Raw genomic sequence first — 57,671 nt, 5'->3', positions numbered from 1 at the left:
ATATCGGTATCCTGGTGATGGTAGACAAACAGGGTAAATTCATAGAAGGATTGGGAGAATTCAGCAATCGCTATGTTAAAAATTACAAGGACGACCCGAATTATGTGGATGTAAATGTGGACATCTGCGTAAAATTGAAAAAAGAGAACCGGGCCTTCAAGATTGAAAAATACGAGCATAACTATCCGCATTGCTGGAGAACGGACAAACCCATCCTGTATTATCCTCTTGATGCCTGGTTCATCAGGACGACAGCCCTGAAGGATAGGATGGTGGAATTGAACAAGACGATCAACTGGAAACCGAAGTCCACCGGAGAAGGGCGTTTTGGCAACTGGCTGGAGAATATGGTGGATTGGAACCTGAGCCGAAGCCGTTTCTGGGGAACACCGCTTCCCGTGTGGCGTACTGAACTTACGGAAGAAGAAGAGAAAGCAGGAGCTGCCAGGGAAGAAATATGTATAAGTTCGATCGCACAGCTGAAAACTGAACTGGAAAGATCATTTGCTGCCGGCATCATGAAACCACAGGCAGGTGAGAGCACCGCCATAACCATTGACAAACTTACGTCCGATCTGCACAAACCCTATGTGGATACGATCATTTTGGTTGCTCCTTCCGGCAAACCGATGCAAAGGATCCCTGATCTGATCGATGTCTGGTTCGATTCAGGGGCAATGCCCTATGCCCAATGGCATTTTCCTTTTGAAAACAAGGAAATTTTCGCCAGAAATTATCCGGCTGATTTTATAGCTGAAGGGGTCGATCAGACCCGGGGATGGTTCTATACCCTTCATGCCTTAGGCGCTTTACTGAAAGAATCCGTTCATGAGACCCTGAAAGAAGCAGGGATCGGAGGAACGGCCGCCGATCTGGACAGAAAGTATCCCGGAATAGCCTATAAGACTGTCGTATCCAATGGGTTAGTGCTGGATAAGAGCGGTAATAAAATGAGCAAACGTTTGGGTAATGTGGTCGATCCCTTCCAGACGATCGGAGATTTCGGGGCTGATGCTACAAGGTGGTACCTGATCACCAATGCCTCCCCCTGGGAAAGCATGAAATTCGATATCGACGGGATCAAAGAAGCGCAACGGAAATTCTTCGGTACTTTATACAATACCTACCAGTTCTTTGCCTTATATGCCAACGTAGATGGTTTTGTTTTCCGGGAAGCCGCCATTCCACTTGAACAACGGCCGGAAATAGACCGGTGGATCCTTTCTTCTCTCAACACCCTGATCGTCAAGGTGACCGACAGTATGGATGATTACGAACCTACTATGGCCGGAAGACTGATCGAAGACTTTGTCGATGAACAGCTAAGTAACTGGTATGTAAGATTATGTCGTCGCCGGTTCTGGAAAGGAGAATATGAACATGATAAAATTTGTGCGTACCAGACCCTTTATGAATGTTTGGAAACGGTCAGCCGGTTAATGGCGCCGGTTTCCCCTTTCTTTGCGGATTGGTTATTCAGTAACCTGGAAGAAGTGACGGGGCGCATCGATGCTGAATCCGTACACCATGCCCGTTTCCCTGAGGCCGATAAGGCAGTGATCGACAGCCTGCTGGAAGAAAGGATGGAAATGGCCCAAAATGCCTCCTCCCTGGTTCTTTCCTTGCGCAAAAAGGTAAATATCAAAGTCCGTCAACCCTTGCAAAAGATCCTGATCCCCGTTTTGGACCCGGGTATGAGACAGCAATTGGAAAAAGTGGAAGACCTGTTAAAGGCGGAAGTGAACATTAAAGAGGTTCAATACCTTTCCGGAACGGATGGTTTTATTAAAAAGAAGATAAAGCCAAACTTTGTGGCGCTGGGCAAAAAATTGGGGGCCAGGATGAAGTCGGTGAGCACCGCTTTGGCTGCTTTTTCACAGGAAGATATATCCAAATTGGAAAAAGAGGGCAATTATACTTTGTTAATTGATAGCGAACCGTTAATATTACAAATTAATGAAGTAGAGATAGCCAGTGAAGACATTCCTGGCTGGGTGGTGGCTGGTAAAGACACTCTCACGGTAGCCCTTGACGTAACGGTAACCCCGGAACTGGCCCAGGAAGGCAATGCCCGCGAATTTATCAATCGTATACAGAGAATCCGTAAAGATAGTGGCTATGAATTGACAGACAGGATATTAGTAAAAGTAGCCCCCTCTCCAACCCTAAAAGAATCCCTGACCCTGTACAACGATTATATTTGCACGGAAATTTTGGCAGATTCCTTAGAATTGGTATCGGAACTAGCTAATGGCACTGAAATTGAAGTGAATGATATCCTTTTAAAAGTGTTTGTTACTAAAAAAGCCTAATCGTATGGCAACCAAGAAGAAAGCGGCAAAGCCCGCTAAGAAACCTACTAATGTCAAGAAAATAGTTCCTGCTAAGAAGGTAGCGCCCAAGCCTGCCTCCCCGTCAGGAAGTAAGGCGGGTAAGCCCTCTGTCGGGCAAACGGCTAAAAGTATAGCCAAACCGGTAGTTGCTGTTGTCAAAAAGGTTGCCCATCCGGCCCCGGTCGCTAAAAAGGCTGCTGTTGCCATTGCGCCGGCCAAAAAGCCCGCTGCAGCTGCATTCAAACCTGTTGTAAAATCACCCGCTTCCCATGCTACAGTGGCTGCTGCCGCCAAACCGGCTGCTCACACGGTAGCATCCCATGTGTCGCATACGGTCCCCGGTAAACCACCGGTGATCAAAGAAACACCCAAAAAACCCTTAGTGAAAACACCTGAAAAGCCCCTGGCAAAAGCACCTGAGAAACCGCTGGCGAAACCACCGGAAAAGAAAGAGGAACCCAAACCGGTTCCGACGCCCCCTGTGGCCCTTAAACAAGAACCCAAGAAAATTGTTACTCCTCCTAAACCCACAAAAGTTGTTATTCCGGAAATGAAAACAAAAACTGTTAGAAAATATGAACCGGAATTCACTAAATCCGTTTTAGATACCCTTCAAGAAGGACAAACAGGACCCACTATGAGATATAGCGATTCAGAACTTGGAGAATTCAGAGAGCTGATCAACCGAAAATTGGATGCGGCAAAAAAAGAGCTGACTTATTTGCAGGGATTGATTACGCGTAAGGACGAAATGGGAGGGGATAATGATGATGCCCGGTACATGACCATGGAAGACGGAAGTATGAGCATGGAAAGGGAGCAGCTGAGCCAGATGGCAAGCCGCCAGATCACCTTTATCGATCACCTCGAAAAGGCAATTATGCGCATTGAAAATAAGACCTACGGTATATGCCGGGTAACCGGAAAACTGATCGATAAAGCGAGATTAAGGGCTGTGCCACATGCCACCCTTAGCATCGAGGCCAAACAGATGATGAACAAATAAAAGTCAGGTCTTCAGCCGGATAGACAGCGCTCACTTAGTAAGCGCGGCAAGGTTATTTTAAGCATAGCCTTGCCGCGCCAAGCTGCTTATGTTCGTATATTACCGTATTACTCCTCCAGACCCGGGCTTTTGCATTCCCGCTATCTTACCAGCAAAATGGTCCCTTTATCCAGCACCTTATTTTTACCCTCCATGCCTTCTATAAAATACACATAAGTTCCCGCTTCCTGCGGCTGGCCGTTAAAACGTCCGTCCCATCCCTGATTACTATCGGAAGTGGAAAAGACTTTATTCCCCCACCTGTCGAATATGACGAAATGTTGGAGGCTGAGATAGGTATTGGCCGGTATCCGGAAAAGATCGTTCCTTCCATCTCCGTTCGGGGTAAAGGCATTGGGCATTTGCAATTTTCGTAAGATCTTAATGATCGCCTTTTGATAGACCTTGCAGTCTTCGGAAGTGGTTACCTTAAGTGTGAATTCCGAATTTGCGGTTAGCGCCACGGTTGTTGGCGATAGGGTCATAGGATTGATCAACCCTGCGACCGGTGTCCATTCGTACGTATCGTAAAGGCCCTTTATGGAAGCCCGAAGCGTAACGACTCCCATATAGAACACGGAACTGTCTGCCGGATCGATGACAACGGCAGGAACAGGTTTCACGGTCATGGCTATCGTATTCGATAGTACGGGAGTTGTTGAGCAACCAGATGTATAAGCAATAAGGGAACAATAAACCTGGTCGTTATCGGACAGACTGTTATTGGAATAGGTGGGACTGCTGCTGCCCGTGACATGACCATTCAACACCCATTGATAAGTAACGGGTGGCCCTGCGTTTTGGAAACTGGCTGTAAAGGTAACGGGCGTGCCGGGACAGATACCGTTACCGGAAGCTACAATGCCCAGGGATGGGGGAGGTTCGGCGCTTACTGCAACGGCAATACTATTCGAACTGGCGGTGGGGCTGGTCGCACAGGTATAGGAAGGGTCTACGCTCAGGATACAGTCCACCAGGTCTCCATTAACCGGGAAAAGGAAGGTAAATACCGGGTTGTTTGTACCCGTTGGTATACCATTTAATCTCCATTGATAGGAAGGCGCAGGGCCGCCATTTACCGGTACTGCAGTAAAAACTACAGGACTTCCATTACAGGCAACCTCAGGGCTGCCTGTAATGGTAAGGGAAGTCGGGCCGGAAGGCGTACTCTTAATGGTGACCGTATTGCTGACAACGGATTCGGTCCCCGAACAGCCGGTGGCCGAGAGCGTGCAGGCGATCAGATCCCCATCCTTTAAATTTCCGCCAACAAAACTGCTGCTGTTCGTTCCGACAGGCTGACCATTCAGCGTCCATTGGTAGGCGGGGTTAGCCCCGCCACTGGTGATCAGGGCGGAGAAGGTGATCGGCGTATTTCCGCAGATATTGTTGTCAGAGGCGGATACGGTGATCGTTGCTACAGATACAGGCGGGGCAGTTTGGTTAGCGCCTATCCTTCGGATACGGTTATTATAGTTGTCTGCGATCAGAAGATTTCCGGCACCGTCCATACAAATGGCTTCGGGATAATAAAGAAGGGCATTCACGGCAAGACCCCCATCCCCGCCAAATCCGGAAGTCCCGGTTCCTGCGATAGTGGTAATGATACCGGTAGCGGCATCGACTTTCCGGATCCTGCCATCATCGTACTCAGCAATAAAAATATTCCCCTTTGCATCCAGGCACAGACCAAAAGGGCCGAACAGAGAAGCATTGATGGCGGGCCCTCCGTCGCCGCTGTAGGCGTAGGCTCCGTTTCCTGCTACTGTTGTGATTATACCGGTAATGGCATCGATTTTCCGGATCCTGGACGTAACGCCGCCATAGAGCTCGGAAAAATAAAGGTTGCCGCCGCCATCCAGGGCAAGATTTTCCGGATATGCGGTCGTTGCAGCCGTCGAAGGACCGCCATCCCCGCTGAAACTGGGGGAACCATTCCCCGCAATCGTAGTGATAATGCCGGTTGAAGCGGTCACTTTGCGGATGCGGTTATTGTACGTATCGGCTATATAGAAGTTCCCTTGCACATCGGCGATGACGCCAAATGGCGTATTCAGATTTGCAAGGATCGCAGGTCCTCCATCTCCTCCATAGCCCTTTATGCCGTTACCGGCAACAGTCGCAATGATATTGGTCGCCGCGTCTATCTTCCGGATACGGTGGCCACCGTATTCGGCAACATATACATTTGCGGCGCCGTCCAGGCAAACAGAAATGGGAAATTGCATAAGCGCAGCCGTGCCCGGTCCACCGTCACCTCCGTATCCCCAATTGGTCGACCCGGCCAGCGTGGTGATGATTCCTGTAGTGGCATCCACTTTGCGTATGGCATTCCCGCAGGTCAGGTAAAAATTGCCTTTTACATCGACACATATGCCTGCTGTAGAGGGTGTCCCCGCACAAATTGCAGGGCCTCCGTCACCGGTGGAGCCATTATAGCCGTTTCCGGCGATTGTGGTAATGTATTGGGCGGAAGAAGAAATGCCAAACAACGATAAAAGGAGAACCAATGAAATACGGAGAATATTCATGAGAAGGTTTCGGGACTTAAAGCTAATTATCTTTTGTTTACCTTACAATGCAATATGAAAAAATCCGGTAAAGGGCAGTCGAAAATCAAAAAATACCTTCGTTTACTGGGACCCGGCATCGTAACAGGAGCAAGCGATGACGATCCCTCCGGAATTGCCACTTATACCCAGGCGGGAGCTGCTTTCGGACTGGCTACGCTCTGGACCGCGCTGCTTACTTTTCCTTTGATGGCTTCAGTACAGGAGATGTGCGCAAGGATCGGGATGGTCACCCGGGAAGGGCTGACAGGCACTTTGAAAAAACATTATCCCCGGCAGATCCTGTACCTGATGATCCTTTTCAGTTTTCCGGCCATTACCCTTAATATCGGGGCGGATATCCAGGGAATGGGAGCCGTGGCTCATATGCTGATCCCTGCGGTGCCTGCTTTTGCCTTTGGAATCGGTTTTACGGCGATCCTTATCTTTTGCATTATCCGGTTCTCCTATCAGAAAATGGCAAGGATTCTAAAATGGCTTTGTCTTTCCCTCCTGCTGTATCTGGTCGTCCCCTTTTTGGTAAAAGCCGATTGGGGGGCCGTTATAAAAAACACGTTTATTCCTACGATTCACATAGACCGTTCCTTTTTTGAAATACTGGTGGCTATACTCGGTACCACGATTTCCCCCTATCTGTTCTTCTGGCAGGCAACGATGGAGGTGGAAGATCTTGCCCATAATCCTAAAAAGGTCATCGTCAACAAAAGGATTATTAATGATATGCGGACGGATGTGAATTCAGGGATGCTGTTCTCCAATATGGTCATGTATTTTATCATCCTTACCGCCGGAGTTGTTTTATACAATGCGGGTATCCGGCAGATCGATACGGTCGATCAGGCGGCAAAAGCGCTGGAGCCCCTGACGGGCAAACTGACCTACATCCTGTTCGCTCTCGGTGTGGTCGGCACCGGCTTCCTGGCCATTCCCGTACTCGCCGGATCTTTATCTTATATCATGGCCGAAACCTTCAATTGGCAAAGCGGACTGGATAAAAAATTCAATGAGGCGAAAGGGTTTTATATTACCATCATTACATCCCTGCTCATTGGGTTGTCCCTGGACTCCCTGGGTATCAGCCCGATAAAAGCGTTGATCTATACCGCGATCCTCTATGGCCTGACAGCGCCGGTGATGATTGCGATCATCCTTCATATCTGTAATAATAAAAAAATAATGGGAACCTTTGTCAATGGCAAACGATCAAATATTCTGGGAGGGCTGGCGCTTCTGCTAATGACCACGGCCGGGATCGCACTGGTATGGTTTACATTCAAAAAATAGGAATTATTTCACCTCCTGTATATCGACCAGTCGTTTGTAGAATCCATTCAGACCGAGCAGTTCGTCATGGGTGCCTCTTTCAACGATCTGGCCCTTCTGCAGCACGACGATCTCATCGGCATGCCGGATGGTGCTGAGACGATGGGCGATAACGATACTGGTACGATGCTGCATCATTTTATTGATAGCGTCCTGGACCAGGCGTTCGCTTTCGGTATCCAGGGAAGAGGTGGCTTCGTCAAGGATCAGGATGGGTGGGTTTTTCAGCAAGGCGCGGGCGATAGTAAGCCGCTGTCTTTCTCCGCCGCTGAGTTTATTTCCCCGGTCTCCTATATTGGTTTGATACCCGTCCTCTTTCTGCATGATGAATTGATGGGCATTGGCTATCTGGGCCGCATGTACGATCTCCTCATGGGTCGCTTCGGGTTTGCCCAGTGCGATATTGGCGGCAATGGTATCGTTGAAGAGAATGGGCTCTTGGGTCACTATACTCATTTGTTCTCTGACTGACTTCAGAGAATATTCCTTGATATTGATCCCGTCAATGAGCAACTCGCCGCTGCTGACATCGTGGAACCTGGGAACGAGGTCCGCGAGGGTGGATTTGCCGGCGCCCGAAGAACCCACAAGGGCGATCGTCTTTCCTTTGCCGACCACCAGGTTGATATTGTCCAGGATGGAAGCGTCTTCATAGAAGAACTTCACATTGCGGAATTCGATGGCGTCCTGGAAATTGTCCAGTTTCTTACCATTCGGGTCGTCCTGAATATTCACCGGCGCCTTCAGCAATTCTTCAACCCTTTCCATGGCGGCAGCGCCACGCTGAATATTAAAAAAAGAAGTAGCTAGATTCTTCGCCGGATTAAGCAGCAGGCCGAAAACCCCTATATATACGATCAGGTCGCCTCCGGGAAATCCCTTACCTCCGTGACCTGTGTTCTCCAGGACAAGTCTTCCCCCGAAATACAGGATCGTACTGAGGATCATGATTCCCAGCACTTCGGTGAGCGGTGAAGCGAGATCACGGCGGAAATTCATTTTATTGCGGATATGAAACAAATCGTCATTGATCTGCCTGAATTTTTTACCCAGCAAGGCTTCTGCACCGAATCCCTTAATGATACGGATCCCTCCCAGGGTTTCATCCAGCACTGACAAACTCTCTCCTAATTTAACGGAAGCATCCTGGGATTGGCGTTTCAGGGAACGGCTGATCCGGCCGATGACAAAACCGGTAATGGGAAGCAGGATAACCAGGAAAAGCGAAAGGGCCGGACTTAGATAGACCATATAGACCAGGTAACCAATAACGGTCAGGGGATCTTTGATCAGGCCTTCCAGCGTACTGACAACCGAAGATTCGATCTCATAAATATCGTTGGTCATACGTGATATAAGATCCCCTTTACGCCTTTCGGTGAAATAGCCTATCGGGAGGGCCAGTATCTTTTTGTAAACATCATTGCGAAGGAACGTGATCGTTGCGCTCCGGATAGGGGAGGAGATATAGCTCGACCAGTAGAGGAACAGATTCTTCAGGATGGTGGTAACGATGATAAAAATACATATGGCGCTAAGGGCCGCCATGGTTCCACGGGTCCTGATAATGTTTTCCAGGATACCTTTGACCGGCCCGATAGCATTGGTGGAGACCGAGGCTGCCTGCTGGGGGCCTTCATGCGGAAACAGGATATTCATGAAGGGACTGAGCATGCCCAGGGAAAGCAGGCCAAAGACAATGGACAATAAGGTAAAAACCAGGTATATCACTAATTTGATCCTGTATTTGGCCAGATATTTCAGGATCACAGAGAATTTCTTCATGTTTTTTGTATTGATGCCGGCCCTTGAATAACAAATAAATAAGCCGTAATTTTACACATGCAAAATTAGCGGTAATATCGTTAAGTTGCGGATAGATTGAATTGTTAAACAATATGGAAGAAGGAAAACGTCAGAAACAAGTAGGGGCCTTATTGCTGCAGGAATTGAATGGTATATTCCAGCGGCTTGGTCTGGGAATGATAGAAGGGGGACTGATTTCCCTGACAGGGGTCAAAATTACCCCGGACCTTCTGGAAGCAAGGGTTTACCTTAGTTTTTTCCAGGTGAAGGACCCGGCTGTGGCCATGAAGAAAATAGAGGACCGGAGCTGGGAGATCAAACGGGAGCTGGCTTCAAGGGTTAAGAATCAATTACGCCGTATACCCATATTGCATTATTACCCGGATGATACTATGGAGCATGCGTCCAAAATGGATGAAATATTCCGGAAACTCAATGAGGAGAAGCCCCCGGGAGAGCAGGGGCAATAGATTCCTTACCGTAAAAAAACCAGATCTTGACCTTTCTTTTTGCCTGGCGTTATTTTAAAGCAAAGAAATCTACCAATGCGATCAATATAATTGCCAGAGTAAGCATGGCGGCTATTGTAGTGGGTTCTGCATCGCTGATCCTGGTATTGAGTGTCTTCAATGGTTTTGAAGACCTGGTAAAATCCCTCTATACCAGTTTTTATCCCGATCTGAAAATTACCCCATCCTTAGGTAAGACCTTGATCCTTAACCCGCAGCAATTAAAGCAACTGGCAGGTTTACAAGGAGTCCGGGCCTGGTCGCTGGTCGCTGAAGACAAAGCGCTGCTTGAAAATGGCGAGAGGAAGGCCATCGCTTTTCTGAAAGGTGTGGATGAGCATTTTACAAGGGTCTCCGGTGTGGGCGAAAAAGTGATCAGGGGGAAATTTGAGTTGGGTAACTCCGATCATCCGCAAGCTGTACTGGGTTCCGGCATTGAATATGCTTTGGGGATACAGGCCGACCGGGCCATTCTTCCCATATCCGTATACCTGTTTAAAAAAAATTCCCCTGAATATACTGCCGATCCGCTCGCTTCCTTAAGCAATGAGAATATGGTCACCTCCGGCGTTTTTGTCATCCAGCAGGATTTCGACGACCATTACGTCATCACCAACCTTCCCTTTATCAAACGTATGCTGGGCATGAAGGCCGACGAATATGGAGGCATGGAACTGGCTGTTGATAATCCGCAGCAGTTGCCGTTGCTGAAAACTCAGGTCCAGCAGTTATTGGGGAAAGACTACCGGGTACAGACAAGGTATGAACAGAACCAGAGTCTTTATAATGTGATGGGAACGGAGAAATGGGTGATCTATATTGTACTTACCCTGATCCTGGTGGTAGCAGCCTTTAATATGGTGGGCGCCCTGACGATGCTTGTCTGGGAAAAACAAAAGGATATCCAGGTATTAAAAGCCCTTGGGGCATCCGACAGGACGATCAGGCGCATATTCCTCGGGGAGGGATTGTTACTGGCTCTTCTTGGAGGGGGAAGCGGAATTCTTTTAGCCGTTTTCGTTTGCTGGATGCAACTGCAATTTAAACTTGTCCCTTTGCAGGGCGGTTCTTTTCTGATCGATTATTATCCTGTTAAATTAGTGGCCACAGATTTTCTGCTTGTCTTTTCTACCATTTTGGTGGTAGCCCTGCTGGCCTCCTGGCTTCCGGCGAGAAAAGCCGCTGCCCAACCGATCGAGCTTCGCTCCCAGGGTTAATCTCCTATATTATTTCCAATAAAACGTAAACGTGAACCACGGGTTCACGGGGCCGGTAGGCCAATCATTAGATTTTAAAAGCGCCGGTGTACTTTTCCAGGTAACACGGGTGCTTTTAAAAGACCCCGGCGTATGGCCGGGGTCGGTATTAAAAAGGCATTAATTTTTTTGTTATTCTACAACCTTACGTGGTCGTTATTTTTAATAATCTCCCAGTGTTTCGGGAAGTTGGGCCAGGGCTTTTTTCAGTTGTTCGTCGTTAGGCGCAACACCGTGCCAATTGTGATCGTTTTCCATAAAATCGATTCCTTTACCCATGATCGTATGCATCATTATGCCGATGGGTTTGCCTTGTCCGACCAGACCCTTTGCCTTGTCAATAGTGGCCAGGACATCATCCATATCGTTCCCGTTCATCTCCAGGGTAGTCCATCCGAAGGCATCGAATTTTTGATGAATATTTCCCAGGTTCATAACGGATTTTGTGGTTCCGTCGATTTGCTGGCCATTCCAGTCTACCGTTGAAATCAGGTTATCTACTTTATGATGTGCTGCGAACATGATCGCTTCCCAGTTCTGTCCTTCATCGAGTTCTCCGTCTCCGTGCAGAGAGAAGACAATATTTTTATCGTTATTGAGTTTTTTAGAAAGTGCAGCACCGATCGCGACACTCATGCCTTGGCCAAGAGAGCCGCTGGCAATCCGGATTCCCGGAAGGTGTTCGTGAGTGGCGGGGTGACCCTGAAGGCGGGAATTGATCTTGCGGAAGGTAGCCAGTTCTTTGATGTCAAAATAGCCTGATCTGGCCAATGCGGAATAAAAAACAGGGGAAATATGGCCGTTGGAAAGGAAAAAAAGGTCTTCATTCTTACCGTCCATGCTGAATTGCGGATTATGCTGCATCACCTTAAAATAAAGAGCGGTAAGGAAGTCGGCGCATCCAAGGGATCCACCAGGGTGTCCGCTTGCGGCACCATGTACCATTCGTACGATATCTCTTCTAATCTGGGTTGCAATTGCTTTCAAATCAGCCATATAAAGTTTGGTTTAAAAATGTAGTCTGCAAATCTACTGGAATTTATTTATCATGAATAGTTTGATGCATTAAACTTTTGTATTAACTTTCCGTCCTATTTCTCCCTGACTAACCACTGATTGCATGGTAGATCAAAGGTTCTTAACATCAAAAACTGACCTCTTTAAACTTACCGCCGCATGACCCCGGGCCTGATATTTGCATAAGTTGGCTTTGTAATTAGTAGCATTTTGTTACATAATAGAAAAAGAGTTCCTATTTAAAGAATTCCTATTTTTGTCCACCATTCAAATTAAGGCTGATGTTTGATGTTTTACTGTCTATAGCTATTTCCTTTACGATCACCTTCTTAGCCATTCCAGCCATTATCAATGTGGCTGAAATGAAAAAGTTATATGATATGCCGGATGAACGCAAAATTCATCTGACTCCCATTACCCCACTTGGGGGATTGGGTATTTTTGCAGGTTTCGTATTTGGCTGCCTTCTTACCATTCCTTTCGGACAATCAACTGACCTTCAGTACTTTATGGCCGCATCGCTCGTCATTTTCTTTCTTGGTTTGAAGGACGATATCCTGGTTATTTCGCCCGTGAAAAAATTTATAGGCCAGGTGCTGGCAGCTTTTATCATTATTTATTACGGCGGTATTCAGATCCGGAGCATGCATGGCTTTTTAGGAGTTTATCAGCTTCCGGAAATGTTCAGTCTGCTGCTGACTTATTTTGCAGTCATCGTAGTGATCAATTCCTTTAACCTGATTGACGGAGTCGACGGATTGGCCGGAAGCCTGGGGCTTTTATCCACTGTCATCTTCGGGACATATTTTTTAAATGTGGGCATGCTTCCTTATGCTGTGATTGCTTTTTCCCTGGCAGGAAGTCTTCTTGCTTTTCTGATCTTTAATTTTCAGCCTGCAAAAATATTTATGGGAGATACGGGCTCCCTTTTAGTGGGAACTATAAACGCTATTCTGGTCATTAAATTCATTAATGTGGCCAATTCGCCGGACGTAAGTTTTCCTATCTCCGCTTCCCCGGCAATCGGGTTTACGGTTTTGATGATCCCTATGCTGGATACCCTTCGGGTATTCGGTATCCGTATTCTTCACCGCCGTTCTCCTTTCAGCCCTGACCGCAATCATATCCATCATCTTTTACTGGACAGGGGATTTTCACATAAAGCGATCACTTTCTTTTTAGTCGCTATCAACCTGACCGTTCTTGCCATAGTCTTTCTGGAAAGGTCTCTTAATTGTACCCTTCTTTTTTTCTCTGTCTTTGCCGTCTTTTTTACCATGATCGGCGTGATCTATTATCTCCGTCCATCAACACCACGCCTGGTGGTCGCCAGGAGTTCAAAAGGAGAGAACGGTCAGTTAAAAAAGGCCTCGAAACTGGTCTCCTTAAAAGACTCTGTTATGGAACAAAATAATTGATAAACAATCGATTTCAACTTTCTCTTTGAACCGGTCTAAGGCCGGTTCAAAAATTTTCCATAGGTTTGCACCATTGTCAAATCGTAGATTCGGCAACCCCGTTGAAATATCATTTATTTGTTGTCAAAACGCAGTTTCGGCAACCCCATTGGAAAAACATTAATTCGGTTGTCAATCAAATAATCTATGTCAGAAGATCTAGCCTTTATCCTGGAAGACGCCCAGGAGAGCATGAAAAAAGCACTGAATCATCTTGAGGATGAGTTAATTAGAATAAGGGCAGGAAAGGCCAGTCCACAAATGCTGGAAGGACTTACGGTGGACTACTATGGAAGCGCCACCGCTTTGAACCAGGTGGGGAGCGTATCCGTTATGGATGCCCGGACCTTAACCATTCAGCCCTGGGAAAAAAATATGCTTCAGCCCATTGAAAGGGCCATTATTGCCGCTAATCTGGGGGTCACCCCGCAAAATGACGGGAATATTATCCGGTTATTTATGCCTCCTCTTACAGAAGAACGCAGAAAGGAATTTGTCAAACGTGCCAATGGAGAAGGAGAACATTCCAGGGTAGCTATCCGTAATATTCGCCGGGATGCTATCGAGCAGATTAAAAAACTGCAGAAAGATGGTCTGAGTGAAGACGAAACCAAGGATGCAGAAAAGACCATGCAGGAAATGACCGACAAACATATTGGGCTTGTTGAAAAGCATCTGCTTGCCAAAGAAAAGGAAATCATGTCCGTATAGGTAGGGGCTTAATAGGTGGGGGCATATCAGTGCTTACCAGTTCTCCGCCGGTTTAGGGAGAACCTCGTCCCAACCAGCCAGATTGTTATCTGTCGCCAGGAAGCATGATCTTTAATACTTCTTAATACTCTTCACTCTTCCGTTAGAAAGGGCAAAACTGTACTTATTCCCCATTCCGGTCAGAAAAATGCAAAGAATTCGTGGATGCGGTGTATATGTATAATAATTAATTCTACTTTCGAATAACCATTTTAATTACAAAAAGGGTACCATGGGAAAAATAAAGTTAAAGGACATAGACACCAGGGCCCCGAAGGATTGGGATAAGAAGGCAACAAAAGACAAGCTGGAGGATTTGATAACCGAGCTGGATGAGTTGCAGAACCTGTTATATGCAGAATCAAAAAATTCCCTGTTGGTGGTGATACAGGGCATGGACGCCAGCGGCAAAGACGGTGTTGTTCGTAATGTGCTTGGCAAATTGAATCCCCAGGGTGTTCTGGTCAAATCGTTTAAGGCTCCCACTCCCGAGGAATTGACTCACGACTTTTTATGGAGGGTTCATGTCCATGCGCCTGCCAAAGGATATGTCCAATTGTTCAACCGTTCCCATTACGAAGATATTCTGATTACGCGTGTCCATAAAATGATCGATGACAAGACCGCTTTTAAAAGGATGGACGCCATCAATAACTTTGAGCAGCTGCTGGTTACCCATAACCGTACCAAAATTCTTAAATTTTATCTGCATATATCCCCTGAAGAGCAACGCTCAAGGCTCGAAGAGCGGATAAAGAACCCATCCAAACAATGGAAATACAATGAGAACGATTTTAAAGAGGCCGCTTTCTGGGATGATTACAGGGCGATGTACGAGGATTGTTTTGAGCATTGCAACGAAGTACCCTGGACCATCGTTCCTTCCGACCAGAACTGGTATAAGGAATATGTAATTGCCTCAGCTGTGAGGGATACGCTAAAGGGATTGGACATGCAGTATCCGGGTATTAAAAAGTAATTATTTTTCAGAGATAATACTTCATCACAACTAAAACGATCTAAAATGGGAATGCTCAAAGAATTTAAAGATTTCGTTATGCGGGGCAATGTGCTCGACCTTGCTGTGGCCGTTGTAATCGGTGCTGCATTTAGCGCCATTGTGTCCTCAATGGTGGATAATGTGATAACTCCTCTGTTATTGACGCCGGCGCTTAAGGCGGCAAATTTGCAGGATATCGACAAGCTTGCCTGGGGTGCGGTAAAGTACGGGAGTTTTTTGGCGGCTGTTATAAAGTTCGTTATTATAGCGTTCATTCTTTTTCTGATCGTAAAATTATTTAAAAGCCTGGAAAAGAAAAAAGTTCCATCTGCGACAGAGCCATCCACAACAGAAAAATTGTTGGCCGAGATCCGTGATGAATTAAAGAAAAAATAATTTTCCCCATAAGTTGCCATTCCTCTTGTTATTCTTAAAAAATCCGAACCTTTTTTTAAGAACAGTGAGCGTATATATAATACCCCAATAGCCCGGATCTCTAATGATTGCCCTTTGGCAATGTATTTGATTGATATTTTATGGCCTGGACTTAAAACTTTTTTTTTAGAATTAAACTAGTGTGTTATGAAGAATTTTGTTGCTGCTCATCCTTTATTTCGTATTGGTAAATCAGTGGCCGGAAAACGATTTATCCTTCTTGTATTAACGGTGTCATATATGTCTTTTTTGCAGGCGCAGGACAAGACGGTGCAAGACCTGAAATCTGCATCCGGGAGGTCCATAGACAAAGATCCGAATGATACTACCCCCCGGGTATGGAAGACGGGCGGTCTTTATAATTTGAATTTTAACCAGGCTGCCTTGAGCAACTGGTCGGCAGGCGGAGATAATTCCTCTCTTTCCTTGTCCACCCTGCTGAGCGTGTATGCTTTTTACCTGAAGGGCAAACATTCCTGGGACAACTCACTGGATCTTGCCTTTGGTTTTGTGAACACTACCAGCCTCGGCAACCGCAAATCGGATGACCGTATCGATCTGGTTTCCAAATACGGCTATGATGTTGGCAAAAAATGGTACCTGAGTGCCTTGTTCAATTTCCGGTCCCAGTTTGCCAAAGGATATGATTATCCTACCGCGGATACCAAAGTGCTGACTTCCAATTTCCTGGCTCCTGCCTATGTATTGTTGTCTTTGGGTATGGATTACAAACCCAACGACCGTTTATCGGTATTCCTTTCACCGGCAACAGCCCGTTGGATTATTGTCCAAAATGATTCCCTGGCTTCCGTTGCTGCTTTTGGAGTGGATAGCGGTAAAAATGTTCGTTTCCAGCTGGGCGCTTTTGTTTCCATTAATTATACGGCCAATATAAGTAAGACTGCTCTTTATAAGACAAAACTCGACCTTTTCTCCAATTATCTGCATAACCCACAGAATATCAGTGTTTATTGGACGAATATCCTTGCGGTTAAGGTCACCCGTCTGATCAGTATGAATCTTTCGGTTGATATGATCTATGACAATGACGTCAAGTCGGTTAAAAGTGATGGAACGGCGGGCGGCCCCAAACCCCAGATCAAGGAAGTCATGGGGATTGGTCTGGCCTATAAGTTCGATAACCGGAAAAGGTATATGGCTAAAGCGGTCACCCCGACTAATTAGACGGGAAATCAACGAAGGGCGTTTCCAGGTTGTCCTTCCAGGCTTTCATAGTCTAAAAGATCATATAATAAACGCGAATAACTTGGGGAAAACCAGGGGATACCATAAAGAGATTTTACGGTATTTTCGTGCGTTCGCTACCAATGGATTAATGTGGCGGGTTTCCGATTATGACCAATTCAACGTACCAAATCAAATTACCCCAGTTCGAGGGACCATTCGATCTGCTATTATTCTTTATCGAGCGGGACGAATTGGATATTTATAATATACCGATCAATCGACTTATTCAGGATTTCCTGGCCTATATCCATTCCGAGGCAAAGCTTGATCTTGAATTATCCAGCGAATTCATCCTTTTTGTATCCTCCCTGATGCGGATCAAGGCAAAAATGCTGCTGCCCAGGAAGGAAGTGGATGAGCAGGGCAATGAGATCGATCCCCGTCAGGAATTGATCGATAAATTATTGGAATACAAGCGTTTTAAAGAAGCTGCCGTGACCCTTGCCGAAATGGAGGCTATCCGTCACCTGATGGTACGCAGGGGCAATCTGCAAAAAGAACTTTCACATATCGGAGAGGAGTCGGGGGAAGGCACGGAAATCCAGGCAATCACCCTGTTCAAGCTGATGAAGACCTTTGAACGATTGATGCAGCGGATTCAGCAGCGGCAAAATAAGCCGGTCCATACCGTAGTCAGCTATAATTATACGATGGAAGGCAGCAGGGAATACATGTTGGACATCGTCAAAAGAGAAAAAACCCTTTCATTCGAGAAAATATTCGAAGTCTGCGAGAATCGCCTGCATGCCATTTTTATGTTCTTGTCCATGCTGGAACTTGTGCAGATGAAATACATGAATATATTGATCGGGGAGGGAAGAAATAACTTTATTATCGAACACAATGAAGAAGGGCCTCCTCCGGAAGAAGAATTTGATTATTACATGGGTGATAAGGATGACAACCGTCCGGAACGGAGAAACGATCGCACCGGCGATCGGACGATGAAAGTAAGAAAGAATGAGGGGGAATTGGATTTTGAAGGTTTGGACGCGGGCAGGAAGGTGAACAACAGTTCGGAAAAAAGTGCGGAAGATGATAATGGACCTACGGATCAACTGCAGGATGAGGAAGAAAAAGGAAAAGAGGCAGGTCCGGAAGAGGGGGACGAAGGAATAGTGACCGGCCCCGAAAATGGAGCCGAAGGGCAGGAGGAGGAGAAAGATGAGAAGGAGGAGAAGGATGAAGACAGGAACGACTGAAAAAAAGACTGTAAACGATGTTAAAAGAAAGAGTTTAATATGAACAGCATATTTTATCCTGCTTCGGAAAGAGGACATGTCAACTTCGGATGGCTGGACAGCCATCATTCTTTCAGTTTTGGAAACTGGCACAATGCAGAAAAAGTCCATTTCGGAGCATTGCGTGTATTGAATGACGATGTGGTGAAGGAGGCAAAGGGATTTGATATGCATCCACATGAGAATATGGAGATCGTTTCCATTCCTTTGAAAGGGGCGCTGGCGCATAAAGATACTACGGGTACAGAAGGGATCATTTACAGTGACGATGTGCAGATCATGAGTGCCGGCAGCGGCATCCGGCATTCCGAATACAATGCCTCCCATTACGACCCCGTAAATTTCCTGCAGATCTGGATCTTTCCCAAACAACAGAATATCCAACCCCGTCATGATCAGAAGACATTTGCCCCCGCAGAAAGAAAGGGAAAATGGCAGGTAGTCGTTAGCCCGAAGGCCGAGGAAGGAGGTGTTTGGATCAATCAGGATGCCCGGATGCTCAGGACCCGCCTGGAAGCCGGAAAAGAGATCTCCTTCAGCCCGGCATTCCCCGGTAATGGGGTTTATATATTCGTCCTGGAAGGTGATGTGGAAATCGATGGAAACAAACTGGAAAGACGCGATGCCCTGGGAATTTCCGGCACGGATACTTTTACCATAAAAGCCGGCGCCACTTCGGAGTTACTGGCCATCGAAGTACCTATGTTTGCCTAAAAGAGGCCACGGGCCTCTTGCCCGAAGGGCCATCATTAGATTCGATTGCAGGGAGACAGTATGTCTCCCTCAATCGCTCGCCACCCCTATCAGGCCCGCAGGGCCACCCACCAACCCCTCAACACTCTCACACATCCCCCCGCACATCTTCACCATCTTCAATCAAATATGACCAAAAGGGCCGGTCTCTCCGAACCATCGATCAGCGGTTGCAATCGTTGTAAAAAACCCGGCGCCACCATGGCACATCCGCGGCTATTGCAGATCGGTATAGGATCTGTTTCTCCCTCGGGCACCTGATTATAGGAATGAAGAACTACATTCCGTTCAAAGGCCCGGTTATTGGTCGTGTCCAACCCATATAACTTATAGGCACGACCGAACTGACCCATATAAGGGAACCCTATGCGATATTTACCAAGTGAGGTACAGCTGCTGCCGCTGATATTGGAATAGACGGGGCTTAGGCTGAAGCTCTTGTGGCCACAGCCATGGGCCACTAACCCGGCAAGTAAAATGGAGTCCTTGGAAAGATCATAGACAAAAAAACGGTATTTACCGGAGGGCAGATGCATGTCTGCCAGGAAAACAATTTTTTGATTATATCCGTTACGGGATAAGAAAGGTTTCAGTTCCCTGATTTCCTCCGTTATCCTGGCCGTTTCGGCGTCGGTTTTTGAAAAGGAAGCCATATAAGGGCTGCGGGAATGGGCTGGCCGGTAAAATCCTTTGTAATAATAACAAGTGGCCGGCAGTAAGGCGACCGTTACCAGACCTGCCAGGGTCAGTAAGGAATAACGAAGCCATTTTGCCCGAAGTAGTCCCCGGCCTTGTTCCCGGTGGGGCATTGTTCCGGTTGGATTGTCCATTATAGAATAGGTTGAGTTCAGGCTACCTGAGACGCCTTTCAACGTTCATTCCATAGAAAATAATTGCCCGTAGAAGTTAAAGATTTCCAAAAAAGGCGGATTAGCCCAGCAGCTGGTTGACCCGGATCTTATCCTTCATCATCTCCCTGATGGCGGCGACTATGGATGGGGCATCGAAACCGCATTCATGCTGCAACTCTTTCAGCGTTCCATGTTCGATGATCTGGTCTGGGATACCCAGCATTTTTACAGTCGCTTTATAGTTATGTTCAGCCTGGAATTCAAGAATGGCCGAACCGAATCCACCGACAATGGTTCCATCTTCCACAGTGAGAATCCGGTTATATTGGGCGAATACCTCGTGCAGTAATTCCTGGTCCAGTGGTTTTACAAAACGCATATCGAAATGGGCGGGAGTCAATCCTTCGGCCTTCAGTTCACGGATCGCTGCACTGGCAAAATTGCCCGGGTGACCGATAGTAAGAATGGCGATATCCTTTCCGTCCTTTAATTTTCTTCCTTTCCCGATCGGGATCTCCTGCATAGGCGTTTTCCATTCAGGCATGACCCCTTCGCCCCGTGGATAACGAATGACAAATGGATGGGTAGTGCTATCCAGTTGTGCTGTGTAGAGGAGATTGCGTAATTCGCTTTCATTCATTGGCGCGCTCACGATCATATTGGGTATACAGCGCATATAGGGAATATCATAGGCTCCGTGGTGGGTGGGTCCGTCTTCTCCTACCAAACCAGCTCTGTCCAGGCAGAAGACCACCGGTAATTGCTGGATGGCAACATCATGTATAACCTGGTCGTAGGCTCTTTGCATGAAGGAAGAGTAAATATTGCAGAACACCCGCATTCCCTGGGTGGCCATTCCGGCGGACAGCGTGACAGCATGCTGTTCACAGATGCCAACATCAAAAGCGCGGTCCGGCATTTTTTCCATCATGAATTTCAGGGAAGATCCGCTGGGCATGGCTGGCGTGACACCAAAGATCTTTGGATTTTTTTCTGCCAGCTCGATCAGCGTGTGCCCGAAAACATCCTGGTATTTAGGTGGCTGGGGTGTTTCAAAACGTTTCTTATAGATTTCGCCGGTAATCTTGTCGAAAAGACCCGGGGCATGCCATTTTGTTTGATCTTTTTCAGCCAGGGCATACCCTTTTCCTTTTATGGTCATAATATGAAGCAGCTTAGGCCCGGGAATATTCTTCAGATCATTTAGCGTATCTACCAGTTTGGTGATATTATGACCGTCGATAGGTCCAAAATAACGCAGATTCAGCGCTTCGAATAAATTACTGCTGCGGCTGATAAACCCTTTTATGCTATGTTCGATCTTACTGGCGATATCGCGGCTGAAATGACTGCCTACCGGCAATTTGCCTAGGGCCTTCCAGATATCGTCCTTGAACTTGTTGTAGGTCTGGGAGGTGGTGATATCGGTGAGGTATTCTTTCAGGGCGCCGACATTAGGGTCGATGCTCATACAATTATCGTTCAGGATGATGAGCAGGTCGGTATCTGCTACCCCGGCATGGTTCATGCCTTCGAAGGCCAGTCCTGCAGTCATGGCCCCGTCCCCGATGACAGCTACAGCTTTGCGGTCTTTCTCTCCTTTATATTTGGCCGCCATGGCCATCCCCAGTGCGGCACTGATGGAAGTGGATGAATGCCCTACCCCGAACGTATCGTACTCGCTTTCACCGCGTTTGGGAAATCCGCTCAATCCATTGTATTTGCGGTTGGTGCTAAAAAGGTCACGCCGCCCGGTCAGGATCTTATGGCCATAAGCCTGGTGCCCCACATCCCATACCAGTTGGTCATACGGGGTGCTAAAGACGTAATGAAGGGCTACCGATAATTCAACCACGCCCAGACTGGCCGCAAAATGGCCGCCATGGACACTAACCGTATCGATTATATATTGACGGAGTTCATCCGACACCTGGTGCAATTGCTCTCTGCTTAGGGTTTTGAGGTCATCCGGGGAATTGATCAATTGTAACAGCGGCCCTGGGGTAATTTCCATTGTTTCTACTTTAGCGATGTAAAAATACAGCTTTTAGAGTGGTTGAAATAGAGTTTTTAAGGGTGCTTTCCCCCCCAAAACGTAGGAACGGGGTTATTTGTATATATTCAGGCCTTATCCTTAAAATATACCATTTTCTTAAAAAATCCATAATCCCCGGCCCCTGGGAAGAATACCCATATAAATGGTGTGTTAATTTTCTGTAAATTGATGTTTAAACACTCAGGTTTTCCACCTTTCCGTCAGTTCGTGTATAAAACTGGACCGATGGCCGACTTAAATTCGCCATTAGTACAAAATAAGGGTCGGGGGGAGTCGGAAAGGGGTAGTTTTGGTTCAATTAAATGTGCGTATGCCTAAAAATGCAAGCAGATATTATTGGTGGTGCCAGATCAGCGGCTGGGGTTTTTTGGCTTTGGTGATGGTGCTGTTCTCTTCTACCTTTTTTGATCAGATGATCACATGGAAGTTGATTGGCTTCCTGGCGGCAATCGTGTTCTCCGGTATTCTGACCACCCATCTGTTCAGGGAGGTGCTTCGCCGGTCCGGCTGGTTATTATTACCGGTGGAGAAGGCCCTGCCCAAACTGTTGATCGGTATACTCGTCTGTTGTATGGCCGCCAGCCTGATCCGTATGGGAATTGTCGATGCCCTGGATCTCTCTCCCTCCACCTCCAGGAGAAAGATGGATTTTTTAGCAAGGCTACTTTTTACCACCTTTGACAACGGTCTTTTTATTGTACCCTGGACCCTGATCTACTACTTTTATCATTATATTGAAAAAAGCCGTAAACAGCAATTGGATACTTTGAAACTGGAGGCCCTGGTAAAAGAACTGGAATTAAAAACTATCAAGGCGCATATCAACCCGCATTTCATCTTCAATGCCCTCAACAGCATAAGGGCCCTGATCGACGAAAACCCTGTCCGTGCCAGGGCAGCTATTACAGAGCTTAGCAATATCCTTCGCAGTAGTATGCAGGCCGAGAAGCTGGAGACGGTTACCTTTGAAAAAGAACTTAATATCGTAAAGGATTATCTGGCGCTGGAACATATTCGTTTTGAGGACCGCTTGCAGGTGGAATATGAAATCGATGAGGATACGCTGGATCAGCCGATCCCGCCTATGATGCTGCAGACCCTTGTCGAGAATGCCATCAAACACGGGATCAGCAGACAGGTGGATGGAGGAAAAGTGAAGATCGTTTCGGACTTTAAGGAAGATTTTCATGAGCTGGTGATCCTGAATACAGGCCGGCTTAAGGTAGAACCGAATGGGGATGGTTTTGGCCTGGCCAGTACGAAGAACCGTTTGCAGATCCTGTTCGGCCCGAAAGCAAATTTCGATATCCGTGAAGTGAATGGTAATATGGTTCAGGCAAGTGTTTTGATTCCGGTCGACCTGAGTAAATAGAATTTTTAAAGCCCAAGGGCTCAAATAAAATAGAATCAGCACAAAATTAGGCGGACCACGGGTTCGCCGGCCGAAGGCCCATCATTAAAGGATATTGGGCCCGAGGGATAAATTGTAAAAAGCCCTCGGGCCCAATTTTATGATCAGAGCTATTATTATTGACGATGAGCGTCTAGCCAGGAATGAATTAAAGAAATTACTCCTTGATTTTCCTGAAATCGAAGTCATTGCCGAGGCGGCTAATGCCAGTGAGGGTGCGGAAAAAATTGACAGCCTGAACCCGGAACTGATTTTCCTCGATATCCAGATGCCGGGCAAGACAGGATTTGATATGCTTGCCGAATTGGAGAAAGCGCCAAATGTGATCTTTACTACGGCCTATGATGAATATGCGTTAAAAGCCTTCGAGGTAAATGCGCTGGATTACCTGTTAAAGCCGGTAGAACCAAAGAGACTGGCCGATGCACTGCAAAAGCTGCAGGTAGAAGAGGACAAAGAACCGCTGTCCGATAATACTATTTCGACAAACAGAAGTATTTTAAATGAGCATGACCAGGTCTTCGTGAAGGATGGAGAGCGGTGCTGGTTCGTAAAGTTATCGGATATCCGGTTGTTCGAAAGCGTGGGGAACTATGCCAAGGTTTATTTCGGGCCCAATAAACCACTGATCTTAAAATCATTGAATGCCCTGGAAGAAAGGCTGGATGAAAAAGTATTTTTCCGGGCCAATCGCAAACATATCGTGAATCTTCGCCTGATCGAAAAGATAGAGCCTTATTTTAATGGCGGTTTATTATTGGAAATGAAAGGAGGGGAAAAGATAGAAGTCAGCCGCCGCCAAACCGTGAAGTTCAAAGAAATGATGAGTTTATAAACCGGATAACCTACCTGATAACAGACAGGATAACTGATCGGATAAGCTGATAAGCCTATAAAAAACGTACAACCATCTTCCATGAGAAAAATCCCCTTCCTGGTCCTGTTCATTGCAGGCTGTTTCCATTTATCCGCCCAGCAGAGCGATAAATCCGTTCAGCGGATTGATAAGATCATCAATGCCAAAGCCGTCGAAAACATTGAAAAAATCCTTGCCGCAGACGATATGCGGGGAAGGGCCACTTTTTCGCCGGATATCGACCGGGCGGCAGACTTCATCGAAGCCCAGTTCAAAGCTGCCGGATTACAAACCTTGAACAATAACCAGAGTTACCGTCAGCCTTTCACACAGGTGGACACAAAGATTACGTCCCTGACGGGCAATTTAGATGGCAAGGCGATTCCTACAGGATCGGTTATCGTCGTTTCATCTTTAACCCACCTGGCCCTCGATGAGAATAGCGGATATGAGAAAGCCGTGATCAGGGCAGGGGATAATTTTCAGGAAGTACTCGGCAAATACCTGGGAAAGGAACCGAAGAACTGGTTGGTCCTGATCGATACCTCCTTTTCCAATTACATCGACGCGGTGAGAAATTATGTCAGCAAAAAGACCCAACCCGGCCGCAATACCGTTTTTGTTTTTACGAACGACAATCCTTCGCATTATTCGATAACTGCAGATCAGGAGATCAGGGAATCGAAATTAGCCAATGTAGTGGGAATCCTACCAGGCAAGAGCAGGAAGGATGAATACGTGATCTTTTCGGCGCATTACGATCATCTTGGGGTGGGCAGTTCCGACAGTAAAGGCGATTCGATCTTTAATGGCGCCAATGACGATGCGAGCGGCTCCACTGCCGTGATCATGCTGGCCAGGTACTTTGCCACTTTACACAATAATGAGAGAACCCTGGTTTTCGTAACGTTTACTGCAGAGGAGATCGGTGGATTCGGGTCTCAATATTTCTCCAAACAATTCGATCCCGCCGCAGTCAAGGCCATGTTCAATATAGAAATGATCGGAACGGAAAGTAAATGGGGAACGAATTCGGCCTATTTAACCGGGTATGAAAAAACCGATATGGGAAAGATTCTGGAAAAAAACCTGGAAGGCAGTCAGTTCACGTTCCATCCCGATCCATACCCGGACCAACAATTATTCTATCGATCTGATAATGCAACCCTCGCCAAACAAGGGGTCCCCGCCCACACCCTTTCTACGTCAAAAATGGATTCGGAGAAATATTATCATACCCAGGGCGATGAGATCGGGACCCTGGACATGAATAATATGGCCCGGATCATCAAGGCGATCGCTATCAGTTCCCGTACGATTATAGCGGGTACGGATACGCCTTCCCGGGTAGATGTTTCAAAATTGCGGTGAGTTCAGGAGATGGGGGCTTTCAACGGGCAACGAAGCCTCTGAACACATGGAACTCAACTTCAATTCCGTTCTCGGTCTTGGTTTCTTCCCATTCGAATTCCAGCTTTTGCAACAGTCTCCGGGAGGCAGTATTCTCTTTTTCGAAAACTCCGTATACCATTGGTAGACCAAGATCCTGAACCGCGAAATCCCGCAGCCACCTGGTCAATTCAGAAGCATAACCTTTGTTCCAGTAATCCTTTTTCAATTGGCAACCGATCTGCAACCGGGAACTCTTTCCGATCGGATTTAAATTTACGGCCGCTATAAATTCACCGGTCGTTTTAAGCTGTACGCCCCAGTGATAGCCCGCTCCGGACCGGATCTGCTCAATTTTGATATGTAGAAATTGCTGGTATTGCTCCTCATCCATATCGCGGAGCTTTTTTAAATATTTAAAGGTATCTGTCTCCCTGGAAAGTTCCAGCATTGCCGGAAAATCGCCTTCTGTTAAAAGACTGAGTATGGTTCTTTCTGTTTGCCAGGCTCTTTCACTTTGAGAAGATTCCTCTGTTTGCCCGGGTATATCAATTTGCATCAGATGCATTTAAGTGCTGAATAAAATAAATTTTACAAATGTCTGAGCCTTACCCATACCCTAATCCCGGTAATTCAGGGCTGGTTTCCGGTCTCCGAGGAGGGCCTTATACTGATAATCTCCTTTATCTTTTTTGAATTCTTCTTTTGCCTTTTCAATTAAAGATGGATCGGTATACAGATCGATTGCCGTCAGGGCCATGGTCTTGGCCGCTACCATCATTCCTTTGATCCCAATCTCAGTTCCTCCGCAGGCCGTTGCCTGCCAGCTATGAGCTGGTGTGCCGGGAACCCAGGTTGCTGCGCGTAATCCAACAGTGGGAACGGCATAACTGACATCCCCTACATCGGTGGAACCGCCGCCACCGGCGTCTTCTTCGGCCTTTAACGGTTTGATCGTTGCGGCCGAGTCGATGGCAGGGACCTTATAGGTAAAAGTGGATTGCAGTTTTTTTGCGAATTCGGTTTCTGCAGGACTATACACAACTCCCCCTATCCGCACCAGGTTCCTTTGCATGTCTTCCGCCAATGCCTTGTTCAGCAATAGGTCATGCGTGCCTCCGATGATCTCATAATCTACCCTGGTCTGGGTTCCCAGGGCAGCGCCATTGGCCGCCTGCACTACCCAATCGAAGATGCGGACCACTTCGTCTTTTTTAGGATGCCGGACATAATAATACACTTCGGCAAAATCCGGAACTACATTGGGCGCTTTGCCTCCATTCGTTATGACATAATGGATACGGGTCTCCTGGGGAACATGCTCCCGCATCATATTTACCATATAGTCCATTGATTCTACGCCATCCAGCGCCGATCTCCCTCTGTCCGGGGCTGCGGCTGCATGTGCAGACAAACCATGAAAACGGAATTTTGCCGATTTATTGGCCAGCGCACTGGTAAGCGTAACTGCATTTTCCGCACCGGGATGCCAGTGGATCACGATATCGACGTCGTTAAAAAGACCAGCCCGGACCATATACACTTTTCCGGAACCCCCCTCTTCTGCCGGGCATCCATATACGCGGATAGTACCGCTTAGTTTTTTTTCCTGCATTAGTTTTTTTATCTCGATGCCCGCGGCCGCAAATGCGGTACCGAATAGATGATGACCGCAGCCATGTCCGGCATTTTTGCCTTCGATGGGTGATTTTTCCGGAATTGCCTGCTGGGAAAGACCAGGCAAGGCATCGAATTCAGCCAGGATCCCGATGACAGGGCTCCCGGACCCATATGTCGCTACAAAGGCGGTAGGGATATCCGCTACCCCGGCCTTTACGGAAAACCCATTATCCGTCAGTGTTTTTTGGAGAAGCCCCGAGCTTTTTACTTCTTTATAGCCCACTTCTGCATAGTCCCAGATCTGAAAGGCGATCTTTTTGTACTCCTCATAGCGGGATTGGATATCTGTAATGGCCTTTGATTTGACGCTGGTGTCTGCGGAAGGGGATGGCCCTGTTGACGGAACATGAGGCTGCGCCTGCAGACTGGTAAATGATAAACCGGAAAATAACAGACTGACAAATAAAAGGCCGGGAAGGCCGGTTATGCACCTGCCAATGGTCGGACGGGATAATCTCATAATACAGTAGCTTGTACTGACTAATTTAAGCATTTAGCCTGAGGTAGAAAAAAATTAGGGTAACTTTAATGGACTGACAAAAACATTTTTCAGATGGGATATTCTTCCTTTCGCTTCGGCAAACCGTGGTTTCCTTACCAATATTTGATTGTTTTATTTTTTGCGATATTATTTCTACCGGGCTATCGTTATGCCGGTATTCCGGAGTTCCGGGAACCAGGCACCCCCAATGTGATCATTATTTTAATGGATGACCTGGGATATGGTGACCTGGAATGCTACGGAGGTTTCCCCTATCACACTCCTCATCTGAATCAATTGGCGGACGAGGGCATGAGATTTACGAATTTTTATGTTGCCCAGGCTGTTTGCAGCGCCTCCAGGGCAGCCCTGCTCACGGGGTGTTATCCCAATCGTCTCGGTATTCACGGTGCCTTGATGCCGTGGAGCGGGATTGCCCTGAACCCGGATGAAAAAACCATAGCAGAAGTGTTGAAGGAAAAAGGATATAGAACAGGAATGACCGGCAAGTGGCATCTGGGACAAAAGCAACCTTTTCTTCCATTACAACAGGGTTTTGACGAGTATTTGGGATTGCCGTATTCGAATGATATGTGGCCCGTGGATTATGACGGTAAGCCTGTTACGGATACTACGGACCGAAGATGGAAATTTCCTCCTCTGCCTTTGTATGAAGGCAACCAAATAATTAAGGAGATCAAAACATTGGATGACCAGGCTTCATTGACCACTTTATATACGGAGAGGGCCTGCCGGTTTATTATAGAGAATAAGAACAGGCCTTTTTTCCTATACCTTGCCCATGCAATGCCGCATGTACCCATTGCCGCATCCGGTAAGTTCAAAGGTAAAAGCCCGGCTGGCCTGTTTGGAGATGTGATGGAAGAGATCGATTGGTCGGTAGGAGAGGTCCTTCGCACATTGGCAGATCAGGAACTGACAGAAAATACTATTGTTATATTCATGAGCGATAATGGTCCCTGGCTTACTTTTGGGAACCATGCCGGTAATAGCGGAGGGTTCCGCGAAGGTAAAGGCACTGCATGGGAAGGAGGGCTAAAGGTGCCCTGTATCATGCGATGGCCTGGAAAGATCCCGGCAGGCACGATTTGCAACAATATCGTTTCTGCTGTCGATCTGATGCCGACCATTACCGGAATCTGTAAGGCGAAAGGACCCGGCAAGACAATTGATGGCGTTGATATATTGCCGTTGCTAACCCAACAGCCTGGAGCTAATCCCCGCGACGAGCTGGCCTATTATTACGATACGAACAGTCTGAAAGCGGTAAGGAAGGGAGCATGGAAACTGGTCTTCCCCTGTATTTCCCAGACTTACAAAAAGCCTTCCGCTATCGGCGCCGACGGTTGGCCAGGGAAATATGCGAGTGACAGCATAAAGCTGGCCCTCTATGATCTTCGGACAGATCCGGGTGAAACCCTGGATGTAAAAGAGAAACATCCCGACCAGGTTGCCCTGCTCAGTGCAATTGCGGAGAAATACAGGAGTGAATTAGGCGATGACCTGACGGGCCGCAAAGGCACCGGAGTCAGGCCTGCAGGGAAAGTGGAGTAAATTATGCAAATTTAGCCAGCACCTTTCCCATGGCTTCAACGATCTTATCGTTGGAAAGGTTACCGATACTTCCTTCGTGTGTATGATGCAACTTTTGTTGATGATCGAAAGTAAATGTTCCCTGATCGATGCGGTTACCCACCTGTTTGTAGGCTTCACGGAAAGGGACCCCTTTATTCACCAGCTCGTTAACGGCCTCCACGCTAAAAAGGTATTTGTATTTTTCATCTTCCAGGATAGCATCCTTTATCTCTATATGGGATAACATCAGCCGGGTCATTTGCAGACAGGCTTTTCCTTCTTCAATGGCAGGAAAGAGGATTTCCTTGGTCAATTGGAGATCGCGGTGATAACCGGAAGGCAGGTTATTGATAAGAAGGGTCAGTTCGTTGGGAGTGGCCTGGATCCGGTTACATTTAGCCCTGATCAGTTCGAATACATCCGGGTTTTTCTTATGCGGCATGATACTGCTTCCTGTGGTCAACTCCGGTGGAAAGGAAATAAAACCGAAATTCTGATTGATATACAGACAACAGTCCATGGCCAGTTTGCTCAGGGAGGCGGCGACGGAAGAAAGACCGGTGGCTACGATCTTTTCGGTTTTCCCGCGACTCATTTGGGCATAGACGGAATTGTAATTCAGAGAGCCGAAATGCAGTGCCCTGGTAGTCTGTTCCCTGTTCAGGGGAAAAGAAGATCCGTAGCCCGCGCCACTTCCCAATGGATTTTTGTTGGCTATATGGTAGGCTGCGGCCAATAGTTCGAGGTCATCGACCAGGCTTTCGGCATAAGCGCCGAACCAAAGGCCGAAGGAAGAAGGCATGGCTATCTGCAGATGGGTATAACCTGGCAACAATTTGTCCTTGTATTTTTCGCTGAGGGAGATAAGCAGATCGAATAATTCTTTAACCTCATTTTTCAGATCGAGCACCTGGGCACGCAGGTATAATTTAATATCAACGGCAACCTGGTCGTTGCGGCTGCGACCGCTATGAATCTTTTTACCGGCTTCCCCGATCCTGGTGGTCAACAGCCATTCTACCTGAGAATGTACGTCCTCGATGTCTGCTTCGATGACAAAACTACCCTTGCGGATCTCGTTCAGGATATTATTCAGTTCCAGGTGAATGACGGTCAGATCCTGCTTACTGAGCAGGCCTACCGATTCCAGCATTTCCGTATGAGCGAGGGAACCCAGCACATCATATTCCGCCAAAAGTACATCGAAGGCTTTATCATTTCCTACCGTAAAAGTCTCGATCAGTTTCGAAGTACTGGTGTTTTCTTTACTCCAGAGTTTATTTCCGCTCATAAAAATCCTTGTTATAAATGAAGCTGCAATGACAGCTAAAAGTACGATTCTTTCAAAAAACAAAGTCAAAAAACAAAGTCGAAAAACAAAGTCAAAAAGCAAAGTTGAAAAACATAGCTGTTAAACAATCAGGATGGGTTCCAGCAAGGCAATATACCCTTTGATCCCTTCCCTCACTTCCTCCAGGTAAATAAATTCATCTGCCGTATGACTTCGGGCCGAATCTCCCGGTCCTGTTTTCAAGGTAGGAAAGGGCATTAGGGCCTTGTCGGATGTAGTCGGGCTGCCATAACATTTTTTTCCTGCACGAAGGCCGGACTGAATGACCGGGTGTTCCTGAGGTATGGAAGAGGACCGCATGCGCAGGCTCCTGGGGCTTACTTCACAGGATACATGACTACGGATGATGCCCAGTATCTCTTCAAATGTATACAATTCATTTACCCGCACATCTACTACAAAATGGCAAACGGAAGGAACGACATTATGCGCTTTATTATCGGTATCGATCACCGTCACACTGGTCTTAACCGGACCCAGCAGACCGGATACCTTATCGAACCGGTAGGTCCTGAACCATTCTATATCCGGAAGCGCCTTATAAATTGCGTTGTCACCTTCTTCGCGAGCAGCATGCCCGGCCTTCCCCTGTACGGTACAATCCAATACCAGCAATCCTTTTTCGGCTACAGCCAGTTGCATTTGGGTAGGTTCACCTACAATTCCCCAATCGATCTTTCCTGCTTCTTTGTTCAATTCCGGCAGTAAGAGTTCGATACCATTGTGCCCGGAGATCTCTTCTTCCGCAGTGGCTGCCAGGATCAGATTGTGGGACAACCCCTTTCTGTCATAATAATGAATAAAGGCAGCGATCAGGGATACCAGGGGGCCTCCGGCATCATTGCTGCCAAGCCCGAATAATTTCCCGTCTTTTTCAACAGGGATAAAGGGATCCAGGGTATAGGCTTTGTTAGGCTTTACCGTATCGTGATGGGAATTGAGCAGTAGTGTGGGTTTGGAAGGGTCAAAGAATCTGTTTTTTGCCCAGATGTTATGCTGCACCCGGTGAACCGGGATATCTTTGGATTCCAGGTAACCGGAGATCAGTGCGGCAGTTTTATCTTCTTCTTTGCTGAATGAAGGTATGGCGATCAGTTTTTTTAACAGATCGATAGCCTCCGTCTCCAGGTTATGGTTGATTTCCTTACTCATTGATTTACTCATGGACTATAGTTGTTCCGGATCCGCCGGCTAATAATTGGATCAGTTCTTCCGCCTTTCCGATGATCACCCGGTTTACCCCGCTGTCCAGGGCGGTAAAGGCATTGTCCAGTTTCGGAATCATGCCTGCGAAAATTACATTTTTCTGTTTGAGCTCCTGGTAATCAGCCAGGGTGATTCTGCCAATCACCGAACTGTCATCGTTTGCATCGAGGAGGACCCCGCTTTTCTCGAAGGAATAAATGAGGCTTACTGCAAACTCCCTGCTTAATCCCCTGGCCAGCTCCTGGGCGATGGTATCGGCATTTGTATTTAATAACTGACCCTTGCCATCATGTGTGATAGGGGCGAATACAAGCGTCTTCTCCTGAAGCAGAAGATTCTTAATGAACGCTGTATTGACCGAATCCACATCTCCTACATACCCGTAATCGATAGTAGGATGAACCCGCTTGTGGGCCAGGATGGAATTTCCGTCCGCTCCGCATAGGCCAAGCGCATCACAACCGTCAGCCTGCAATTTCGCAACGATGTTCTTATTGATGGCGCCGGTATAAACCATAGTGACGATCTTCAGCGTTTCGCCATCCGAAATTCTCCGGCCATCGATCAATTGTTGCTGAATGCCCAGTTTTTCGGCCAGCTTGGTAGCGAGTTTGCCTCCGCCATGCACTAATATCTTTTTATCGGGAACCCTGGCAAAATCCGCCAGAAAAGACGTCAGTTTGTCGTCGTCATCGATAATATTCCCCCCGATCTTTATGATAGTTAACTTTTCCAACGAATATATTTTAATAGATCAATTCTTTCAGCAATTTACCGATCGGCCTCAGTTTGTCAGGATCATCTGCAATGGATTCCGTTACCGAACTGCCTGCGATATGAAAATCTTTTTTCAGACCTTCTATAATCCGGCAGCTGTCTGCAACACCGAATCCTGTCTTATTGGGGTATGGAGTATGGGAAAAATCCTTGGCCGAAAGCACATCCAGATCAAAATGAATATAGATATTCCGTTTTTTTTTCCGGGAGATGCTGTCGGTTATCCGCTTCAGATCCGGAGTTTCGATAAGATCGATATTATACTCCCTGATATATTCAACTTCCGCTGCATCCATATCATTAACGCCTATGTATATAAATTGTGAAGGTTGCAGAATGGAGAAAGCCTTTTTCAGGATCTTATCATCTCCTTCTCCTAATAACACTCTCACGGGCATCCCATGGAAATGACCGCTGGGAGAGGTAACCACGGAATTAAGATCGGCGTGGCCATCGAACCAGAGGACGGTCAGCTCTCCGTTATAACAGTCATTGAGATAACTAATCGGGATGACTTCTATTCCGCAATCTCCACCAATGGTGGAGAGCCTTTCCGGGTACTGTCCATCTTCCGTGAACCGTCCATTCCCGGAAAGGCCTTTGTCAGCAGGCAGGCTTGCTAATAGTTGATGGAAGCTGTCGAGCTGTTCGCAAATAGGCAGATAACCCTGTATGCCGTTGAGCGTGTCATCCGGCAGGCCCGATAAGGGTACCTCTGTCAAAGGCATGTCCAACCCGGCTTCCCTGAGGTAGGCCGACAGGACTCTGGCGCCTGTCTCTAATTCCCGGGTCTTTCCGGCTCCTTGCCATTGGGGGTTTAGGAACAACATCCTTATTTGTTTTTCAGTATTTCACTAAGGACGGCCTGCGCTGCCCACACCCGGTTAGAGGCTTCCCGGGTTACAATACTTGAATGGCTGTCCAATACTTCGTCACTTAGCTCCACATTTCTGCGAACCGGAAGACAATGCATGACCTTCGCCTGATTGGTAAGCAACAGTTTCTCATTGGTCAGCATCCATTCCGGATCATTGCAGTAGATCTTGCCGTAATCTTTATAGGTGCTCCAGTTTTTCACGTAGACAAAATCCGCGTCCTTCAGCGCCTCATTCTGGTCGTGTGTGATGGTGGCTCCTTTGGTGAATTTTTCATCCAACTCATAGTCTTCAGGATGGGTGATCACAAAGTCTGCCTTTCCCCAGGCGTTGACCCACTGGGAGAAACTATTCGCTACGCATTGAGGAAGAGCCTTTACATGCGGAGCCCAGGTAAGTACAATCTTTGGGCGGCGTCCTGCGGTCCCTGTGATCACTTCTTTGTTGGATTGTTCCAGCGTTTCCTGTATCGTGATAATATCAGTAAGGCTTTGCAGCGGATGCAGGGTAGCGCTTTCAAGACTCACCACCGGAATGCCCGAATATTTGATGAATTGATTGATGGTCAGTTCACTATAATCATCCTCCTTGTTTTTGAGGGAAGGGAACGTCCGGATGCAGAGGATATCGAAATACTTTCCCATTACAGGAGCTGCATCTTTTACGTGTTCTACGGTATTTCCGCTCATGATGGCCTCTTCCTCGAATTCAAGAGCCCAGCCTTCCTTGTCAACATTAAAGACAATGGCTTCGGCGCCAAGGTTCTGTGCGGCAACCTGGGTGCTGAGACGTGTTCGCATGCTTGGATTCAGGAACAGGAGCCCGATCCTTTTTTGATGGCCCAGATTTTTATCTTTAAAAGGATCCGCTTTATAGGCCAGGGCTTTTTTAACGAGGCTTTCGATATTCGTTACATCATCAACGGAAATGAAATTTTGCATGTCTGACTATTATTTTGAGCCGTTAATACGCATCTTTTTATATAAATGCCCCACCTAGTTCGTGACGGGGTTGGCAGCGCCTGTGATGCTGAGAATTTCTTCTTCTATGGCTTCCAGGAATTGGTCCGCATCCTTTTTACGCAACGCCAGGGACGGCAACAGACGGATCGTATTGGGCTTGGCCTCCCCGGTGAATATATGATGATTGAACAAAAGGTTCTTACGAAGATCCTTCAGTTCTTCAGGAACGTCGAAGCCGATCATCAACCCTTTGCCACGTATATTTTTTAATTGTTTTATTCTCTTTAACTGCTTCATCAGGTGATTGCCTACCTCGACGGCATTGGCCATCAGTTTCTCCTGCCAGATCACTTCTACCACCGAGATCGCCGCAGCGCAGGCAAGATGATTACCTCCGAATGTCGTGCCCAGCATTCCGTGTTTTGCAGGAATATGAGGAGCGATCAGGATGCCGGCAACCGGGAATCCATTACCCATCCCTTTTGCCATCGTATAAATATCGGCATCGACGCCGGCATAATCATGGGAAAAGAATTTGCCGGTCCGGCCATAGCCGCATTGTACACTATCGGCAATAAATAAAGCGCCGTGTTCTTTGCATAGCTGGCTTATCTTCTGTAAGAAAGGTGCGGATGCCTCTTTAATTCCACCCACCCCTTGTATCCCTTCAATGATCACTGAGGATATTTCCTTACCCTGTTTTTTGAAACAATCCTCCAATGCATTTTCATCATTGAAAGGAAGGAAGATCACATTGTCTGTCTGGTTTATTGGTGCAACGATAGCAGGATTATCCGTAACGGCAACTGCCAGGGAGGTACGGCCATGAAAAGATCCGGTGAAGGCGATCACCTTTTTTCTCCCGTTGTGAAAGGAGGCAAGTTTTAAGGCATTTTCATTGGCTTCCGCACCTGAATTGCAAAGGAATAACTGGTAATCCGGTCTGCCGGAAACTGCACCCAGTTTATCGGCGAGTTCCTGTTGCAGCGGAATGTGGACTGAATTGGAATAGAATCCTACTTTATTGAGCTGGTCGGTAACCCGTTGTACATAATGCGGATGAGTATGTCCAATGGATATAACGGCATGACCTCCATAAAGATCCAGGTATTGCTGACCGTCCTGGTCCCATACATAGGAACCCTTGGCTTTCGCAATAGTAATGTCATTGATAGGATAAACGTCAAATAGTTTCATGTGTGAAATGTTTTTAAGTTTTGAATTGTCCTTTTTTCAGGCTCTGCTGTTATCTCTGTTTATCTCTTCTGTTTTCTACTACTCCCTACTGCTAGTTTACCATTTCTTTTAAAAGGCATTCGCCTTCAAATGCAAGCCGGTCGTTTCCTCAAGACCGAATAAAAGATTCATATTCTGAACGGCCTGCCCCGAAGCACCCTTCAGCAAATTGTCGGTAGCCGAATGGACGACGAGTTGCCTGTCTTGAATTTCCAATTGTATCAGGCATTTATTGGTATTGACCACCTGTTTCAGAGAAATAGCTTTGCGGCTGAATATTGTGAAAGGATGACCCTTGTAAAAATCTTCATACAGGGAGGTCAGGTCTTCTTCTTTCCAATCACACGTGAGTTGGGAGCTGACGAAGATGCCCCGGGTAAAATCGCCTCTCCAGGGGATAAAATGAAGGGGAACCCGTTTTTTTGTAAGTGTTGGGGGTTGTAATTGCTCCAGGCTCTGACCTATTTCTTTAAGGTGCTGGTGGGTCAAGGTCTTATACGCCTGGATATTATTCGCCCGCCAGGAGAAGTGGGAGGTGGGCGAAAGGCTTTGCCCTGCTCCCGTGGATCCGGTTATTCCGGTCGTATACACTTCACCCAGCAATCCTGCTTTGGCCAGGGGCAACAATCCCAATTGGATCGTGGTGGCAAAACATCCGGGGTTGGCGATATAGGATGCCTTGCGGATCTGGTCCCGGTTCAATTCGGGCAGACCGTATATGACTTCCTTTCCATTGATCAGCGGTCTTACTCCCTGTTTGTGAAGACGATAATCCTGCGAAAGATCGATTATTTTAACGTTGGCCGGAATCTGGGTCTTTGATGTCTCTGCTTCGATGAATTTGACCGCCTCTCCATGCCCTACACAAAGGAAAAGCACATCGATAGCATAATGCCATTCGGGAGCAAATTTTTGCTCCGTTTCGCCGGCCAGATCCTCATGGACTTCATAGAGGAATTTTCCTGCGTTGCTTCGGCTATGGACAAAAGAAATTTCGACATCCGGGTGATTGATCAGGATCCTGATCATTTCACCTCCGGTATAACCCGCTCCTCCAATTATGCCTGCTTTGATCCCCCCACGCCCCCTAAAGGGGGAGCTTGGTAACCTTCTACTATTTTCGTTAGTTTCACTCATTTCAATTCCTTAAATTCTTTAAGAGTCCTCCCTTTATTCTCCCCCTTTAGGGGGTTGGGGGGTTTACCTTATGATAGATACCCGATTGGTTGCCGAAGATCTTGGCAAATCCTTTCACATCATCACCGCTCCATCCTTTGTTCATTTCTCCATAGCTGCCGAATTTGCTGCTCATAAGATCATGCGGGCTTTCAATGCCTGTTACCGTAAACCGGTAGGGTTGCAGGGTGACAAATACCTTGCCGCTGACGGTCACCTGAGTGTCCTCCAGGAATTTTTCGATATTGCGCATGGTAGGATCCAGCATTTGCCCCTCGTGCAGCCAGTTGCCGTACCAGGTGCTCAATTGATCTTTCCAGTATAATTGCCATTTGGTAAGCGTATGTTTTTCCAGCAGGTGATGGGCTTTAATGATGATGAGGGGCGCGGCTGCCTCAAAACCAACGCGTCCCTTAATACCGATAATGGTATCGCCTACATGGATATCCCTTCCAACGCCATAAGGCTGTGCGATGGCCTGCAGGTGCTGGATCGCTTCCACCGGGTTACCGAATCGTTTACCATCGATAGCGCGAAGTTCCCCTTTTTCAAATTCCAGTTTCAGTTGCCGGATGCCTGTTTCGGTCACAGGAGTAGGCCAGGCTTCTTCGGGAAGATAGTCGGTAGAGGTCAGCGTTTCCTTACCACCGACGGAGGTGCCCCAAAGTCCTTTATTGATGCTGTATTTGGCTTTTTCTACATTCATTTCCACGCCGTTTTCCTTCAGGAAAGCGATCTCTTCTTCCCGGCTAAGCCTCAGGTCACGGATGGGTGTGATGATCTCCACGCCAGGCAGCATACTTTGGAAGACCATGTCAAACCGGACCTGGTCATTACCTGCCCCTGTACTTCCATGAGCGACGTAAACCGCACCGGTTTTTTTCACATATTCTGCCACGGCTATGGCCTGCACCATTCTTTCTGCACTGACGCTCAGGGGATAGGTGGCATTTTTTAATACATTACCATAAATCAGGTATTTGATACAGCTTTCATAATAGGTCTTGGTCACATCCACACATTGAAAAGAGGCGACCCCCAGGCTTTTAGCCCTGGCTTCTATCTGGCCGATCTCTTCCTGGCTGAACCCGCCTGTATTTACTGTCAGGGCATGTATTTCCAGGTTTTTGATCTTTTGAAGATAAATAGCGCAATAGGTAGTGTCCAGTCCGCCACTGTAGGCTAATACAACACCCCCCTTCCCCCTGAAGGGGGAGTTAGGTAATTCACTAGTGTTATTGTTATCTGTATTCATTTCAATTATTAGATTAGGTATCTTTTTATTACTCCCCCTTCAGGGGGATGGGGGGTTTAGAAATTAAAGAAAGAATGAAATAAAGACCTGCTTTTTCCTGCCCCTGCGCCGCCGCCAGTTTTATTCCCGCCATTCCCGTTATCCTTCTTTTCCATTTTTGTGCCGGGCGTTTTCATAAAAGGAGCGAGCAGCTTCCATTGTTTGATCCGCATGAACCGCTCGTAAAGCTTGGAATGTTTTTTAAAATCCTGGTCCGTTTCTTCCGGCTCGTAATGGTCTTTGGGATCATAGAGCATGGCCGTACACATGCAGTTCTTCCTCTCCTTGCTCATGAGGATCTCGTAATTGACGCAGCTTTTGCATCCGGCCCAGAAGGCTTCGTCCTGGGTGAGTTCCGAATAGGTTACGGGCTCATAACCGATCTCTGAATTGATCTTCATGACGGCCAGACCGGTGGTGAGGCCGAAGATCTTTGAATCGGGATAGGTTTTTCTGCTTAAGGCAAAGATCTTTTTCTTGATCAGCCGGGCCAGGCCGCTTTTGCGGAAGGCAGGCGCGACGATCAGTCCCGAATTGGCGACATATTCCCCGTGACTCCATGTCTCGATGTAGCAGAATCCTGCCCAGATCCCGTCCAGGGTAAAGGCGATCACCGCCTTTCCTTCGCGCATTTTTTCCTGGATATATTCCGGGCTTCTTTTGGCAATCCCGGTTCCCCGGGCTTTTGCGGAAGATTCCATTTCGTCACAGATGATCTGCGCAAAACTCTGATGCGTTGCGTCAGCTATAATAATAGAAAACTGTTGTTCCATGATGGTGTGTGCTCTTGGTATATGAACTCGTAAATGATCTAATGATCTCCGTCCCGGGATCCCTGATCCTATATAATCAGTCGTTCAGGGACCTGGCCTTCAGGGACATTGAAGCAGGGCCGCAATGGAAGAGGTCGCTATGGTAAAGTGGTATCAACGTCGTACCCAAAAGGGAACAGGGCGAACAGAAAAAACTGTGCACAGGGGCGCAGCAAAAAACCCACGCTTGTTGAAGGCGTGCAATATCACAAGAAGACGTGATATGGGTGAGTTTTTTTTCATTTCAATGTCAGATGAAATTGATGTAAAATTTTGAATACAATACAAAGAAAGACAATTTTTTAGATGCGGCGGTCATTTGAAAAAAAATATTGTGTAAAATTTATGTGAATTCCTTTCGGCTTAATGTAACAAATAGTTGATAATGAACAAAATAGATCGTTTTTTTAGATAAGGCCTTCCTTTAAACAAAGGAGTTGGAGGAGACCCGGAAAACTGGAAATGCGATTCCGGATTTTTTTCCAGGAAACTGTCAGAGAAATCGTTTTTAATAAGTTGACATACTATATTTGCACTGATAATATAATCAAACGATAAAACATGAAAACTTCTGATAATACCTTCAGCGTTGAGCATGCCGGGGATAGCCCGGGGTTTTTATTATGGCAGGTGACCAATTTATGGCAACGGGAAATAAGAAAGGCCCTGGAGAAATTTGAGCTTACCCATTCCCAGTTTGTCCTGTTGGCCAGCATTTATTGGTTGAACCTGAAGGAGCAATCAGTTACCCAGATATTGCTGTCATCGCATACCCGGATCGATCCGATGACTACCTCCACTGTTCTGAGAACCTTGCAGGGCAGGGGATTGGTACAAAGACAGGAGCATGCTACCGATACCCGGGCCAAGACCGTCGTGTTAACGGATGAGGGTAAAAAAATTACCCAGCAGGCAGTAAAGACCGTGGAAAAATTCGATGCAGCCTTTTTTGCCCCTCTTGGCAAAACCACTCCGGATTTTAATGGAAAGCTCAATGCCTTATTAAAATATGGAATCTGAGCAGGAGATCATATCAACTTTTTGTACCATTTTGGGAAAAATGGGTAGTTATACGATCGCAGCAGGACTTTTTTTCATGTTTTACCCACTTTCGAGTACTTATACTCGGTTTTTGCGTAAAAATACTTGGGCCAGCTCCTAAAAATTCAATATTTTCGCCTTGGTTTTTCATAGGATATTGGATTTTAAAAACGGGGTTGAATTTCTATTCTGACCCCTTTTTTTATTTTAAGCCCTTTCCCCAATCCATCCCCTATCCATAACAGATATGGAGAATAAAGCGTCTGAATAAAGCATCTGATAGACAGTTACAGGGATCCTGATATATCGGTTACAGGTACAGAGTGTACGGCTGCAGCCATTTCTTTGATAAGAGAGGCATCCTTTTCGATAGCATTGCCGACCACAATGACATCTGCGCCTGCTTTGCAATTCCGGTAGGCTTTTTCCGGATCACGTATCCCTCCCCCCACCACGATAGGAACCTCGATATGAGCAGCAACGGAAGCGATCATTTCCTCCCGGATGGGATACCTGGCGCCACTACCGGCATCCATATAGATCAGTTTCATACCAAGCATTTCTCCGGCCATTGCCGTACAAAGAGCTATCTCGTTCTTATCGGCGGGAATAGGTGTGGCATTGCTTATATAAGAGACGGTGGTAGGTGCACCGCCATCGATGACCATATATCCTGTAGACATGATCTCTAATCCACTTTTTCGGACGGCTGGAGCTGAAATAACATGCTGTCCGATAAGCAATTCGGGATTTCGCCCGGAAATCAGGGATAAATATAACAACGCATCGGCATAACGGGAGACCTGTGAGGGGGTTCCGGGAAACAGGATGACAGGGATGGAACAATTCCGGCATATATGCTGAACAACCTCATCCAGGTGATTGGATATGACGAGGCTTCCGCCAACGAGCAAATAATCCACTTTCGCTTCTACGGCCAGAGTGGTTAGCTCGTCAATTTTTTCTGCGTTCACATTGTCCGGATCGATCAGAACGGCGAAGGACTTATGCCCTCCCCTTTTCTTTGCTAACAAGGACTCGTAAATGGATTTCTTCATTCGCTATTGCCGTTGGTAGTAATGTAAAATTGCGAAAATTTTTCGGCTTTAAGGGGGTCATCCTGAAAGAATATAAATTTTGCGTATTTATAAAAGAATGTAAATCCGCAAGATTTCCGCGAATCTACGGAAGATATCCTCAAAAAGATATGCTTTTCGTAAAATCCTGCTCAATCTCTTTAATAAAGATAGAGAATTCAGGTGACCGGAACAAACCGGAAGGTTACAAACGGAGATAGGTGCCTAATTGGAGGATATGATTGACGGAAGAGCTGGTTCCTGCACCATTTACATATTGGTTCATATACCCTATCTCCGTATCGAATTGTTTGCTGAACCGGTAACCGAAGGCAAAGAAGGCCCTGTTCTGATCGAAGATTTTTCCATTGACTGCTGAGGCGTCACCCACATTTACAAACAGTTCATTTTGCAGGGCCGCGAAAAACCCCTGGTTAAAACTACGCTGACTGCCACCTGTCTTTCCTCCTGAACTCTGTGCTGTTGCTCCCTGACCGCCTGTTCCCTGATTTTCTCCTGACTGGCCGCTTACAGGAATGACTCCCCGGACAAAATAGCGCAGACGATTGGCATAGGCATGCCCGTTGCCGGTCAGGGTATTCCCGCTCACATGATGTTTCGGAAGAAAACGTTGCTCCAGCCGCAGCCGGTGTGAAACTGCCGTGGCTCTTGCAGCAGGGGAGAAATGTAAGGGATGGGTATATACCATTTGTTGCCAGGTCCGATGTTCCGGAAGGTAACCTGTGACTTCCCCGGACCTGCGCTGCTGATAAATATAGGCGTATCCTACTGTGGCCGTAAGACGAGGTGTCAGGTAGAAATTGATACCTGGCCGGATCATCAATGCCTGAACCTGTTCCAACTGGCCGGTGGAGCGTAACTGGCCGTCAAAATAAAGACCTGTCTTATCATTGAGTTTATAATTCTGAAAGGTTCCCAGCCAGCCGGCGAATTGCGACTGGGCAGAAGAAGACAAACACAAGGAAAGCATTATTGGTAAAATAACGAAGGTAAACGTAACGGGGCGTGTCGGTTGGTGTTTTAGGATCATTCCCCAAAAAGAAGAAAAAAAAATCAAAAGAAATGATAAAATTTTCAGCGTTGACTTTGGTCATTGTTCTTCGGTCAATGTCCATCTGTTTGTCATCAGGTTGTCACTTATACATTTAACACTTTTTTTTCATGTGATCAAATCTTTTTTAAACTGCAGGGATCTTTAAGCGGACCTTCCAACTGTGCAAAAATCGATTAACCCTTAACCGGTGTGACCTTCAAAAAACTGGCCCGGTTTTTTCCACAACATGTGCAAAAGATGGGAGTGGAAATATCAGAATCAAAAAATACTTTCGTTATCCCACCAACCGTCAAAATAAGTACATCAACTTTTAAACAGCGTTCACCGTATGGCAACTAAAAAGCAATCCCCGAAGGGCCTTTCCTTCGACCGCCGGTTCACCAGGGACGATATCAACGTCTTCGATCAATTTGCTTATGATTTCAGGACTTCGGTGATCCGAAATCCAAGCGGAGAAGTGGTGTTCGAAATGACGAATGTGGAAGTGCCCAGGCAGTGGAGCCAGATTGCAACGGATATTCTCGCTCAAAAATATTTTCGCAAGGCCGGGGTGCCCCAGCCAGACGGCTCTATGGGAAGAGAAGGATCGGTCAAACAGGTTGCGCACCGTATGGCCAATTGCTGGAAGGTCTGGGGTGAGCGCAACGGCTATTTCGCTACAGAAAAAGATGGACAGGTCTTTTACGAAGAACTGGTCTACAGTATACTGGATCAGGCCTGTGTGCCCAATTCCCCGCAATGGTTCAATACCGGTCTGCATGAAAGTTATGGGATCACCGGCAAACCGCAGGGCCATTATTTCGTAGATCCGGCTGACGGGGAACTAAAAAAATCCACTTCTGCCTACGAAAGACCGCAGCCCCATGCGTGCTTTATTCTAAGTGTGGACGACGATCTCGTCAATGACGGCGGCATCATGGATCTTTGGGTCCGCGAAGCCCGCATCTTTAAATACGGTTCCGGAGTAGGAACTAATTACTCTCATATCCGCGGTGAAGGAGAAAAACTGAGCGGAGGAGGTACTTCCAGTGGTCTGATGAGTTTCCTGAAGATAGGAGACCGTGCAGCAGGTGCGATCAAATCCGGGGGCACTACCCGCCGGGCAGCAAAAATGGTCTGCCTTGATCTCGATCATCCCGAGATCATGAATTTTATCAACTGGAAAGTGGAGGAAGAAAAAAAGGTCGGGGCTTTGATTGCTGCAGGTTATGCCAGCGATTACGAAGGTGAAGCCTATAAGACCGTTTCCGGACAAAATTCCAATAATTCCATCCGTATTTCAAACGATTTTTTTGAAAAGCTGGAAAAGGGCGAAGACTGGGAGCTAATCGCCCGCAGCGATAAAAAAGTTATGAAACGCATTCCTTCCAGAGAAGTCTGGAACCAGATTGCGTATGCAGCTTGGCGTTGTGCTGACCCGGGTACCCAATACGATACTACCATCAATGAATGGCATACGTGCCCGAATGGTGGCCGCATCCGGGCTTCCAACCCTTGCTCCGAATACATGTTTATCGACAACACGGCTTGCAATCTCGCCTCTGTTAACCTACGCCGGTTCTATGACGAAGGAACGAACAGTTTTGATGTGGAGGGATTCGCCTATTGCTCCCGTTTATGGACAACTGTTTTGGAGATCTCGGTGCTGATGGCGCAGTTCCCTTCCAAAGAAGTGGCAAGACTTTCCTATGACTACCGGACCCTTGGATTGGGTTATGCCAATTTAGGATCCATGCTGATGGTGATGGGAATTCCGTATGACAGTGAGGAAGCCCGCGGAATCGCCGGGGGCATTACCGCTATTATGACCGGAGTAGCCTATAAGACTTCCGCAGAACTGGCCGGAGTATTGGGTGCCTTTCCAAAATATGAGGAAAATAAGGAGCATATGTTGCGGGTGATGCGTAATCACCGTCTGGCAGCCTATGATGCCGATGAATATGAGGGCTTGCAGATCAAACCTCAGGGGATCAAGGCCAGATATTGCCCGGATTATCTCTTGAAAGCTGCGACCAAGGCCTGGGACGAAGCCGTGCAGCTAGGAGAGAAATTCGGTTACCGGAATGCACAGGCAACCGTTATCGCGCCTACCGGAACGATCGGATTGGTAATGGATTGTGATACGACTGGGGTAGAGCCGGATTTTGCGCTGGTAAAATTCAAAAAATTATCGGGTGGGGGATATTTTAAGATCATCAACCAATCCGTACCGGCCGCTCTTAAAAATCTTCACTATACCGAAAAGCAGATCGATACGATCGTAAAATATGCCGTAGGGTCAGGGACCTTTGCCGGAGCACCTGCCATCAATCATCAGACCTTGAGCGAAAAGGGTTTTATCGCGGCAGAAATCAAAAAGTTGGATGCCGCCGTAGGCTCGGCTTTCGAGATCGGATTCGTATTCAATGTATATTCACTCGGCGAAGAATGCCTGCAACGTCTGGGATTCAAACCGGCACAATACTATAATTTTGAATGGAGCTTGCTGGAAGCCCTGGGCTTCTCCGATGAGGAGATAGAAGCCGCCAATAATTATGTCTGCGGGACAATGACCGTCGAGGGTGCGCCTTTTCTGAAAGAAGAACACCTGGCGGTATTCGATTGCGCCAATAAAAACGGGAAGATAGGCCGGCGTTTCATCCATGCTCATGGTCATATCCGGATGATGGCAGCAACACAGCCTTTTATCAGCGGCGCTATTTCCAAAACCATCAATCTACCGAATGAAGCGGTAGTGGAAGAAATTGCCGATTCCTATATGCTCAGCTGGCAACTGGGATTAAAGGCCTGTGCCCTTTACCGCGATGGTTCCAAACTATCCCAACCCCTCAGTACCAAATCGGATAAGAAAAAGAAAGAAGGCGAAACCGACAAAGACGCGGTCGCGGCACCGGAAGCCTTGGGAGAACAACAATCTGCAGACAGTAGTTCCAATATCGTCGACATGGCCAAACTGACTGTGCAGGAATTGCTGGAAGAAGTCCAAAAGAGGGTACAGGCTTCACCGGATACCAAGCTAAAAAGGGCGTTGGCCACCATCGTGGAGCGCAGAACGCTTCCGGCCAAACGCAGGGGATTTACCCAAAAAGCCAAGATCAACGGCCAGGCTATCTTTTTACGCACAGGCGAATACAGCGATGGAACGGTAGGGGAGATCTTTATAGACATGGCAAAAGAAGGGGCGACCATGCGTAGCATGTCCAATTGTTTTGCGATCGCCATTTCCATTGGTCTGCAATATGGGGTGCCCCTGGAAGAATTCGTAGAGAAATTTGTATTTACCCGTTTCGAACCCTCGGGCATGGTTGACCATCCGAATATAAAGAGTACGACCTCGATCGTGGACTTTATCTTCCGGACACTGGCTTATGAATATCTTGGCCGGACGGATCTGGTCCATGTGCTGGACAAACCGGAGATCAATAATGCAGGAACCGATGACTGGGATGATATCCCAACTTCCCTGGAGTATGATAAAAATACCCCGGAATTAAGCGATGTGCGCATCGTTGCCAAAGCAGGTGGAGGACCAACCGCCGGCGGATCCCCTGCAGGTGGATCAGCAACCGGAGCCGGGCCAGGTTCTTCCGGAGGAGGCGTTTCAGGTAGTTCGGCAGGGCAAACTGGTCAATCCGGGCCTACCGGACAGCCGGGACAACCCGGACAGGCTTCCAAAAGCCCCAGGATGGCAGCGGCTAAGGGAGATAACAGTAACGGTCTTGAAGCGTTTAACAGGGCGGCAAAGACCATGCAGAGCGATGCTCCGGCCTGTAATACCTGCGGCCATATTACCATACGTAGCGGGACCTGTTATAAATGCCTGAATTGTGGCAATAGCATGGGATGTAGTTAGAAGGGGGAATCGGGAAACGAAAACAGTTACAAATATGAAATAACATAATTTATTCCCTTACGAACATATTTAGGGGAAAGAGTTTCGACGGTACATAATCAATAAACAATTTCATCCCCCCATTTCCATGGGGGGATCTTCTTTGGACCCGGGGCTTCCTTTTTTAAATATGTCGCCCCGGGTCCAAAGAATCAAATGCGTAGCGCCCAAAGGGCAAAGCCCTTTGGGAAATCCCATGGGAGAAAACCGTTGTTTTATAATGAATATGAGCCCTTGAAAACCCCCTTGATGAAGACTATTGCGTTTTTAACCTATTTCCTTAATTTCCTTAATGAGGATTAGGATTTCTGGCCTCGGGGTAGTCGACTACCCTTTCAGTTTGTCGACTACCCCCTCCGGTTGTCCCATTAGCCTGAAAGGAATAAAAGGTCGGTTATTTATTTCGGGGAATTGGCACTAAATTTCGTCTCTGTTTCGTTCTTTAAATCCGTAATAACCTAAATCGAAAAACATGACACGTATCCAGACCCTTCTAATTGCCGTTTCTCTTTTATGTTTATTTTCCTGCAGTCGTTCCGTCACCCCCGGCGAAGCAGCCAATCGCCATTATGGTCGTTGCAGGGATGTCCGGTAATCGGATGGGCCTATAAGAGTTTTAGTAACCTTTCCTGACTTTTAGTAATGAATTGGCTATTCCGAACATTTCGGAATAGCTTTTTTGCGTTTTGAACCCACCCCGGATACCCGCCTATATTTAAAAAATAGTCTCATTTCCCTTATTTTTACGCGCACAAACTACTTACCCTAATAATGCCCATGCATGATCACTATTCAATTCGGATACATTAAGAAGCAGGTGCTGGATGGATTACGCAGCCATTTTTTTAGCCGACCCGAAATAAAGACATTGGTTATTATCATCAATGTATTTGCTATCCTGTCGGCCACCCTTTTTTACCTAAAAAGGATCCAGGCGGTATCCTTCCTCCTTTTTTCCGTGCTTTGGTTCCTGCTTTGGATAGCCATCCGGAGGCTATTGCCCCTGAGCATCTACAAAAAATCCTCCACCTTCCAGGATCACTTTATCCTTACCTTCCAGGAAGACCAGGGAATCCTGCTGGAAACCCAAAAAGGACAGCAATTATGGCCCTGGGGAAAATTCAGCGCATTTAAAGAGACCTTATACTTCTTTCATGTGTATTTCGATGCCCGGTCCTTTTTTATGATCCCTAAGGACGCATTCAGCGGAATCACGGAGATCCAGGCTGCCCGTAAGCTACTGAAGGAAAAGATCAGGAAATAGCGGGACTTGTCTCCTGGGGTTGTAAAAAAACAGGAGACACCCTCGGGCCTCTGATTTGCCCGGGGCTATATGAATATAGCCCCTGTGGCGGCTCTAATGATTGGCCCTTCGGGCGGCGCATTAAGAAATCATTGTTTTTAACAGTTTTCTGCACTATTAATTTTCCCTTCTTGCCAAACTGATTTAACTTGCCGGGGTCGGCCACAATAAAAATTCCAGTAAAGGGTTTTATTAATCACTTAAATCAGTAGCTATTAACTCTCCCTTTAACCTGACCTCACATGACTAAATTAAGTTTCAATAATAAAAGCAGCTCCTTCTACACTAGCCTTAAAGCATCTGTAGATCAATACTTTACTACCCAAAAGATCAAAAAAACGGGTAATTGGAAATTATACACCAAGACCTGGGTGCTGATACCGGCATCCCTCATCATTTATACCACCTTGCTGGTCCTGTTCAGCCGATCGCAGGCCCCGTTCGGAACCGGTCTGATCCTTGGCGGTATAGGTCTTTGTGCTACCCTTGGCCTGATCCTGGCCAGTATCGGGTTTAATGTCATGCACGATGCATGTCATGGCAGTTACTCCACCAAAGGCTGGGTTAATGAATTCATGGGTCTTTCCCTGAATGCGCTGGGCGGAAATGCCTTCATCTGGAAATTCAAGCATAACATTATTCATCATACCTATACAAATGTGGATGGGATCGACGATGATATAGCCAAAAGCCCGATCATGCGCCAGTGTCCCAGTCAGAAATGGGTTCCCGCACATCGGTTCCAGCACATCTACGTAGTATTGGTATATGCAATTTCTTCCATCGCCTGGGTGGCGATGATGGACTTTAATAAATACTTCAAAGGAAAGATCGTTTCCACTCCTATGCAGAAAATGGATCTGAAGGAACATATTATTTTCTGGCTAAGCAAGGTTTTATATGCAGTTTTTTATATCCTGGTTCCCGCTTATTTTGTCGGATGGGGAACCTGGGCGGTAGGATATCTGAGTATGGCAGTAACCCTTGGCTTGGTTCTGGCCATCGTATTTCAACTGGCTCATGTCGTAGAACATGCCGAATTTGTGCATATTGAAGAAGATGAAACGATCAAACTGGATGAAGAATGGGCCATCCACCAGGTAAAAACTACGGCTAATTTTGCCCGCAGCAATAAATTGATCTCCTGGTATGTAGGGGGATTGAATTTTCAGGTTGAGCATCATTTATTTCCCCGCGTCAGCCATGTACATTATCCCGCGATCAGTAAGATCGTAAAAAGCACCTGCCAGGAATTTGGGATTCCCTACAATGAATTTCCAACGATGGCACGCGCCATCGCTTCCCATTTCAAAATGATGAGGGAACTGGGCAGAAGACCCCAGACTGCGAATTTATGATCATGCCTGGATTCTCTTAAAAGCTTGTCCTGGTCATACAGGCGGGTCTATCTCGGCTTATACTTACTTCCTTCGAATATTTCCCGGGCAGGCGTTCGCATTACTTCATCAGGTGTAATGCCCTCATGAACAGACGCATATTTTTTTATGATCTGCCAGCCGACCCAGGCGCCGATATTGCCGGGAGCATTATCAGGCATGCCCATAGTCTTTGGGCCTTCGCCTACAAAGTTCTTGATGATATCCGGTTCGATAGTGTAGAGATCGGTATTCTGCAGGAAAAAATTCCAGATAATCCCCTCATTGGAAGAGATCCAATCCAATTGTTTTTTGGTATATCCAGTCTTGATGCTATCGGGAGTTTCCGGCATCAGCCGATCGGTCAGCCACCAGTATTTGCCTTTTCCAATCATCTGTTCGATCAGGGGTTTGTTGTCGCTGTTGTCGGGGAAAAGGTCTTCGGCTAAGACCCGCATACAATTGGTGCTGATATAAGCCGGTTCAAAACGCCTGGAAAGATAAGGAGGATACATGTCCAGTCCTTTCCCTTCCAGATAAAAAGGAGAATGCCCTCCGCCGTAGGACTGAAGACCGATTGCCAGGGCATAAGGAGTGATGGCTACCCCTGGTCCATCGAAAGGACCGATAAAAGTCACGACTTTCTGCGGCAGGTTATAAGCAGGGAAATAATATTTCAGGTGCCGGAACCCTTCTCTTAATTCGTTTTCCAGCCAATCCAGGCGTTCATATTTTTTTTCCAGCGAATCCCTTACGGGCAGATAAGAAACCAGGAATTGCCGGGTAGCCCGGAAGGCCAATTGATTGCTGTCGGCAAGGGGACCCGCACCCAGTATATTGGCGACAAAATCATTGGTGAAATAGGGGAATTCTTTGTTCAGCTTTTGCAGTCCGGGAACGATATTGTTGGAATCCAGGGTGAAAAAAGCCTTATCGAAACGTTCGATATGCACCTCCTTTACCGCAACACCGGAAACATCGGGAGATTTTCCTTTATTGCCACATCCGGACAGTACGCAGGTGGTAATCAGGAGGAACGCGAACGGGGAAAGGCGGTAAAAAGGGTTCTTCATAAGCGAAATAACAGAGATTTGATCAGATTAACGGGAATAACCACGGATTAGTATATTATCCCTTTCATGGGCATGTTTCCCAATTCGCGTAAATTTGCCGTATGAAAATCGTAATGGCCCAGCAAAATTATCATGTAGGGAATTTTGAAGAAAATGTGGGGAAGATACTCGATGGCGTCCGCCGTGCAAAAGAGGTCGGCGCAGACCTGGTCGTGTTTTCTGAATTGTCCGTCTGTGGTTATCCCCCCCGTGATTTTTTGGAATTTGAGGACTTTATCGGACAGTGTTATGCCGCTATCGACCGAATCAGGGAAGTAGCCGATACGATAGGGGTGATCGTGGGTTCTCCTGCCCGAAACCCGGTTGGGGAAGGGAAGGACCTTTTCAACGCCGCCTGGCTTCTTTATGAGAAGGAAATAAAAGGGGTTGCCCATAAGACCTGTTTGCCAACTTATGATGTTTTTGATGAATACCGGTATTTCGAGCCGGGTTATAACTGGAAGGTGATTCCCTTTAAAGGCAAAAAAATAGCGCTTACCATCTGTGAGGATATCTGGAACCTGGGAGACAACCCTTTGTACAGATGGTGTCCGATGGACGAGTTGATAAGACAGCATCCCGATCTTATGATCAATATCTCCGCTTCTCCTTTCGATTACGATCATCAGGATGATCGTAAGGAAGTGGTGCGGCAAAATGTCCTGAAATATGGATTGCCGATGTATTATTGCAATGCGGTCGGATCCCAGACGGAGATCGTATTTGACGGCGGAAGCCTGGTATATGATGCAAAGGGGCAATTGGTAAAAGAAATGAATTATTTCGAAGAGGATTTCGCTCTGGTGGAATTGCCCGAGCCTGTACCTCCTTTATTCATGGAATTGGCTCCGGGGTTTTCCTTTGCCATAAAAGACGAATCAGTATCCGCGCCTGCAGGAGCTTCAACAACCGGTGCTTCAGCAGGAAAAAGGAGAGAGGAGGAGCTGCCAGGGAATCGCGGGTTTGACAAGGAAATGCGGGTGTCAAAATTGAATGATCCGGATAAAGTGATCGGGTACCTGACCGGGGAGGAGAATATCCGGCAGATCCATAAGGCCCTGGTCCTGGGAATCCGGGATTATTTTTCCAAGATGGGTTTTAAAAAGGCCATTTTAGGGAGTAGCGGTGGGATCGATAGCGCCGTCACCCTTGCGCTGGCCTGCGAGGCACTGGGAAAGGAAAATGTTCGGGCGATCCTTTTACCTTCTCCCTATTCTTCGGATCATTCCGTAAGTGATGCGGAACAATTATCCCGTAATCTTGGCAATCCTTACGATATCGTTCCGATCAGGAATATTTATGAATCATTTCTAAAGACGCTTGAACCCGTCTTCGATGGGATGGCCTTCGATCTGGCCGAGGAAAATCTCCAAAGCCGCTCCCGCGGCAATCTGTTAATGGCTATCGCCAATAAATTCGGCTATATCCTGCTGAATACTTCCAACAAAAGTGAGTTGTCTACAGGATACGGGACACTTTATGGGGATATGGCCGGAGGGCTTAGTGTATTGGGAGATCTGTATAAAGTACAGGTTTATGCCCTGGCAAAAGAAATTAACAGGAAATCAGTCATCATTCCGGAGAATATCCTGGTGAAAGCCCCTTCTGCCGAGCTAAGGCCCGATCAAAAGGACAGTGACAGTCTTCCGGAGTACGATATACTGGATAAGATCCTGTATCAATATATCGAAAGGAGGCAGGGTCCCAGGGAGATCATTGCCATGGGAATAGAGGAGGCTCTCGTGAAACGGGTACTGCGGATGGTCAATACCAATGAATACAAACGAAACCAGTTCTGCCCGATAATACGCGTCAGCGCCAAGGCATTCGGGGTCGGACGCCGAATGCCGATTGTCGGTAAATATCTTTCCTGAACCGGATCTTTCAGGAAACTCAATGTTTCAGCGAGATCAGGTATCTGACGTTAGCCCCGAGATAGGAAGTATCCTTATAAACGACAAATTTTGTGTCGGTAAGACTGATAATATTCACTCCCCCGGAAAGGAGAGGGTTGAACGTTGCTACCAAAGCTGTTTGATTATTGGTAAAATTCCAATGAAAGGGCAAGGTTTGAGGATCTGAAGATGAACATTTGAGTGAACCTTCATCCATAGTCCCGGAACTGTCCTTCTTAAATTGGTAACTATTATCTTTTGTACAGGTTTCGACCGTGGCATCCCCGAAATCCCCGGCGCTAATGATGCCGTCCTTATTGACATCGATACCGGAAGTATCATATTTCCAGGCAGTTTGGGTGATCAGGGTAACTTTTTCATCAGTGGTATTGTTATTACCGGAGCTGCTTTTGCTGCAGGAAACCCAAAGGGAAAGCAGGACAAAGGAAAATAAACAGGTAAAGGCCCAAGCCAGCTTGTTATTGATGTTCATATTCTTCTATTTAATAATTCAATCTGTACTAAGTAAACCGGGACCTATAACGGATATAATGAGGCCGGTAGTACCCAAACAGCTAAAACAGCAGAATATTGTACCGGAAAAGTTAAAAATATACCTTAAATCAATGTTTCAGAATAATGACATAGCGGGTACTTACGCCTCCAAGGCTTTGATCCGCGAAGATTTCCAGCCAGTCCCGGGTAAGAGATCGGACTTTAAAATACTGGTCCTGGAAATAGAACGTGCTGTCTTTGTTCTGAAAGGACCAGGAAAAAGGCAGGCTGTCCGGATCGGATAATTTGCACTTGACCGGCCCTTCCTCCAGCGAACCGGAGCCGTCGTTCCGAAAGGTGATCGTATTGTCTTTCTCGCAGCCGGCTATCCTGGGGTCCAGGGCATCGAATACTCCGTCTTCATTGGAATCGAATCCTGCTTTTTCATACTTCCAGGAAGCATGCGTAAGCAGTTCCAGATCGTGACCGGAACTGTTATTTTTGTCGCAACTTGCCCCAATAAGGCAAACGGAGAAGGGTATGATCATTCTTTTCAAAAACATACTGCACATTATGACCCATTGGAAGGAAGAAAACCGAAAGAGTTTAATGCAGGATAAAAAAAGACAAACGGGTTCAAAAAAATAATTTTCTGGTAAACTTGGCAGACAAGTTGCCTTTTGAATTCGTATTTTGCAACATAATATTAGAATTATGCTCTATACAGCTGAGGATATCAGGCAGTTAAATAATAAGATCCAATACCAGGGGGCTTTTATCGACCGGTTACGGGATGAAGTGGGCAGGGTGATCGTCGGACAGCATTATATGCTTGACCGCTTACTGATCGGATTGTTAAGTAACGGGCATGTCTTGCTGGAAGGGGTACCTGGTTTGGCAAAGACCCTGGCTATCAAATCCCTTTCCCAGGCGATCCATGCCAAATTCAGCAGGATACAATTCACCCCGGACCTTTTACCGGCGGACGTTATCGGGACCATGATCTACAATCAGCAGAAACATGAATTCATAGTACGGAAGGGGCCGATCTTTGCCAATTTTGTATTGGCCGATGAGATCAACCGTGCTCCCGCCAAAGTTCAAAGTGCCTTGCTGGAGGCGATGCAGGAAAGACAGGTCACGATCGGTGATACCAGTTACAAACTGGAAGAACCCTTCCTGGTTCTGGCGACCCAGAATCCGCTGGAGCAGGAAGGAACCTATCCTCTCCCTGAAGCACAACAGGATCGATTCATCATGAAGGTGATCGTGGATTATCCCACCAAACAGGAAGAACAATTGATCATACGGCAAAATGTCCAGAGCTTGCAGGCTCCCCAGGTGGAGCAGGTGGTGTCCATGCAGGAGATCAAAGAGGCCAGGGATCTTTCCAGGCAGATCTATATGGATGAAAAGGTGGAGCATTATATCCTGGACATCGTATTTGCCACCCGGACCCCGGAAAAATATAAACTGGAAAAGCTGAAACCGCTGATCGCCTACGGAGGCAGCCCAAGGGCCAGTATCAATCTGGCACTTGCCGCAAAAGCCAATGCCTTTCTCAACAAGCGGGGTTATGTGATACCGGAGGATGTGCGGACTATCTCAAAAGATGTACTGCGTCATCGTCTGGGTCTCACTTACGAGGCCGAGGCGGAGAACGTCAATGTAGAGCAGGTGATCGATGAAGTATTAAAAGCCATTCCGACGCCATGATCCTCACCACCGCCGAAATATTAAAAAAAGTACGTGAGCTTGAAATAAAAAGCAAACGGCTTACCCGTCATTTATTTACCGGAGAATATCATAGCGCCTTCAAGGGACGGGGAATGAGTTTCCGGGAAGTGAGGGAATATGCTGCGGGAGATGATATCCGTTTTATCGACTGGAATGTTTCGGCAAGATTCAATACTCCCTTCAGTAAGCTCTTCGAGGAAGAAAGGGAATTAACGGTGATGCTCCTGGTGGATGTGAGCGCCAGTTCCCTGTTCGGGACCGTGCATACCCGGAAAAAAGACCTGATCACGGAGATCTGTGCAGTCCTGGCCTTTTCTGCCATAAATAATAACGATAAAGTGGGGATGATCCTTTTCAGCGATAAGATCGAAAGTTATATACCACCTAAGAAAGGAAGGGATCATGTGTTGTACATTGTGCGCCAGTTACTCACCTCGGAGCCCAAACGGAAAGGGACCAGCCTGAACGAAGCCATCCGTTTTCTTAACCGTTCAACCCGTCAGAAAAGCATTGTTTTTTTGCTCAGTGACTTTGTAGACGGGCCTGGAACAGAAGGAAAATCTGCGGGTGTCGGCGAGAAATTTGAGGATGCGCTGAAAGTTGCCGGGAAAAAACACGACATGATCGGCATTAAAATTTATGATAAAATGGATATGGAATTGCCGGCCATCGGATTGATAGAAGCCGAGGACTCGGAGACGGGAGCCCGCAGCTGGGTGGACACCAATGACTACCTGGTCCGTTCGAATTACCAACAGCATTTCTTAACCCAGACGGAGCAATGCAAGGGCATTTTTCATAAGGCCGGTTCCGATCTCCTTCACCTGCGTACGGATGAGGACTACGTTAAAATATTGCAGCGATTTTTCATCGCGCGCCACAGGCCCGGATAGTTTCATGAACATACGAATAGTACATATTATTACCTGCATCTTTGGTTTCCTGTTTCTGACAGGAATCGTTGCTTCAGCGCAGAATAAACCGGCGGAGCCTCATTTGTCGGTAAAGGCCATCGTGGATAAACAACAGATCCTCATCGGACAGCCGATCCAATTAATGCTGGAGGTAACAGTCCCTCCGGATGCCTCTCCGGTTTGGCCTTCACTGGATTCGCTCCCTCATTTTGAGTGGGTGGAAAAAGGAGGAGTGGATTCGGTCTTTCATCCGGACGAACATCTGTTTCGTCAGCATCTGATCGTCACCAGTTTTGACTCAGGGGCCTGGGCCATTCCCCGGCTACCCTTTACCGTAAGGAGTAAAACCTATTTCAGTGATTCGGTAAGAATTGAGGTCGGGTATACGAAAATCGATCCGAACCAGGATTATCACGACATTAAAGATATTATCGATATTCCGAATCCGTTTGCGAAATGGATCGGCTGGATCCTGGCCTTGGTAACGCTTTGCTCGCTGGCGCTGGTGGTATGGCTGGTTCGGAAAAAGAAAAAGGAAAATGACGCTGTCCAGGTCGCCGCGCCGCTTTTGTCACCCTACGAAGAAGCCATAAAAGGTTTGGAGGAACTGGAAACACAAAAGTTGTCTGAGAATGGGAAGGTGAAAATATATTATACCCGTCTGAATGATATACTCCGCCTTTTTGTATTACGCAAACTGGGGATTGCCAGCCTGGTGGAGACGAACGAAGAATTGATCGGACAACTCCGGAAATTGCCGATCACCACCGAACAGTTTACCGGGCTGGCGGAGACTCTTCGTATGAGTGATTTTGTGAAATTTGCGAAATATCAGCCGGGAATAGCCGATAATGAACATAATTGGAGGGTGATCCGTTCCTCCGTTGAACTATTAAACACCATAGAGAAATAAGTGCTGTACGATTGGTATCAACATATCTATTTCCGCCATCCGGCATTTTTCGGGCTTTTTGCCCTGGTGCCTTTCCTTATCTATTGGGAGCTGCGAAAATCCGGCAATAGGCAGGGAACCTTGCTGATGTCCACCATCCGCCCTTTTGCGGGCCTCCGTTCCTGGAAGAACATGCTGCGGCCCGTTCCTTTTATCCTTCGTATGCTGTCCGTCTGCTGCCTTATCCTGGCACTCGCGAGGCCTCAGACCCGTAATGATGAGCAACAGGTCAACGGTGAAGGTATAGATATCGTTTTGTGTCTTGATATCAGCGGTAGTATGCTGGCGCAGGATTTTACCCCGAACCGTATGGAAGCGGCCAAGAATGTGGCAGGTGAATTCATCGATAACCGACCGACCGACCGTATCGGTCTGGTCATATTTTCCGGGGAGAGTTTTACCATGTGTCCGCTTACGACTGACCGTATCGTATTAAAAACCCAGCTGGCCAATGTGCAAAGCGGTCTTCTGGAAGATGGTACGGCCATTGGGTCGGGTCTGGCTACCGGGGTAGACCGTCTGCGTTCGTCACCTTCGAAGAGCAAGGTCATCATCCTGTTAACGGATGGGGAGAACAATGGCGGATTGATCGATCCGAATACAGCCAAAGAGATTGCCAAATCTGTCGGCGTGCGTGTCTATACGGTCGGTATGGGAACAGAAGGATATGCGCCGGTTCCGGTACAAACTCCGGGAGGAGTGGTGATGCAAAGGGAAAAAGTGAATATCGATGAGAAACTGCTGACCCAGATCGCGAAGGAAACCGGAGGGACCTACTACCGGGCCACGGATAATGAAAGCCTGAAAAACATATATGCGGAGATCGACCGGTTGGAGCGATCGAAGATCGAGGTGACGGCCATACGACGATACGAGGAGGAGTTTTTTCCATTTGCGCTGGCGGCGGCCATACTGCTTTTGCTGGACCTGGTATTGCGATGGACCTTATTGAGGAAATTTCCATAGCACTTAATGAAGTATCCTTAGCACTTAATAATGAGCATGACGGGAACGATATACAAATCCACGGGTAGCTGGTACGTGGTTAAAACCAAGGCGGGGGAAATCTGGAATGCCCGGCTTAAGGGAATCTTTAAGCTCGATGGGATCACGTCAACAAATCCGGTTGCCGTAGGCGATATCGTGGAAATGGAGATCGAAAATGAGGAGAGTAAGACGGCTACCATTACAGAAATTTATGAGCGGAGGAATTATATCAACCGGCAATCACCTGCCCACCGGTTACATCATCATATTGTCGCCGCTAATATCGATCAGTCCCTTCTCCTGGTTACGTTAAAAGATCCCCGGACTTCGGAGGGATTTATCGATCGATGGCTGGTCACCTGTGAAGCCTATCATGTACCGGCGGTTCTCCTGTTTAATAAAGCAGACATTTACCGGGCCAAAGAAGAAAGCCGGTTCGGCCTGTGGAAGGAGATGTATGAAGCGGTCGGATACCAGGTTATCCGGATGAGTGTGGAGACCGGTGAAGGTGTAGGACAGGTGAAAGAAATGCTGCAGGGAAAAGTGAGTTTGCTCAGCGGGCACTCCGGGGTTGGTAAATCCTCTTTTTTGAATGCCATCTTTCCTTCGCTGCAACGAAAAACGCAGGACGTCAGCGGGTGGAGCGGCAAGGGGATCCATACGACTACCTTCGCGGAAATGTTCGATCTCCCCACTCCGGGAGGACAGATTATAGATACTCCGGGTATGCGGGAGTTTGGGCTGGTAGATATCTCCCGTCCTGAATTATCCGGCTATTTTCCGGAGATGCGTGCGCTGGCCGGTCAGTGCCAGTTCAATAACTGTCTGCATATGGAAGAACCCGGTTGTGTGGTCAAAGAGGCGGTCAGCCAGGAAAAGATCGCCATGGACCGCTATGTAAGTTACTGTACGATTCTCGACTCCATTGGTGGCAAACAATATTGACTACAACCTTTTAAAGGCATTGCAATTACCCTTTCCCGTCATTTCGTGCTTTGGATAACATTTTAACATTTTATGCCGGACCAGACCGGGGAAATTGGCATACAATTCGTTAATACCAC

Annotated in this window: 49 protein-coding genes (2 of these 49 cut by a window edge); 28 read left to right on the top strand and 21 right to left on the bottom strand. The window is 47.1% G+C overall.

Annotation, left to right across the window (positions count from 1 at the left end; genetic code table 11):
• Both ileS and ACX0G9_RS07685 read left to right on the top strand, forming a co-directional pair.
• Positions 1–2,312 carry the 3' portion of an isoleucine--tRNA ligase gene (gene ileS, locus ACX0G9_RS07690; protein ID WP_459064357.1) on the top strand. Its footprint begins 1,132 nt before the window's first position, so 2,312 of the gene's 3,444 nt are visible here — the last part of the coding sequence; the start codon falls outside the window, past its left edge; its stop codon occupies positions 2,310–2,312.
• 4 nt (positions 2,313–2,316) lie between these two features.
• The gene (locus tag ACX0G9_RS07685) at positions 2,317–3,339 is read left to right on the top strand and encodes a TraR/DksA family transcriptional regulator (RefSeq protein WP_459064290.1); all 1,023 of its coding nucleotides are present in this window, start codon (positions 2,317–2,319) and stop codon (positions 3,337–3,339) included.
• A 140-nt stretch (positions 3,340–3,479) separates the two neighbouring features.
• On the opposite strand, the gene ACX0G9_RS07680 is transcribed toward ACX0G9_RS07685, so the two are convergent.
• Entirely contained in the window at positions 3,480–5,909 is a 2,430-nt protein-coding gene (locus ACX0G9_RS07680; protein ID WP_459064289.1) for a T9SS type B sorting domain-containing protein, read from the bottom strand.
• Between the two features lie 54 nt (positions 5,910–5,963).
• On the opposite strand from ACX0G9_RS07680, the gene ACX0G9_RS07675 reads away from it, so the two are divergent.
• Positions 5,964–7,232, top strand: coding sequence for an NRAMP family divalent metal transporter (locus tag ACX0G9_RS07675; RefSeq protein WP_459064288.1), 1,269 nt, complete (start codon positions 5,964–5,966; stop codon positions 7,230–7,232).
• Between the two features lie 3 nt (positions 7,233–7,235).
• Here the strand turns inward: ACX0G9_RS07675 and ACX0G9_RS07670 are convergent, their stop codons facing one another.
• Positions 7,236–9,056, bottom strand: a complete 1,821-nt coding sequence (locus ACX0G9_RS07670) for an ABC transporter ATP-binding protein (RefSeq protein WP_459064287.1) — start codon at positions 9,054–9,056, stop codon at positions 7,236–7,238.
• A 113-nt stretch (positions 9,057–9,169) separates the two neighbouring features.
• On the opposite strand from ACX0G9_RS07670, the gene ACX0G9_RS07665 reads away from it, so the two are divergent.
• Positions 9,170–9,547 (top strand): ribosome-binding factor A, encoded by a 378-nt coding sequence (locus ACX0G9_RS07665; protein ID WP_459064286.1) that lies wholly within the window; start codon positions 9,170–9,172, stop codon positions 9,545–9,547.
• Between the two features lie 26 nt (positions 9,548–9,573).
• Positions 9,574–10,803: an FtsX-like permease family protein gene (locus tag ACX0G9_RS07660; protein ID WP_459064285.1), complete on the top strand. Its 1,230-nt coding sequence runs from the start codon at positions 9,574–9,576 to the stop codon at positions 10,801–10,803.
• Positions 10,804–11,004: 201 nt separating this feature from the next.
• Here ACX0G9_RS07660 and ACX0G9_RS07655 read toward each other — a convergent pair whose 3' ends face one another.
• Positions 11,005–11,838, bottom strand: a complete 834-nt coding sequence (locus ACX0G9_RS07655; protein WP_459064284.1) for a transketolase — start codon at positions 11,836–11,838, stop codon at positions 11,005–11,007.
• Between the two features lie 302 nt (positions 11,839–12,140).
• Between ACX0G9_RS07655 and ACX0G9_RS07650 the strand changes: the two genes are divergently transcribed.
• From ACX0G9_RS07650 to ACX0G9_RS07620, 7 genes are all read left to right on the top strand, one after another.
• On the top strand, positions 12,141–13,277 hold the full coding sequence (locus ACX0G9_RS07650) for a glycosyltransferase family 4 protein (protein ID WP_459064283.1): 1,137 nt from the start codon (positions 12,141–12,143) through the stop codon (positions 13,275–13,277).
• 186 nt (positions 13,278–13,463) lie between these two features.
• Positions 13,464–14,027, top strand: a complete 564-nt coding sequence (gene frr / locus ACX0G9_RS07645) for a ribosome recycling factor (RefSeq protein ID WP_459064282.1) — start codon at positions 13,464–13,466, stop codon at positions 14,025–14,027.
• A gap of 271 nt (positions 14,028–14,298) precedes the next feature.
• Positions 14,299–15,045, top strand: coding sequence for a PPK2 family polyphosphate kinase (locus ACX0G9_RS07640; RefSeq protein WP_459064281.1), 747 nt, complete (start codon positions 14,299–14,301; stop codon positions 15,043–15,045).
• Between the two features lie 51 nt (positions 15,046–15,096).
• Complete coding sequence (gene mscL / locus ACX0G9_RS07635) at positions 15,097–15,462, top strand: large conductance mechanosensitive channel protein MscL (protein ID WP_459064280.1); 366 nt, start codon at positions 15,097–15,099, stop codon at positions 15,460–15,462.
• Positions 15,463–15,648: 186 nt separating this feature from the next.
• Complete coding sequence (locus ACX0G9_RS07630; RefSeq protein ID WP_459064279.1) at positions 15,649–16,686, top strand: DUF3078 domain-containing protein; 1,038 nt, start codon at positions 15,649–15,651, stop codon at positions 16,684–16,686.
• A 170-nt stretch (positions 16,687–16,856) separates the two neighbouring features.
• Positions 16,857–17,951, top strand: coding sequence for a segregation and condensation protein A (locus ACX0G9_RS07625; RefSeq protein WP_459064278.1), 1,095 nt, complete (start codon positions 16,857–16,859; stop codon positions 17,949–17,951).
• A gap of 39 nt (positions 17,952–17,990) precedes the next feature.
• On the top strand, positions 17,991–18,704 hold the full coding sequence (locus ACX0G9_RS07620) for a pirin family protein (RefSeq protein WP_459064277.1): 714 nt from the start codon (positions 17,991–17,993) through the stop codon (positions 18,702–18,704).
• 158 nt (positions 18,705–18,862) lie between these two features.
• Here the strand turns inward: ACX0G9_RS07620 and ACX0G9_RS07615 are convergent, their stop codons facing one another.
• Together ACX0G9_RS07615 and dxs are read right to left on the bottom strand one after the other, a co-directional pair.
• Positions 18,863–19,573: a murein L,D-transpeptidase catalytic domain-containing protein gene (locus tag ACX0G9_RS07615; RefSeq protein WP_459064276.1), complete on the bottom strand. Its 711-nt coding sequence runs from the start codon at positions 19,571–19,573 to the stop codon at positions 18,863–18,865.
• A gap of 100 nt (positions 19,574–19,673) precedes the next feature.
• On the bottom strand, positions 19,674–21,608 hold the full coding sequence (gene dxs, locus ACX0G9_RS07610) for a 1-deoxy-D-xylulose-5-phosphate synthase (RefSeq protein ID WP_459064275.1): 1,935 nt from the start codon (positions 21,606–21,608) through the stop codon (positions 19,674–19,676).
• 352 nt (positions 21,609–21,960) lie between these two features.
• Between dxs and ACX0G9_RS07605 the strand changes: the two genes are divergently transcribed.
• From ACX0G9_RS07605 to ACX0G9_RS07595, 3 genes are all read left to right on the top strand, one after another.
• The gene (locus ACX0G9_RS07605) at positions 21,961–23,022 is read left to right on the top strand and encodes a sensor histidine kinase (RefSeq protein WP_459064274.1); all 1,062 of its coding nucleotides are present in this window, start codon (positions 21,961–21,963) and stop codon (positions 23,020–23,022) included.
• A gap of 139 nt (positions 23,023–23,161) precedes the next feature.
• Positions 23,162–23,896, top strand: a complete 735-nt coding sequence (locus ACX0G9_RS07600; RefSeq protein WP_459064273.1) for a LytR/AlgR family response regulator transcription factor — start codon at positions 23,162–23,164, stop codon at positions 23,894–23,896.
• A gap of 81 nt (positions 23,897–23,977) precedes the next feature.
• Entirely contained in the window at positions 23,978–25,288 is a 1,311-nt protein-coding gene (locus ACX0G9_RS07595) for a M28 family peptidase (RefSeq protein WP_459064272.1), read from the top strand.
• A gap of 19 nt (positions 25,289–25,307) precedes the next feature.
• Here ACX0G9_RS07595 and ACX0G9_RS07590 read toward each other — a convergent pair whose 3' ends face one another.
• Both ACX0G9_RS07590 and ACX0G9_RS07585 read right to left on the bottom strand, forming a co-directional pair.
• The gene (locus ACX0G9_RS07590; protein WP_459064271.1) at positions 25,308–25,865 is read right to left on the bottom strand and encodes a GNAT family N-acetyltransferase; all 558 of its coding nucleotides are present in this window, start codon (positions 25,863–25,865) and stop codon (positions 25,308–25,310) included.
• Between the two features lie 60 nt (positions 25,866–25,925).
• Positions 25,926–27,446 (bottom strand): amidohydrolase, encoded by a 1,521-nt coding sequence (locus tag ACX0G9_RS07585; RefSeq protein ID WP_459064270.1) that lies wholly within the window; start codon positions 27,444–27,446, stop codon positions 25,926–25,928.
• 93 nt (positions 27,447–27,539) lie between these two features.
• On the opposite strand from ACX0G9_RS07585, the gene ACX0G9_RS07580 reads away from it, so the two are divergent.
• Positions 27,540–29,042, top strand: coding sequence for a sulfatase family protein (locus ACX0G9_RS07580; protein ID WP_459064269.1), 1,503 nt, complete (start codon positions 27,540–27,542; stop codon positions 29,040–29,042).
• Between the two features lies 1 nt (position 29,043).
• Here the strand turns inward: ACX0G9_RS07580 and argH are convergent, their stop codons facing one another.
• The 9 genes from argH to ACX0G9_RS07535 form a co-directional block, all read right to left on the bottom strand.
• A complete protein-coding gene (gene argH, locus ACX0G9_RS07575) occupies positions 29,044–30,354 on the bottom strand; it encodes an argininosuccinate lyase (protein WP_459064268.1) in 1,311 nt (436 codons plus the stop codon).
• Positions 30,355–30,474: 120 nt separating this feature from the next.
• Positions 30,475–31,578 (bottom strand): M20 family metallo-hydrolase, encoded by a 1,104-nt coding sequence (locus ACX0G9_RS07570; protein WP_459064267.1) that lies wholly within the window; start codon positions 31,576–31,578, stop codon positions 30,475–30,477.
• On the bottom strand, positions 31,571–32,356 hold the full coding sequence (argB, locus tag ACX0G9_RS07565; RefSeq protein WP_459064266.1) for an acetylglutamate kinase: 786 nt from the start codon (positions 32,354–32,356) through the stop codon (positions 31,571–31,573). Before argB ends, ACX0G9_RS07570 begins: the two co-directional genes overlap by 8 nt.
• Before the next feature lie 10 nt (positions 32,357–32,366).
• A complete protein-coding gene (locus tag ACX0G9_RS07560) occupies positions 32,367–33,227 on the bottom strand; it encodes an arginase family protein (RefSeq protein WP_459064265.1) in 861 nt (286 codons plus the stop codon).
• 2 nt (positions 33,228–33,229) lie between these two features.
• The gene (locus ACX0G9_RS07555; RefSeq protein WP_459064264.1) at positions 33,230–34,213 is read right to left on the bottom strand and encodes a Rossmann-fold NAD(P)-binding domain-containing protein; all 984 of its coding nucleotides are present in this window, start codon (positions 34,211–34,213) and stop codon (positions 33,230–33,232) included.
• Between the two features lie 54 nt (positions 34,214–34,267).
• Positions 34,268–35,431: an aspartate aminotransferase family protein gene (locus ACX0G9_RS07550; RefSeq protein WP_459064263.1), complete on the bottom strand. Its 1,164-nt coding sequence runs from the start codon at positions 35,429–35,431 to the stop codon at positions 34,268–34,270.
• Positions 35,432–35,539: 108 nt separating this feature from the next.
• On the bottom strand, positions 35,540–36,607 hold the full coding sequence (gene argC / locus ACX0G9_RS07545; protein WP_459064262.1) for an N-acetyl-gamma-glutamyl-phosphate reductase: 1,068 nt from the start codon (positions 36,605–36,607) through the stop codon (positions 35,540–35,542).
• A 46-nt stretch (positions 36,608–36,653) separates the two neighbouring features.
• A complete protein-coding gene (locus ACX0G9_RS07540; RefSeq protein ID WP_459064261.1) occupies positions 36,654–37,901 on the bottom strand; it encodes an argininosuccinate synthase in 1,248 nt (415 codons plus the stop codon).
• Between the two features lie 56 nt (positions 37,902–37,957).
• A complete protein-coding gene (locus ACX0G9_RS07535; RefSeq protein ID WP_459064260.1) occupies positions 37,958–38,713 on the bottom strand; it encodes a GNAT family N-acetyltransferase in 756 nt (251 codons plus the stop codon).
• 600 nt (positions 38,714–39,313) lie between these two features.
• On the opposite strand from ACX0G9_RS07535, the gene ACX0G9_RS07530 reads away from it, so the two are divergent.
• Complete coding sequence (locus ACX0G9_RS07530) at positions 39,314–39,772, top strand: MarR family winged helix-turn-helix transcriptional regulator (protein WP_459064259.1); 459 nt, start codon at positions 39,314–39,316, stop codon at positions 39,770–39,772.
• Positions 39,773–40,080: 308 nt separating this feature from the next.
• Here ACX0G9_RS07530 and ACX0G9_RS07525 read toward each other — a convergent pair whose 3' ends face one another.
• Both ACX0G9_RS07525 and ACX0G9_RS07520 read right to left on the bottom strand, forming a co-directional pair.
• Entirely contained in the window at positions 40,081–40,851 is a 771-nt protein-coding gene (locus tag ACX0G9_RS07525) for a phosphoglycerol geranylgeranyltransferase (protein ID WP_459064258.1), read from the bottom strand.
• A gap of 223 nt (positions 40,852–41,074) precedes the next feature.
• Positions 41,075–41,860, bottom strand: coding sequence for a DUF2490 domain-containing protein (locus ACX0G9_RS07520; protein ID WP_459064257.1), 786 nt, complete (start codon positions 41,858–41,860; stop codon positions 41,075–41,077).
• 412 nt (positions 41,861–42,272) lie between these two features.
• Here ACX0G9_RS07520 and ACX0G9_RS07515 point away from each other — a divergent pair, with 412 nt between their 5' ends.
• The 4 genes from ACX0G9_RS07515 to ACX0G9_RS07500 all read left to right on the top strand — a co-directional run bounded on the left by ACX0G9_RS07515 (position 42,273) and on the right by ACX0G9_RS07500 (position 48,497).
• Positions 42,273–45,797 (top strand): vitamin B12-dependent ribonucleotide reductase, encoded by a 3,525-nt coding sequence (locus ACX0G9_RS07515; protein WP_459064256.1) that lies wholly within the window; start codon positions 42,273–42,275, stop codon positions 45,795–45,797.
• A 511-nt stretch (positions 45,798–46,308) separates the two neighbouring features.
• Positions 46,309–46,431 carry a hypothetical protein gene (locus ACX0G9_RS07510; RefSeq protein WP_459064255.1) on the top strand — a complete coding sequence of 41 codons (123 nt, stop codon included), beginning with the start codon at positions 46,309–46,311 and terminating at the stop codon, positions 46,429–46,431.
• 186 nt (positions 46,432–46,617) lie between these two features.
• Positions 46,618–47,100 carry a YcxB family protein gene (locus tag ACX0G9_RS07505; protein ID WP_459064254.1) on the top strand — a complete coding sequence of 161 codons (483 nt, stop codon included), beginning with the start codon at positions 46,618–46,620 and terminating at the stop codon, positions 47,098–47,100.
• Between the two features lie 281 nt (positions 47,101–47,381).
• Positions 47,382–48,497 (top strand): fatty acid desaturase family protein, encoded by a 1,116-nt coding sequence (locus ACX0G9_RS07500; RefSeq protein WP_459064253.1) that lies wholly within the window; start codon positions 47,382–47,384, stop codon positions 48,495–48,497.
• Positions 48,498–48,544: 47 nt separating this feature from the next.
• Here ACX0G9_RS07500 and gldB read toward each other — a convergent pair whose 3' ends face one another.
• Positions 48,545–49,588, bottom strand: coding sequence for a gliding motility lipoprotein GldB (gene gldB, locus ACX0G9_RS07495; RefSeq protein ID WP_459064252.1), 1,044 nt, complete (start codon positions 49,586–49,588; stop codon positions 48,545–48,547).
• Between the two features lie 101 nt (positions 49,589–49,689).
• On the opposite strand from gldB, the gene ACX0G9_RS07490 reads away from it, so the two are divergent.
• Entirely contained in the window at positions 49,690–51,501 is a 1,812-nt protein-coding gene (locus tag ACX0G9_RS07490; RefSeq protein WP_459064251.1) for an NAD+ synthase, read from the top strand.
• Positions 51,502–51,520: 19 nt separating this feature from the next.
• Here ACX0G9_RS07490 and ACX0G9_RS07485 read toward each other — a convergent pair whose 3' ends face one another.
• Together ACX0G9_RS07485 and ACX0G9_RS07480 are read right to left on the bottom strand one after the other, a co-directional pair.
• Positions 51,521–52,015, bottom strand: coding sequence for a hypothetical protein (locus ACX0G9_RS07485; protein WP_459064250.1), 495 nt, complete (start codon positions 52,013–52,015; stop codon positions 51,521–51,523).
• Positions 52,016–52,145: 130 nt separating this feature from the next.
• Positions 52,146–52,580 (bottom strand): hypothetical protein, encoded by a 435-nt coding sequence (locus tag ACX0G9_RS07480; protein WP_459064249.1) that lies wholly within the window; start codon positions 52,578–52,580, stop codon positions 52,146–52,148.
• 151 nt (positions 52,581–52,731) lie between these two features.
• On the opposite strand from ACX0G9_RS07480, the gene ACX0G9_RS07475 reads away from it, so the two are divergent.
• From ACX0G9_RS07475 to ACX0G9_RS07450, 6 genes are all read left to right on the top strand, one after another.
• On the top strand, positions 52,732–53,733 hold the full coding sequence (locus ACX0G9_RS07475; RefSeq protein WP_459064248.1) for an AAA family ATPase: 1,002 nt from the start codon (positions 52,732–52,734) through the stop codon (positions 53,731–53,733).
• Entirely contained in the window at positions 53,730–54,647 is a 918-nt protein-coding gene (locus ACX0G9_RS07470) for a DUF58 domain-containing protein (protein ID WP_459064247.1), read from the top strand. The genes ACX0G9_RS07475 and ACX0G9_RS07470 overlap by 4 nt, the downstream gene beginning before the upstream one ends.
• A gap of 4 nt (positions 54,648–54,651) precedes the next feature.
• On the top strand, positions 54,652–55,581 hold the full coding sequence (locus ACX0G9_RS07465) for a hypothetical protein (RefSeq protein WP_459064246.1): 930 nt from the start codon (positions 54,652–54,654) through the stop codon (positions 55,579–55,581).
• Positions 55,582–56,586 carry a vWA domain-containing protein gene (locus ACX0G9_RS07460; RefSeq protein ID WP_459064245.1) on the top strand — a complete coding sequence of 335 codons (1,005 nt, stop codon included), beginning with the start codon at positions 55,582–55,584 and terminating at the stop codon, positions 56,584–56,586.
• Between the two features lie 36 nt (positions 56,587–56,622).
• Complete coding sequence (rsgA, locus tag ACX0G9_RS07455) at positions 56,623–57,552, top strand: ribosome small subunit-dependent GTPase A (protein WP_459064244.1); 930 nt, start codon at positions 56,623–56,625, stop codon at positions 57,550–57,552.
• A 72-nt stretch (positions 57,553–57,624) separates the two neighbouring features.
• Positions 57,625–57,671 carry the 5' end (the start) of a hypothetical protein gene (locus ACX0G9_RS07450; protein ID WP_459064243.1) on the top strand. The gene runs 472 nt beyond the window's last position, so 47 of the gene's 519 nt are visible here — the first part of the coding sequence; its start codon is at positions 57,625–57,627; the stop codon falls past the right edge of the window.

The sequence above is a fragment of the Flavitalea flava genome, assembly GCF_054461575.1.
Note: the sequence above shows the minus strand (reverse complement) of the source record. Positions and strands in the feature narration are given on the sequence as shown.

Excerpts from the sequence above, each read along its gene's own strand:
- ACX0G9_RS07620 (WP_459064277.1), top strand. The coding sequence starts at position 17,991 with ATGAACAGCATATTTTATCCTGCTTCGGAAAGAGGACATGTCAACTTC.
- ACX0G9_RS07465 (WP_459064246.1), top strand. The coding sequence starts at position 54,652 with ATGAACATACGAATAGTACATATTATTACCTGCATCTTTGGTTTCCTG.
- ACX0G9_RS07630 (WP_459064279.1), top strand. The coding sequence starts at position 15,649 with ATGAAGAATTTTGTTGCTGCTCATCCTTTATTTCGTATTGGTAAATCA.
- ACX0G9_RS07665 (WP_459064286.1), top strand. The coding sequence starts at position 9,170 with ATGGAAGAAGGAAAACGTCAGAAACAAGTAGGGGCCTTATTGCTGCAG.
- ACX0G9_RS07535 (WP_459064260.1), bottom strand. The coding sequence starts at position 38,713 with ATGGAACAACAGTTTTCTATTATTATAGCTGACGCAACGCATCAGAGT.
- ACX0G9_RS07625 (WP_459064278.1), top strand. The coding sequence starts at position 16,857 with ATGACCAATTCAACGTACCAAATCAAATTACCCCAGTTCGAGGGACCA.
- mscL (WP_459064280.1), top strand. The coding sequence starts at position 15,097 with ATGCTCAAAGAATTTAAAGATTTCGTTATGCGGGGCAATGTGCTCGAC.
- ACX0G9_RS07680 (WP_459064289.1), bottom strand. The coding sequence starts at position 5,909 with ATGAATATTCTCCGTATTTCATTGGTTCTCCTTTTATCGTTGTTTGGC.
- ACX0G9_RS07540 (WP_459064261.1), bottom strand. The coding sequence starts at position 37,901 with ATGAATACAGATAACAATAACACTAGTGAATTACCTAACTCCCCCTTC.
- ACX0G9_RS07530 (WP_459064259.1), top strand. The coding sequence starts at position 39,314 with ATGAAAACTTCTGATAATACCTTCAGCGTTGAGCATGCCGGGGATAGC.
- ACX0G9_RS07590 (WP_459064271.1), bottom strand. The coding sequence starts at position 25,865 with ATGCAAATTGATATACCCGGGCAAACAGAGGAATCTTCTCAAAGTGAA.
- ACX0G9_RS07485 (WP_459064250.1), bottom strand. The coding sequence starts at position 52,015 with ATGAACATCAATAACAAGCTGGCTTGGGCCTTTACCTGTTTATTTTCC.
- ACX0G9_RS07520 (WP_459064257.1), bottom strand. The coding sequence starts at position 41,860 with ATGCTTTCCTTGTGTTTGTCTTCTTCTGCCCAGTCGCAATTCGCCGGC.
- argH (WP_459064268.1), bottom strand. The coding sequence starts at position 30,354 with ATGAGCGGAAATAAACTCTGGAGTAAAGAAAACACCAGTACTTCGAAA.
- ACX0G9_RS07510 (WP_459064255.1), top strand. The coding sequence starts at position 46,309 with ATGACACGTATCCAGACCCTTCTAATTGCCGTTTCTCTTTTATGTTTA.
- ACX0G9_RS07515 (WP_459064256.1), top strand. The coding sequence starts at position 42,273 with ATGGCAACTAAAAAGCAATCCCCGAAGGGCCTTTCCTTCGACCGCCGG.
- ACX0G9_RS07480 (WP_459064249.1), bottom strand. The coding sequence starts at position 52,580 with ATGTTTTTGAAAAGAATGATCATACCCTTCTCCGTTTGCCTTATTGGG.
- frr (WP_459064282.1), top strand. The coding sequence starts at position 13,464 with ATGTCAGAAGATCTAGCCTTTATCCTGGAAGACGCCCAGGAGAGCATG.
- ACX0G9_RS07555 (WP_459064264.1), bottom strand. The coding sequence starts at position 34,213 with ATGCAAAATTTCATTTCCGTTGATGATGTAACGAATATCGAAAGCCTC.
- dxs (WP_459064275.1), bottom strand. The coding sequence starts at position 21,608 with ATGGAAATTACCCCAGGGCCGCTGTTACAATTGATCAATTCCCCGGAT.
- ACX0G9_RS07580 (WP_459064269.1), top strand. The coding sequence starts at position 27,540 with ATGGGATATTCTTCCTTTCGCTTCGGCAAACCGTGGTTTCCTTACCAA.
- gldB (WP_459064252.1), bottom strand. The coding sequence starts at position 49,588 with ATGAAGAACCCTTTTTACCGCCTTTCCCCGTTCGCGTTCCTCCTGATT.
- ACX0G9_RS07605 (WP_459064274.1), top strand. The coding sequence starts at position 21,961 with ATGCCTAAAAATGCAAGCAGATATTATTGGTGGTGCCAGATCAGCGGC.
- ACX0G9_RS07640 (WP_459064281.1), top strand. The coding sequence starts at position 14,299 with ATGGGAAAAATAAAGTTAAAGGACATAGACACCAGGGCCCCGAAGGAT.
- ACX0G9_RS07550 (WP_459064263.1), bottom strand. The coding sequence starts at position 35,431 with ATGAAACTATTTGACGTTTATCCTATCAATGACATTACTATTGCGAAA.
- ACX0G9_RS07470 (WP_459064247.1), top strand. The coding sequence starts at position 53,730 with ATGATCCTCACCACCGCCGAAATATTAAAAAAAGTACGTGAGCTTGAA.
- ACX0G9_RS07615 (WP_459064276.1), bottom strand. The coding sequence starts at position 19,573 with ATGGACAATCCAACCGGAACAATGCCCCACCGGGAACAAGGCCGGGGA.
- ACX0G9_RS07505 (WP_459064254.1), top strand. The coding sequence starts at position 46,618 with ATGATCACTATTCAATTCGGATACATTAAGAAGCAGGTGCTGGATGGA.
- ACX0G9_RS07685 (WP_459064290.1), top strand. The coding sequence starts at position 2,317 with ATGGCAACCAAGAAGAAAGCGGCAAAGCCCGCTAAGAAACCTACTAAT.
- argC (WP_459064262.1), bottom strand. The coding sequence starts at position 36,607 with ATGAGTGAAACTAACGAAAATAGTAGAAGGTTACCAAGCTCCCCCTTT.
- ACX0G9_RS07570 (WP_459064267.1), bottom strand. The coding sequence starts at position 31,578 with ATGAGTAAATCAATGAGTAAGGAAATCAACCATAACCTGGAGACGGAG.
- ACX0G9_RS07560 (WP_459064265.1), bottom strand. The coding sequence starts at position 33,227 with ATGTTGTTCCTAAACCCCCAATGGCAAGGAGCCGGAAAGACCCGGGAA.
- ACX0G9_RS07525 (WP_459064258.1), bottom strand. The coding sequence starts at position 40,851 with ATGAAGAAATCCATTTACGAGTCCTTGTTAGCAAAGAAAAGGGGAGGG.
- ACX0G9_RS07675 (WP_459064288.1), top strand. The coding sequence starts at position 5,964 with ATGAAAAAATCCGGTAAAGGGCAGTCGAAAATCAAAAAATACCTTCGT.
- ACX0G9_RS07585 (WP_459064270.1), bottom strand. The coding sequence starts at position 27,446 with ATGAGATTATCCCGTCCGACCATTGGCAGGTGCATAACCGGCCTTCCC.
- ACX0G9_RS07500 (WP_459064253.1), top strand. The coding sequence starts at position 47,382 with ATGACTAAATTAAGTTTCAATAATAAAAGCAGCTCCTTCTACACTAGC.
- rsgA (WP_459064244.1), top strand. The coding sequence starts at position 56,623 with ATGACGGGAACGATATACAAATCCACGGGTAGCTGGTACGTGGTTAAA.
- ACX0G9_RS07490 (WP_459064251.1), top strand. The coding sequence starts at position 49,690 with ATGAAAATCGTAATGGCCCAGCAAAATTATCATGTAGGGAATTTTGAA.
- ACX0G9_RS07600 (WP_459064273.1), top strand. The coding sequence starts at position 23,162 with ATGATCAGAGCTATTATTATTGACGATGAGCGTCTAGCCAGGAATGAA.
- ACX0G9_RS07655 (WP_459064284.1), bottom strand. The coding sequence starts at position 11,838 with ATGGCTGATTTGAAAGCAATTGCAACCCAGATTAGAAGAGATATCGTA.
- ACX0G9_RS07670 (WP_459064287.1), bottom strand. The coding sequence starts at position 9,056 with ATGAAGAAATTCTCTGTGATCCTGAAATATCTGGCCAAATACAGGATC.
- ACX0G9_RS07595 (WP_459064272.1), top strand. The coding sequence starts at position 23,978 with ATGAGAAAAATCCCCTTCCTGGTCCTGTTCATTGCAGGCTGTTTCCAT.
- ACX0G9_RS07650 (WP_459064283.1), top strand. The coding sequence starts at position 12,141 with ATGTTTGATGTTTTACTGTCTATAGCTATTTCCTTTACGATCACCTTC.
- ACX0G9_RS07475 (WP_459064248.1), top strand. The coding sequence starts at position 52,732 with ATGCTCTATACAGCTGAGGATATCAGGCAGTTAAATAATAAGATCCAA.